This window comes from Saccharothrix xinjiangensis, from assembly GCF_039527585.1.
Lineage (GTDB): Bacteria > Actinomycetota > Actinomycetes > Mycobacteriales > Pseudonocardiaceae > Actinosynnema > Actinosynnema xinjiangensis.
The window spans coordinates 1-57671 of sequence record NZ_BAAAKE010000002.1 but is presented as its reverse complement, the minus strand read 5'-3'; the positions used below and the strand labels follow the sequence as shown (position 1 = coordinate 57671).

Below are 57671 nucleotides of genomic sequence, written 5' to 3'. Positions count from 1 at the left end.
GGTCGACGGTGTGCACGCGGAACCGGTCCGCCAGCCGCGCGAGGTTCGGTTCGAACTCCCGCGAGTCGCTGAACCCGCCGTGCAGCAGCACCACCGGCTCGCCACCGCCGCGCACCTCGTGCCACGTGCGCACACCGTTCACGTCGTCGTACATCGTTCCTCCAGGGTGAAGTCCTCACCCCCTACTACGGGAGTCGGCGGGCAAACTCATCGGCAGGCCGAAGAACTCGAACAGACCGTCGCCCAGGAAGGTGGTCGACCCCACCTCCAGCCCGCCCGAGAACTCCACCAGCACCAGCGCGAACGGCCGGTGCACGCCCCGCTCGTCCGGCCGGTACTGGCCGAACGCGGGCACGCCGTTCGCCCGCGTCCGCACCAGCCGCGCGGTCTCGCAGCCGCTGCCGCCGGAGGACAGCGCCGCCGCGAGGTCGTCCCGCCCGCGCAGCCACCACGCGAACGGCGGCATGGTCATCGTGGCGTCCTCGTGCAGCAGCGACACCAGCGCCGGCACGTCGTGCCGCTCGAACGCCGCCGCGTACCGGCCCAGCAGGTCCTCGTCGACCGGGCCCAGCGGCTCCGGCCTGCGGTCGGCGAGGGTGGCGCGGGCCCGCTGCGACGCGCTGTTCACCGCCGCGACCGTGGTGTCGAGCAGCCGGGCCACCTCCGCCGCGCTCCAGCACAGCACCTCGCGCAGGATCAGCACGGCCCGCTGCCGCGGCGGCAGGTGCTGGAGCGCGGCCACGAACGCCAGGCGCACGGTCTCGCGGCCCGCGGCGACCTGGTCGGCGGGCAGCACCCGCTCGTCCGGCGCCGGCTGCACCCACGCCGACGCGGGCAGCGGCTCGCCCAGCGGCGAACCCGGCGACGCGGGCGAGGTCAGGTCCATCGCCACGGCCCGCCGCTGCGCGCTGCGCAGCATGTCCAGGCACACGTTCGTGGCGATCGCGTGCAGCCACGCCCGGAGCGTGCCGCGAGCCGGGTCGTGCGTGCCGCGCCAGGCCCGCACGAACGTCTCCTGCACGGCGTCCTCGGCCTCGAAAGGCCCGCCCAGCATGCGGTAGCAGTAGCCCGTCAGCTCGACTCGGTGCGCTTCGAGTTCCACCGGGCCGAAGGTAGACTCGCGGCCGGCGCCCTCACCCCCCGGTGCGACCTCCACGCGTGGCACGACCGCGTTCGCCCCGTTCGACGACTCATCGAGGACTCCCGTGCCACGCACCTTCTCCAGCTCGCCCGTCCGCGACCTGCTCGCGCTCACCTCCCGCCCCGAGGTCATCTCGTTCGCGGGCGGCCTGCCCGCGCCCGAGCTGTTCGACGTCGAAGGCCTGCGCGAGGCGTTCGGCGAGGCGGTGTCCCGGCGCTCCCTCCAGTACGCGCCCACCGAGGGGAACCCCGACCTGCGCGCGCTGGTCGCCGACCGGCTCACCCGCCGCGGCCTGCCCACCGGGTTCGCCGACCTGCTCGTCACCACCGGCTCGCAGCAGGCGCTGACCCTGGTGGCGACCGCGCTGCTGGAGCCGGGCGCGGTGGTCGCCGTCGAGGAACCCACGTACCTGGCGGCGCTCCAGTGCTTCCGGCTCGCGGGCGCCCGGCTGGTGCCCGTCGCGTCCGACGAGCGCGGCGTCGACCCCGACGCGCTGGCCGAGGTGGTCGAGCGCGAGCGGCCCGAGCTGCTGTACCTGGTGCCGACGTTCGCCAACCCCACCGGCCGCACGCTGGACGTGGCGCGGCGGCGCGCGGTCGCGGCGCTGGCCGAGCGGCACGGCCTGTGGGTCGTCGAGGACGACCCGTACGGCGAGCTGCGCTACCGGGGCGAGCCCGCGCCCGCGCTGGCGGCGTTCAGCGACCGCGTGATCCACCTCGGCAGCTTCTCCAAGGTCGGCGCGCCCGGCCTGCGGCTGGGTTGGCTGCGCGCGCCCGAGTCGATCATGCGCACGCTGGTGATCGTGAAGCAGGCGGCGGACCTGCACACCTCCACCATCGACCAGGCCGCCGCGGCGGCGTACCTGAAGGCGAACGACCTCGACGCGCACATCGGCCGCCTGTGCGAGGCCTACCGGGAGCGGCGGGACGCGATGATCGCGGCGCTGCCGGGCGCCGTGCCGGCCGGCACGAGGTGGACCGACCCGGACGGCGGGATGTTCGTGTGGCTCACCCTCCCCGGCGAGGTGGACACCGGGCGGCTGGTGCACGAGGCGCTCGCGCGGGACGTGGCGTTCGTGCCGGGCGCGCCGTTCTACGCCACCACCCCGGACCACTCGACCCTGCGGCTGTCGTTCACCACCACCACGCCCGAGGAGATCGCCGAGGGGATGCGCAGGCTCGCGACGGTGTTCTGACCGCACGGCCGGATCGCGTGGATCGCACAGTGGTCCACGCGATCCGGCCGCGGCGCCGCGCGGGCGCTCTCAGCCCGTTCGCCCCACGTCGTCCGCCACGTCGTGCACCACCTCGGCCCGCAGGTCCGACTCCACCGCCGCCCGGACGCCGCGGACCGCCAGCCGGTCCGCGCGCTCGTTCTCCGGGTGCCCCGCGTGGCCCTTCACCCAGTGCCACTCGACCCGGTGCCGCGCGGCGGCGGCGTCGAGCCGCTGCCACAGGTCGACGTTCTTGACCGGCTGCCGCCCGGCGGTGAGCCACCCGTTGGCCTTCCACTTGGCCAGCCACGAGAGCACGCCGTTGCGCACGTACGTGCTGTCGGTGTAGACCCGCACCGCGGACGGCCGCTTCAGCGTCTCCAGGGCCCGGATCGGGGCCATCAGCTCCATCCGGTTGTTGGTGGTCTCCGACGACTCGCCACCGAACAGGTCCCGCTCGTGCGCCCCGTACCGCAGCACCGCGCCCCACCCGCCGGGACCGGGGTTCCCGCTGCACGCGCCGTCGGTGTAGATCTCGACCACCTGTTCCACGCGACGAACATACCGACCGGGGAACCCGCTCGACGGTGCGCCGTCGCCGCCCGCCTGCCCTCCTGCCGACCCATCGGCCGACCGGTCCGCCGGGTGACGGCGGGGGTTGCGCTGTCGGCGCAATCCGCAGCGGGCCGGCGGTGACCGGTGCAGGCTGGGACGGGCCGGGGCGCGGGCGGCCGGGACGGGCCGCGACGCGAGGGGTTCGGGGCGCGGGAGGCCGGGGCATGGGTGGTTCGGGCGGGCACGGCTGGGTGCGCGACGCGATCGCGGTGCTGACCGCGGACCGCGCGGCCGAAGTGGCGACACCGCTGCGCCGCTTCCCGCTGCCGGACGACTGGCCGGTCACCCTCCTGCTCAAGGACGAGTCCGCGCGCCCCACCGGCAGCCTCAAGCACGGTTTCGCCCGGGGCCTGCTGCTCGACGCCCTGTCCCGCGGCCTGGTCGACGGGCGCACCCCGCTCGTCGACGCCGCGAGCGGCAACACCGCCGTGGCCGAGGCGCACTTCGCCCGGCGACTGGGCCTGCCGTTCACCGCCGTGGCGCCGAGCCGGACCGGCCGGGCCAAGCTCGACCGCATCGAGGCGCTGGGCGGCCGGACGCACCTCGTGGACCCGCCCCTGGCGGTGTACGAGCGAGCGCGGGAACTGGCGGCCGACACCGGCGGCCACTACCTGGACCACCTGGCCAACCTCGCCGGAGCGGTGGACTCCCCGTTGTCCGCGCCGGGCCTGGCGGCCGAGATCGTGGCCGCCGCCCACCCCCGGTGGGTGGTGCTCGGCGTCGGCACCGGGGCGAGTTCGAGGCTGGTCGGCCGCCACCTCCGCCGCCGCGGCCTCCCGACGCGCCTCGCGGTGGTCGACCCGGAGAACTCCGCGTACTTCCCGGGTTGGGCGACCGACTGCCCGGACTACTCCACCGGGATGCCGTCCCGGATCGAGGGCATCGGCAGGCCGCGCCTGGAACCGGCCTTCGACGCCTCGGTGGTGGACCTGGTGATCCCGGTGCCCGACGCGGCCTCCGTCGCCGCGATGCGCCACCTCCACGCGGTCACCGGGCTCCGCGCGGGACCGTCCACGGGCGCCTGCCTGTGGGGCGCCTGCCACCTCCTGCACCGGATGCGCCAGGCGGGGGAGCGGGGTTCGGTGGTGATGGTGGTGGGCGACTCCGGCGAGCCGTACGCGGACACCTGCTACGACGACGGCTGGGTGTCCCGCAACGGGTGGGACCTCTCCGGTCCGGCCGCGGCGCTGGCGCGGTTCGCCCGCACCGGCGAGTGGGACGGCGGGTCCCGGGCGCGCGGTTGACCCCCCGGGTTCACCGCCTCGCCGCCGCCTCGCCTCGCCGCAGCAACGCGTTCGCGCCCACCGCCGCCGCGACACCGCAGCAGCCCAGCGCCACGACCACGACCCGCAACGCGCCGGTGAAGCCGTCCCCGGCCAGGTGCCCGCCGCTCAGCGACGTCAGCACCGAGCCGGCGGTGGCCAGCGCGACGGTCTCGGTGGCGAGGCGCGCCGTGTTGAACAGGCCCGCGGCCGTGCCCGCCCGGTCGGCGGGCGCGCTGGAGACCGCCAGCCCGTCGACCACGCCGGTGGTGAGGCCGACCCCCGCGCCGACCAGCAGCAGCGGCAACCACGGCGGGCCCGCCGGGCCGATCGCGACCAGCGAGACCGCGCCGGCCGAGGCCACCAGGACCGCGCCGGTCACCAGCAGCCGCGGCGACCGCCGGGCGAGGGCCGCGCCCGCACCCGGCAGCAGGACGGACGGGACGGTGAGCACGAGCATCCACAGCCCGGCCCGCGCCGGGTCGAGGCCGACGACGTCGATGAGGTACGACGGCAGGTACACCAGCAGCGGGACGAGCAGGCCCATCATGGCCGCCGCCGCCAGCGAGTAGCCCAGGAACGACCGGTCGCGCAGGAGCGCCAGGTCGAACACCGGGGCGGACCGGCGGCGCTCGACCCGCACGAACCAGGCGGCGCTCACGACCACGCCCACGGCCGCCGCGAGCACGGCGGGGTGGGTGGCGCCGAGCGCGGGGGCCTCGACGGACACCCAGATCAGCCCGCCGAGCCCGACCGTGAACAGGGCGCCGCCGAGCCGGTCTACCTCACCGCGACCGACGCCCGCCCCGACGGGCAGGGCGGGGCACAGCAGCAGCGCGAGGGCCGCGAGCGCGGCGGGCACGCCGAACACGGCCCGCCAGCCCACCGCGTCGACGAGGAAGCCCGAGATCGTCGGCCCGAAGGCCAACCCCGCGCCGAGGGCGGTGCCGAGCGCACCGAACACGCGGGTGCGCGCCGCGCCGTCGAACGCCGCCGCGAGCAGGGACTGGCCGGTCGCGGTGGCCACGGCCGCGCCGGTGCCGGCGAGCAGGCGGGCCGCGACGAGCACGCCGACGTCCCCGGCGAGGGAGCACAGCGCGCTGCCGACGAGGAACGCGGCGACGCCGGCGACGTGCAGGCGTCGCGTGCCCAGCCGGTCCGCGAGCGAGCCGCCGAAGGCCAGGAACGCGGCGAAGCACAGGTTGTAGCCGGTGACGACCCACTGGGCGCCGGTCGGCGAGGCGTTCAGGTCACCGGTGAGGTCCGGCAGCGCCACGGACGCGCCGGTGATGGTGAGCGGGAAGGACGACAGCGACAGCAGGACCGCCGCCGGGACGAGGGCGCGGCGGTCCACGCCGAACCACCGGCCGAAGGGGAAGGTGCGCAAGGACAGCTCCGGGATCACGGGCGGAGCCGGGCAGCGCGAAGGGCCGCACCGGCGAGGACTCGCGAGTGCGGCGGCGCTGTCGTACTACCTGGGGTTCACGCCGCCGCTGAGGACGGCCACCCTGTCCGAGGCGGGCACGCGCCGACCCTAGCGGAAACCCGTTCGCGCCCCGACCGGATTTTGCCGGGGGTCGCGCGGCCGGCGCACCCCGCTCCGGCGCACGACCCGGCCGTCCCCCGGCGTGCCGGCCGCCGCCGACCCGCTCCGCCGTGGGCGGTCGCGGACGACCGCCCACCCCGGGATCACCCGGCGGCACGTGGCCCGGCGCGGACCAGGCCGCGATGAACTTGCGCCCCGCCTGGTCGACGCCCACGCGCAGGCCGCCCGACCCGTCCGTCTCCAGGACGAGCGGGCTGTCCAGCACGGCCCGCAGCACGCGTTCCCGGGGCAGCCGGCCCACCGCGACGTAGCCCAGCACCAGGTCGAACTCGGACCGCGGCTCCGGGAACCCGCTCCGGCGCGGGCTCGGCCGGTAGTCCGGGTTGGGGAACACCTCGCCGGTCAGCAGGCCGTCCGGGCCCGACCGGTACGCGCCGAGCAGGGTGGCGGACGGGGCGCCCTCCACGTAGCGGGGGTCGACGTCCGGGTCGGCGCACCACACCCAGCCGCCCGGGTTCCGCCGCGCCTCCTCCCGCAGCGCGTCCGTGACCGGCGGCAGGCCGGGGTGCCGCGTCAGGTCTTCGACCTGGCCCGCGGCCAGGTGGTCCCGGACGGCCTGCGGCAGCACGTAGACGCGGTCGCCGGCCGGCGTCACGGCGGTGACGACGTTCCACGTGCCCTTCAGCAGGTAGCGGTGGAACTCCTGCCCCGGAGGCGCTTCTCCGGCGCGCGCCTCCTCGGCGTGCACCAGGTTGCCGTCCGCGCGCCGTGGCGGCGGACGACCAGGTCGGTCACGCTGGTGAGCCGGATGCCGTCGAGCCGGTCCAGCGGCGGGTCCTCCGCGGAGACCACCTGGTACGGGGCCTGCCACGCGGGCAGCTCCTCGTCCAGCCCGTAGCGCAGCGCGTCCTGGTCCAGCACCAGCCGGCCGGCCAGGTGGGCGACGGCGTCGCGGACGTCGCCGAAGCGGGCTTCTTCTCCGCGAGGTCGCCGTCGGCCCAGTAGCCCTCGTCCCCGTGGCCCGGCGGGACCCGCCACGCGGGCTTGCCCTCCACCGAGAACCGCCGCGTGGTCTCACCGCCCGCGACGAACTCGAACCGCGCCGCGTACCAGGCGCCCAGGCTGTTGCGGTACTCGCGCACCCGCAGCCGGTGCAGCCACTGGCCCACCAGCACCGGCGGCGACCAGGCCCGAGGCACGCCGTCCACCACGACCGCGGCCTCCTCGCCCTCGACGACGTTCCACACCGGCGGGTCGTCCTGGTCGAGGTCCGCGCCGTCGACGACCTGGTAGGCGTAACCCTGGTGCGCGGTCAGCGTGAGGACGGCCCCGGGCACCCGGTCGATCTCCTCGTCGGACGCGCCTCGCACGGAATCGCGGCGCAGACCGTCCCGGACCGCCCGGTCGAAGACGGCGCGAATGCGTTCGATCGCGTTTTCACTGGGCTGGCTCGCAGCGGGTGAAGCCTTTCTCCGGATCGGTCGACGACTTCCAGTCGCATGCTCGGGAAAACGCGTTCGCAGGCTAGCACGACCTTCTGGCAGGTCAGGCTGATCTGGTAATCCGGCGGTGTTCCATCCCGTTTCGCGGACGGCAGGTCGACGACCACGCGGAGATCACCCGAAATGTCCGCCGCGGTGAACGGCGTGTAATGGGTCCCATTTTTCGCCGCTTGTGCCGCCGCGCGTTCGTTGAGTTCGCCGATGGCGAGTTCGATGCGGTCCCGCGTGCGCTGGACCTCACCCCTGAAACCGTTCCGGTAGTGGTCCTCGTCGGCCTTGTCGATGGTGTCGACCACCTTCGCGGCCTCCCTGAGGGCCCGGTCGACCTCGCTCCTCGACAGGCCGCTGTGCTCGGCGAGCTGGTGCCGGGCGAGGTCCTCGGACATCTTCGGCTCCGAGTCGTGGACCCGGTTGCCGCCCTCGCCCTCGCGCCACCCGCCGCTCACCGGGTCGTACGACCGCGCGTACGACGTCTCGAACACGCGCTCGTTCCTCGGCGGGCGCTGCGGCGCTTCCGCGGCCGGGCTCCAGTCGTGCGCCTTGCCGCTGTAGTTGTAGAAGTCCTCCGACTCGCCGGTCCGGTCGCTGCGATAACGCGCCGTCGACAGCGTGCGCTCGTGCGGGCGCCGGTCCGCGTCGGTCATCGGGTTGCGGCCGGGCGGGTACGGGCTCTCGCTGACGTCCTGGGAACCGTCCGGCCCGAACGTGCGCCATTCGCCGTTCGGCGGCCAGCCCGGGTTCTCGCCGTCGACCGCGTCGCTCGCGAACAGGTTGCCGTCGTAGTCGACCCACGCGTCCGTGTTCGGCGCGGTGACCGGGACGCCCAGCTCCCGGGCGAGCCGGGCGGCGAACCCGTCGTCCCGCCGGCCGGTCTCGCAGCCGACGAGCGTGATCGGGTCGCCGCTCCAGTCGGGGTTGGCGCGGGTGACGTCCGCGACGTCACCGGGGGACAGGGGGTAGCGGCCCACGCGGGCGGCGTCGGGGCTGCCGTGCACGTCCAGGACGAAGCTGCCGGGGATCCTCGGGAGCTCCCGCGCGGTGTGGTGCTGGTTCTTGTCCCGGCTCCGGTCGTAGATCGACATGCCGGCGGGCGTGGAGTGGACGTGGTCCCGCACGTTCCGGTCGAGTTCGTCGCCGAGGGAGCCGAGGCGGTTACCGAGGGGCCCTGCGGGCGTTGCGGCGCGGGGTCCGGTCGTGGACCGCGGTCCCGGGCTTGGCCCGGGTGCGGCGCCGGGGGCTGCCGCGTCGGGGCGGTTCCGGTCGGGGCCGTTCCGGGTGGGGCGGCCGTCCCTGGTCGGGTGTCGGTCCCGGTTCCCGTGGCCTGCGCGGACGTGGCGTCGGCGCGGGAGGTCGGTGACGGGTCCCCGTCGCCGATGTAGTCGGGGTTCGGCACGAACGGGCCGGGGACGAGGCCGCTGCCCGGTTGGTAGCGGACCTCGTGCCAGCCGGCGACGTACCTCCAGTCGACACCGCCGGGGAACAGGACCTCGGACTCGCCGTACCTCCGGTCGTGTCCGGTGGCGTCCAAGGTGGAATCGGTCTCGACGCCGCCCGGCGCCTTGATCACGTACATCGCGCCCGCGCCGGCGCGCTCCCTGGACACCGCCTTGACGTACGCGTTCGTGTCGCCGTCGACGTGCTTGACCAGGTCCGGGGCCTTGCCCGGACCGGGCACGTCGAACCCGCCCGCCGCCCGGACCTCCTCCGGCGAGCGGGTGTCGCCCCGGTAGGGGGCGTTCTCGTCGCGGGTCCAACCGGGGACGTCCCGGCGCACCACCTTCGACTCGGGCACCCCGTACGTCGACGGGTCGACGTGCCGCATCGCGACCGGCGGCCTGCCGTCCTGGTCCGAGGGCGCCGCCTGCGGGGTGTCCTGCTGAGGCGGGGTGTTCTGTGGTGGCTGCCGCGTGCCGGGACCGAACGGGGCGCGCCACTGCGTGCCCGGTGCACCGGGGTGCGCGGGGCGACCGTTGCCGGGTGTGCGCGGCGGGGCCTGGCCCGTGTTGGGCGGACCGGACGGGTGCGGTCCGGGAGGCCCGAGGCCCTGAGGCGGGCGCGGCGGCGCGGACGCCGAGGACGACGAGGACGCCGAGGACGCCGAGGAACCCGACGTGCTCCCGCGCCCCGACACGTCCGCCCTGGGCCGGATGCGGTTCATCGACGACGCCGCCGACTGGTCGGTGGAGCGCGCCGTCCGCGCGGTCGCCCTGGTCTGCGCCCCCGCGTTGTCCGCGGCCCGGGCGGCCTTCTCCGCACCACCGCGCGCGGTCTGGATCGCGCGGTCGGCGTGCTGCATGGCGACCTGGCCGAACACGCCCGCGCTGCCCGACGTGGCGTTGATGTTCAGCTTGCTCGCGACGCTGCCGCGGACCTGGTCGCCCCGGCTGGTGATCTTGCCGCCCAGGTTCTCGACCGCGTCCGGGTCCATCCGGGTGCCGCGGCCGCCCACCCCGCCCGACGAGGACGGCGAGGACGGCGGTGGGCCGCCTCCCCGGTCACCACCGCTGGACGAGGAACCGGACCCCCTCCGGCGACCGACCATCAGACGGTGGCCGGCGACATCTCATAGGGCTTGACCGCGTCGTACGCCGTCTTGGCGTAGCCGCCGTGCTTCGCGAACCGCTCCAAGCCCTTGACCAGGCCGCTCATCTTCTCGGCCAGTTGCGCCATGCGGCCGCCGAAGCGGGACATCGCGGCCGCCGGCTTCGACAGGCGACCCGCGATCCTGGTCGCCATCATGGCCGCGCTGGTGCCCGCGCAGCCCGCGTACGCGGCGATGGAGCTGCCCACCGTGACCACGGCGGACGCGGCGGCGATCAGCGCGCCCGCGATCAGTTCCCCGACCAGGTCGGAGATCCAGCCGAACACCAGCGAGCGCAGCTCGCAGACGAGGGCGCCGGACAGGGCGTAGATCGCGGCGGCGCCGTCCATGGTCTTGCCGAGCGCCTCGTACTCGGCGGCCATCTGCTCCATCTCGCGCTTGAACGCGTCGCCGAGCAGCGCGTCCAGCGGCTCGCGCAGGAAGCTGATGTGCTCCAGCAGCCAGCCGACGCCGGCGGACGCGAGCATCCCCAGCGGGTTCGCGGCGGTGGCCACCAGGTCCACCACCACGCCAGCGCGGGCCGCTGCCGCCCCTGTTCCTGCTGCTCCGCCTCGTCGGGCGGCAGGTACTCGGTGATCAAGCGGTAGGTCTCGGAGTCGGTCCCGTTGACGGCCTCGAAGGTCTCGGCGGCCTTCACCGCCGCGCCTTGCGCGCCACCTCGACGATCTCGGCCGAGAGCTGGGCGGGCGACTTGCGCAGGGCGGCGTCGGTCAGCTCCACGTCGGTGAGCGCCCCGTTGGGCGCGACCACCACGGTGACCACCCCGTCATCGGACGAAGCCGAACCGCCCGCGTTGGCCAGGCCCTCCTGGACAACGGCGGCCTTGGCCCGCGCGTCCGCGATCTTCGCCTCGAAGTCCCGCATCCACTCCTCGGGCGTCTTCACCTGTCCCCACCCGTCACGCGACCAACCGGCCCAGAGGATCGCGCACGTTTGGCGGCAGGGAGGCGGGAACCGGCAGAACGATCCCGCCGCCCGTCCCGCCGGTGAGTGGGTTCACACGACCGCCGGGGACGACATGGTCACCTGAGCGGTGAAGAGCTCCTGAGGGTGTGCCGCGCATTACCGACACGGCGGAGGCCTCCAGGATCGGGAGGGTCGCGTCCGCCAGTTGGGCGGTTGACCGTGGTGGCACCCTGATCAACCCGCCGGGTGCGTCACCCGACGGGTTGATTCGGGGTCACCAGCCGCGTGAACGCCACTCGTCCAGGTGAGGCCTTTCACTCCCGAGGGTGGAATCGTCCCCGTGTCCCGGGTAGAACCACGTCTCATCGGGCAGCACGTCGAACACCCGTGACGACACGTCGTCGATCAGCGAGGTGAAGTCCGAGGGCGACGTGGTCCGCCCCACCCCGCCCGGGAACAGCGAGTCACCGGTGAACAGGTGCGGGTGGCCGCCCGGGTCCCGGTACACCAGGGCGATCGAGCCCGGCGTGTGGCCGCGCAGGTGGATCACCTCCAGGGGCACCTCGCCGACCTCCACCACGTCCCCGTGCTCCACCAGCACGTCCGGCGGCACGGGCAGCACGCCCGCGTCCAGCTCGTGCGCCACCGTGTTCGAGCCGTTCGCGCCGGCGACCGCACCCAGCGCGCCCCAGTGGTCCGCGTGCTGGTGCGTGGTGACCACCGTCTTGAGCCTCGGCCGCTCCGACGAGTGCCCGACCACATCGGACAGGCGCTCCGGGTCGGCGGCCGCGTCGATGAGGAGGCCCTCGTTGGTCGCGCGGCACACCAGCAGGTACGCGTTGTTGTCCATCGGTCCCACCGAGACCTTCGTGATGGTCAGCGCGTCGAGGGTGCGTCGGGTCGCCGGGCCGCCCAGTGACACGTGCCCGGTGTAGTCCTCTAGTACGTCCACGGTGGCCGACGGTAGCCGACCGGGCACGCCCTTCCGGAGCCGCACAGGTCGACCCTTTAGGCTTGTTAACGATTCCGCCGTTCCACATGATGTCGTTCGAATAGGGTTTTCCACCTCGTGCCTACCAAACGCCGGATCAACTGGGACGTGCTGCGCGTCCTGGCCGTCCTCTGCGTGGTCCTCCAGCACGCCACCCACGCGGGGCCGGCCGCGCACCCCGAGATCAGCGCACCCGTGTTCGCCTTCTCACTGGAGTTCGGCGCGAGCGCGCTGGTGGTCATCTCCGCCTTCTTCGCCTGCGCCGGGCTGGCCAAGGGCGAGCCCGGCCGCTTCCTGCGCAACCGCCTCGCCCGCCTGTTCCCGGCCTACCTCGCCGCCGCGACCTCCACCTACGTCGTGGTCCGGTGGGTCGCGCCGCCGGGCTGGAGCCACGCCGGGCCGCGCGACTTCGTGCTCAACGCGCTGATGCTCCAGAACTGGTTCCCGGGCGTGAACCTGATCGACTACTCCTACTGGACCCTCCCGGTGCAGGTCACGGGCTTCGTGGCGGGCGCGCTGCTGGCCTCCCGGCTCCGGGGGCGGGCGCTCAAGGCGCTGCTGTGGGCGCTCGTCGTCGTCCCCGTCGCCCTGCGCGAGCAGGCGGCCGCCGAACCCGGCCTGCTCAACACCCTCTACAACGGCCTCGGCGCGCACCGCGCCCAGCTGTTCGCCATCGGTGTCGGCATCTGGCTGTGGTCCCGCTCACGGCTCGGTGAGCACCACCTGTTCGCCCTGCTCACCGCCGCCCTGCTGGCCCAGGTGGTGCACACCGGGGACCTGCGGTCGACCATCGGCCTCGGCGTGGTCCTGATCGGCGTGTGCGCCGCCGCGGGCGGCCCCGACTGGGACGTCGCCCTCGTGCGCGCGCTGCGCAGGCCCATCAAGTGGCTCGCGGGCATCTCCTACGGTGTCTACCTCGTGCACCAGGAGATCGGCTACTTCGTCATGGTGGTCGTCGCCTCCGTCACCCCCGACCCCCTGGTGGAGCTGGCGGCGTTCACGGGCTCGGCCGTGGTGCTGGGGTGGCTGCTGACGAGGTTCGTGGAACGCCCCGCCTACCGCGCCCTCACCGCCAACCGCCGCCCGGCCGTGGTCGGCCTGCTGCTCACCGCTCAGAGCCACCTGGGCAGCGTCGGCGCGGCCCCGCCCAACCGCTCGCCGCTGTGGCGGCCGGTCAACCAGCCCAGCACGTCCGCCGCCGCGCCGCCGACCAGCGGGGACCCCTCGTCCGCCGCGTTGAGCGCCCAGCTGCGCTGACGGCCGTCCGCCAGCTCGGCCGAGACGCGGACCGCCGGCACGTCGGGCCGGCCCGCGTAGGTGTCGACGGCGTCCTCCAGGAAGCCCTCGACCAGCTCGGGCGGCAGGTCGTCGAACCCCACCCCGCGGTCGAGGTCGACCAGGTGGACCCACACCTCCCGGAGCCGCAGCCACGGCACCCGGTGCGCCGGGAACAGCCCCAGGCGCGGGTGGTCGACCTCGGCCGCCCACGCCGTGAGCGGCAGGTCGCGGGCGTAGGTGGCGAACCGCTCGCACGCCGCGTCCAGGTCGGCCCGCAGCAGCTGCGGCAGCCGCCCGGAGCCCTCCTCGATGTCGGCGTCCCGGTCGGCCCTGCTCAGGTACATGGGGTGCTCGACCCCGGTCTTCGCCCACATCAGGAGGTTGACCAGGGCGTCGGCGTTGCGCGCCAGGTGCGTCACCACGTGACCGCGGCTCCACCCGGGCAGCGCGCTGGGGCCCCGCAGGTCGAGCTGGTCGAGCCCGGCCACCACCCCGTACAGCGCCTCGGTGGCCCGCGCCACCTCGGCGAGCCCCGCGGCCGCGTCCTGCGCCGCGGCGGGGCGCTCGCGCGGCGCGGGTACGCTCGTCTGGGCGGATCGGGCCTGTGCGGCATCAGTGAAGCTCATGGGCACCTCATCCCGCGTGTATGCGGCCGAACGGCCTATCGCCCCAGCGTAGGGGCGTTGACTACCCCTCGGTAGACCCGTTGGCGGCACGATCGCGGGAACTCGTCCGCACCGCCGTTGTCGGTGCCCGCACCTAGCATGGTGCACGCCCTCCCCGGCAGACCCGGCCCGGTGGTCCGCTACGCTGCTTCGAACGTCTGTTCGGGGGAAGGTCAAAAACCGAAGGGAACCGCTGTGTCCGACCGGCTCGTCGTTCGCGGGGCACGCGAGCACAACCTGCGGGGGGTCGACCTCGACCTGCCGAGGGAAAGCCTCATCGTGTTCACCGGGCTGTCCGGCTCGGGGAAGTCCAGCCTCGCCTTCGACACCATCTTCGCCGAGGGCCAGCGGCGCTACGTCGAATCGCTGTCGGCCTACGCCCGGCAGTTCCTCGGGCAGATGGACAAACCGGACGTCGACTTCATCGAGGGCCTCTCGCCCGCGGTCTCCATCGACCAGAAGTCGACCAGCCGCAACCCGCGCTCGACCGTGGGCACCATCACCGAGGTCTACGACTACCTGCGCCTCCTCTACGCCCGCGCCGGCAAGCCGCACTGCCCCACCTGCGGCGAGGCGATCAGCAAGCAGACGCCCCAGCAGATCGTGGACCAGGTGCTCGCCATGGAGCAGGGCACCAAGTTCCAGGTCCTGGCGCCGGTCATCCGGGGCCGCAAGGGCGAGTACGTCGACCTGTTCGCCAACCTCCAGTCCCAGGGCTACTCGCGGGCCAAGGTCGACGGCGCCGTGTACGCGCTGGGCGAGGTGCCCAAGCTCAAGAAGCAGGAGAAGCACCACATCGCGGTGGTCATCGACCGCCTGGCCGTGAAGGCGAGCGCGAAGCAGCGCCTGACCGACTCGGTGGAGACCGCGCTGCGCCTGGCCGACGGCCTGGTCGAGCTGGAGTTCGTCGACGTGCCGGAGGCCGACCCGGGCCGGGTGCGCGGCTTCTCCGAGAACCTGGCCTGCCCGAACGGCCACGCGCTGGCGATCGAGGACCTGGAGCCCCGGTCGTTCTCCTTCAACTCGCCCTACGGCGCGTGCCCGGCGTGCACCGGCATCGGCGTGCGCAAGGAGGTCGACCCGGAGCTGGTCGTGCCGGACGACGAGCTGTCGCTGGCCGAGGGCGCGATCGCGCCGTGGGCGTCCGGGCAGACCGCCGAGTACTTCACCCGCCTGCTGGAGTCGCTGGGCCTGACCATCGGCTTCCGCATGGACACGCCGTGGCGGCAGCTGCCCGCCAAGGTGCAGAAGGCGATCCTGCACGGCACCGACGAGCAGGTGAACGTCCGCTACAAGAACCGCTACGGCCGCGAGCGCTCGTACTACGCGAACTACGAGGGCGTCATCCCGTTCCTGGAGCGCCGCCAGGAGCAGACCGAGTCCGAGTACATGCGCGAGAAGTACGAGGGCTACATGCGCGAGGTGCCGTGCCCGGTGTGCCAGGGCACGCGCCTCAAGCCGGAGATCCTCGCCGTCACGCTGCACCACAGGACCAAGGGCGACCGGTCGATCGCCGAGGTCTGCGCGATGTCGGTGGCCGAGTGCTCGGACTTCCTGGAGGGGCTGAAGCTCGCCAGGCGCGAGGCGATGATCGCGGGCGCGGTGCTCAAGGAGATCCAGGCCCGCCTGCGCTTCCTGCTCGACGTCGGCCTGAACTACCTCTCGCTGGACCGCGCCTCGGGCACCCTGTCCGGCGGCGAGGCGCAGCGCATCCGCCTGGCGACGCAGATCGGCTCCGGCCTGGTCGGCGTGCTGTACGTGCTGGACGAGCCGTCGATCGGCCTGCACCAGCGCGACAACCACCGGCTGATCGAGACCCTGACCCGCCTGCGCGACCTGGGCAACACGCTGATCGTGGTCGAGCACGACGAGGACACGATCCGCACCTCCGACTGGGTGGTCGACATCGGCCCCGGCGCGGGCGAGCACGGCGGCAACGTCGTGCACAGCGGCACGTACGAGGCGCTGCTGAAGAACAAGAAGTCGATCACCGGCGCCTACCTGTCCGGGCGCGAGGAGATCCCGATGCCCGCGGCCCGCCGCCCGGTGGACCGCAAGCGGCAGCTGACCGTGGTCGGCGCGCGCGAGCACAACCTGCGCGGCATCGACGTGTCGTTCCCGCTCGGCTGCCTGGTGTCGGTCACGGGCGTGTCCGGTTCGGGCAAGTCGACGCTGGTCAACGACATCCTGGCCACGGTGCTGGCGAACAAGCTCAACGGCGCGCGCCAGGTGCCCGGCAGGCACACCAGGGTCAAGGGCCTGGAGCACGTCGACAAGCTGGTGCAGGTCGACCAGTCGCCGATCGGCCGCACGCCCCGGTCCAACCCGGCCACCTACACCGGTGTGTTCGACCACATCCGCAAGCTGTTCGCGGCGACCACCGAGTCGAAGGTGCGCGGCTACCAGCCGGGCCGGTTCTCGTTCAACGTCAAGGGCGGGCGCTGCGAGGCGTGCGCGGGCGACGGCACCATCACCATCGAGATGAACTTCCTGCCGGACGTCTACGTGCCGTGCGAGGTGTGCAAGGGCGCCCGGTACAACCGGGAGACGCTGGAGGTCCACTACAAGGGCAAGACCATCGCCGAGGTCCTCGACATGCCCATCGAGGAGGCGGCGGACTTCTTCCAGCCGATCAACGCCATCCACCGGCACCTGCGCACGCTGGTGGACGTCGGCCTCGGGTACGTGCGGCTGGGCCAGCCGGCGACCACGCTGTCCGGCGGTGAGGCGCAGCGCGTGAAGCTGGCCTCGGAGTTGCAGAAGCGGTCGACCGGCAAGACGGTCTACATCCTCGACGAGCCGACCACCGGCCTGCACTTCGAGGACATCCGCAAGCTGCTCGGCGTGATCAACGGCCTGGTGGACAAGGGCAACACGGTGATCGTGATCGAGCACAACCTCGACGTGATCAAGACGTCGGACTGGCTGGTCGACATGGGCCCGGAGGGCGGCTCGGGCGGCGGCACCGTGGTGGCCGAGGGCACGCCGGAGCAGGTGGCCGAGAACTCCGGCAGCCACACCGGTTCGTTCCTGCGGCAGGCGCTGCCCTCGGTGGCGGCGGTCGGCTGACGCGTCCCCGGGTGGTGGCCGGCGCCGCCACCCGGGATGCGTGAGCATGGTCGACATGCCGCTGAACACCTACCGCTTCCGCAGCGCGTGGTCGCTCGACTGCGCACCGGGGCAGGCCTTCGACGTGCTCGCCGACCTGGGCAGCTACCCGCACTGGTGGCGCGAGGTGCGCGAGGCGCGCCGGATCGCCGAGCGGGCGGCGGAGCTGCGGTGCCGGTCCCTGCTGCCCTACGACCTGGTGTTCGAGGCGCACCACAACACCGAGGACCGGGACGCGGGCCTGCTGCGCGCGGACCTGGTGGGCGACCTCGACGGCACGGCGAGCTGGCGCGTCCTGCCCGGCGGGCGGGGCACCAGGCTGGTCTACGACCAGCAGGTGGTGGTCCGCAAGGCGCTGCTGCGCGGGTTGGCCCCGGTGGCCCGCCCGTTCTTCCTGCTCAACCACGCGCTGATGATGCGCAGCGGCCGGCGCGGCCTGCACGCCTACGTGGCCGGGTTCCTGGCCGGTCGGCGCGACCGGGTGGCCGACTAGGCCGGGGCGGAGAACCTGGGAGATCCTTCTGAACCGCCCCCGCTCCCCGTCCGTGTCGAGGTCGCACGGCGATCACCACGGGGACTACCAAGGGGAGGTCCACCATGACGCGCCACCACGCGGCCCTCGGCGCCGCTCTCGTCGGACTCGTCCTGCTCGGGGCGTGCGGCACGGTCGAACGGGCGGGCACGCCGCTGCCGCGGGAGGTGGCCGCGCCGCGGTCCGCCTCCGGCGGCGAGGCGCTGGACCCGGAGCTGACCACCGCCGTGGTGCCCGGCCTGGGCGCGGTGCTGTCGGACGGCGAGGGCTTGACGCTGTACCGGTTCGACGGGGACACCGCACGGCCACCGGCGTCCACCTGCGAGGGGCCCTGCACGGAGAGCTGGGTGCCCGCGGCCGCGGACGCGGAGGCCGTGCGGGCTCAGGGCGTGGCCCCCGAGCTGGTCTCGACGATCGTCCGCGCCGACGGCGCCAGGCAGATCACCGTCGGCGGCTGGCCGGTCTACCGCTTCGCCGGGGACACCGCGCCCGGCCAGGCCGGCGGCCAGGGCGCGGACGGCACGTGGTTCGCCGCCGCGCCGGACGGGAAGAAGGCGGTGGCGCCGGCGTCCGGCCTCGCGCTGACCACCGCCTCGGTCGGCGACCTGGGCACCGTGCTGACCGACGCGGGGGGCATGACCCTCTACCGCTTCGACGAGGACTCGCCCGACCCGTCCCGGTCCACCTGCGAGGGCGGGTGCGCCGAGCAGTGGCCGCCGCTGCTGGTGGAGCCGGGTGGCTTCGAGGTGCAGGGCGTGGACCGGGCGCTGGTCGGCACGACCACGCGCGCGGACGGCGAGCTCCAGGTGACCGCCGCGGGGTGGCCGCTGTACCGGTTCGCCGGCGACCGGCTGTGCGGCGAGGCGAAGGGCCACGGCGTGGGCGGCACGTGGTTCGCCGCCGCGCCGGACGGCGGCCGCGCCGGGGGGTGAGGGCCGGGGGTGAGGGCCGGTTCGGGGCGCCCCGGCCGCCGTGCGGGGCGCCCCGGCCGTCACACCACCAGGCTGAGCAGCGCGGCCACCACGAAGCCCACCACCGACAGGATCGTCTCCAGCACGGTCCACGTCCGGAGGGTCTCCTTCACCGACAGGCCGAAGTACCGGGACACGATCCAGAACCCGCCGTCGTTGACGTGGGAGGCGATGATCGAGCCCGCCGCGATCGCCATGACCACCAGCGCCAGCTGCGGCTGCGAGTAGTCCAGCCCCTCCACCACGGGCACCACGATGCCGGTCGTGGTCACGATCGCCACGGTCGCCGAGCCCTGCGCGATCCGCAGGCCGCAGCTGATCACGTACGCCAGCGCGATCACCGGCAGCCCGACGTCGGTCAGCGACGTGGCGAGCACGGTGCCCACGCCGGTCGCGGCGAGCACCGCGCCGAAGAACCCGCCCGCGCCGACCACCAGCAGGATCATCGCCACCGGTCGCAGCGACGCGCCGGACAGCTCGGTGACCTGCTCGCGCGTCATGCCCCGGCGGAAGCCGAGCAGCCAGAACGCCAGCAGCACCGAGATGGTCAGCGCCACGGCGGGCGTGCCGAAGAACGTGAACACGCCGTACAGCACCGAGCCCTTGGCCAGCAGGATGCTGCCGAACGTGCCCAGCAGGATCAGCACCAGCGGCACCGCGATGATGCCCAGCACCAGCCCCAGCGGCGGCTCGCCCTTGACCTGGTCGCCGCGCGCCTCCTCGGCCGCGGCCAGCATCTCCTCGGGCACCGGCACGTGCAGGCGCTTGCCCATCCACGCCGAGAACAGCACGCCGCCGACGAACCACGACGGGATCGCCACGGCCAGCGCCATGACGATGATCCAGCCCAGCTCGACGCCCAGCATCCCCGCCGCGGCGACCGGCCCGGGGTGCGGCGGCATGAACGCGTGCATCACCGACAGGCCGGCCAGCAGCGGCATCGCGTAGAGCACGATCGACCGGCCGCTGCGCTTGGCGGCCACGTACACCAGCGGCGCCAGCACGAAGATGCCGATGTCGAAGAACACCGGCACGCCGAAGATCAGGCCGGCCAGGCCCATCGCCAGCGGCGCCCGCTTCTCGCCGAACGCGCGCAGCAGCGACCGCGTCAGCACCTCGGCCCCGCCGGACGCCTCCAGGACCGCGCCCAGCAGCGTGCCGAGGCCGATGATCGCCGCGACGTGCCCGAGGATGCCGCCGAACCCCTTCTCCAGCAGGGATTCCGACGCCTTCTGCGCCGAGCCGACCAGGGTCTCCACCGGCACGCCCGCGGCCAGCGCCACCAGCAGGCCGGCGATGATCAGGGCGATGAAGGGCTCGACCTTCCACCTGATGATCATCGCCAGCAGGAGGGCGATGCTCAGCGCGGACAGCGTCAGCAGCCCGGCCGTCGAGTGCTGCAACCAGTCGATCATGCACGGCTCCGGGGGTTTCGCAGTGACCTGCCGGGCAGGGCGTCGGTCCGCCCGCCCTCGTCGACCACGGGCACCCCGTTGACGACGACGTGGGTGATGCCCGCGGCGGCCTGCCGGGGCTCGTCGAAGGTCGCCGTGTCGGCGACGGTGTCCGGGTCGAACAGCACGAGGTCGGCGGCGTGGCCCTCGCGCACCAGACCGCGGTCGGCCAGCCGCAGCCGGCGCGCGGCGCGCCCGGTCAGGTGGTGCACGCACTCCTCCAGGCCCAGCACGCCCAGCTCGCGCACGTACCGGCCGAGGTAGCGGGGGAAGGTGCCCCAGGCGCGGGGGTGCGGGCGGTCCCCGACCAGCAGCCCGTCGCTGCCGCCGGTGTGCCCGGGGTGCCGCATGATCGCCCGGACGTTGTCCTCGTGGCCCACGTGCATGAGGCACGAGGTACCCAGGCGCTCGGCGACCAACACGTCGAAGTACAGCTCGGCGGGCGGCCGGCCGGCGCGCCGCGCCGCCTCGGCCACGGACAGGCCGACCAGGTGCGCGTTCTCCGCCCGGCGCACGCCGTTGACCTCGATCGCGTCCCAGTCCACCGGCACGCCGTGGCAGCCGTCGGAGCCGGTGTCCTCGATCTCCGCGCGGATCCGCTCCCGGGTCGCCGGGTCGCCGAGGCGGGCCAGCGTGGCGTCCGGGCCGCCCTCGCCCGCCCAGCTGGGCAGCAGCGCGGACAGGTAGGTCGCGCCCGGCAGGTACGGGTAGGTGTCCAGGGTGATGTCCGCGCCGGCCGCCGCCGCCTCGTCCAGCAGCGCCAGCAGCTCGGCCGCCCGACCCCGGTTGACCTCGAAGTTCATCGTGGCGTGCGCCAGGTGCAGCGGGCAGCCGGAGTCCCGGGACACGCGCAGCATCTCCGCGTACGCCTCCAGCGCGCCGGCGCCGTAGCTGCGGTGGTGCGGGCTGTAGAAGCCGCCCAGCTCGCCGACGACGCGGCACAGCTCGGTCAGCTCCGCGGCGTCGGCGTACATGCCGGGCGTGTAGGTCAGGCCGGACGACATGCCCATCGCGCCCTCGCGCAGCGACGTCGCCAGCACCTCGCGCATCCGGTCCAGCTCGGCCGGCGTGGCGGGCCGGTCGTCGTAGCCCACGCACAGCACCCGCAGCGTGCCCTGGGGCACGAGGTAGGCGGCGTTGACCGCGATGCCCCGGTCCAGGCGGTCGAGGTACTCGCCGACCGAGCGCCAGTCCCAGTCGAACCCGGGCGGGTCGTCGTTCCACCCGGCCAGCTGGGCGCGCATCGCGGCCAGCACGTCGTCGTCGACGGGCGCGTAGGACAGCCCGTCCTGGCCCAGGACCTCCGTGGTCACGCCCTGGGTGACCTTGGCCAGGTGCTCGGGCTCGGCCAGCACCTGGACGTCCGAGTGCGAGTGCATGTCGATGAACCCGGGCGCGAGCACGCGGCCGTCGGCCTCGACCACCCGCTTCCCGCCGAGGTTCGCGCCGATCTCGGCGATCCGCCCGTCACGCACGCCCACGTCCGCCTGGTAGGCGGGCGCGCCGGTGCCGTCCACGACCCGCGCGCCCCTGAAGACGATGTCCACGCCGCCGCCCTTCCCGAGCCGGAAACTAGAAGTAGGTGCGCACCAGGTCCACCACGGTGGTGCCCTCGACCACCGGGATGAGCTGCCACTTGTCGAACACCGTGCACGGGTGGGACAGGCCCAGGGCGACCCAGTCGCCGACCTCGACGTCCTCGCCGCGGCGCAGCGCCAGGAACGCGTGCTGGTCGTTGAGCGCGGTGACCTCGGCGTCGAGGGGCCGCTCGACCCCGTCGCGGCCGCGCACCACCTGCGGCTCGGGCAGGCCCTCGTCGAACGACGCGTCCCGCTTGCCCAGCGTCAGCAGCGCCAGGTCCTCCTGGGGGTGCGAGGTGACCTGGGCCCACGCCCGCAGCGCGCTGCGGAACGGCTCCGCGCCGGGGGTGCGGCCCAGCGGGGAGATGCCGCGGTAGAAGCCGTCGTCGTGGGTGATGTACGCGCCGCTGCGCAGCACCGGCCGCACCGGGAAGGGCCACTCCCCGGTGATCTTCACGGCCACCTGGTCGAAGTACGCGCTGCCGCCGGCGGTGACGATCGGTTCGTCCACTTCGAACAGGTCGGCGATCCCGATCGCCAACGCCCGCAGGTCGTCCAGGTACCGGTCCACGGCGGACAGCGACTCGACCGCGGCGTCGTGCGCCAGCGCGCCCTCGTACCCGCCGACGCCGGCCAGCCGCAGCGCCGGGCTCGCCAGCGCCGCGCGGGCCACGGCCACCGCGGTGGCCTGGTCGCGGGCGCCGGTCCGGCCGCCGGGCGCGCCCAGCTCGACCAGCACGTCCACCGGCCGCTCCGGCGTGCCCAGCGCCTCGGTCATCCGGTCGACCGCCGCGACGGAATCCACCCAACAGGCGAACTCGAAGTCCGGGTCCGCCGCCAGCTCGCCCGCCAGCCACCGCAGCCCGGCCGGGTCGACCAGCTGGTTGGCCAGCAGCACCCGCCGCACGCCGAACGCCCGGTAGACGCGGAGCTGGCTGGTGTTGGCCGCGGTGACGCCCCACGCGCCGTGCGCCAACTGGCGCGCGAACAGCTGCGGGGCCATGGTGGTCTTGCCGTGCGGCGCGAGCAGCACGCCGCGCTCGGCGCACCAGCGCTCCATGGTGACCAGGTTGTGCTCCAGCGCGGCGGCGTCCAGCACCACCAGGGGGCCGACGAACCCGTCGGCGAACAGGTCGAGGCGGCGGTCGGCCACCTCGCCGACCGTGGCGCCGAACACGTCGGCGGGCAGGCCCTTGAACCGCCAGTCCACCCGTTCCCGGCGGATGGCGGCCACAGCGTCGAGGTCCACGTGCTCGCTCCTCACGTTGCATCCCATGCAACGGCTATTGCGCGATGTGATGCTGACGTGTGTAACATTCGCTCGCCGCCCCGTCAATCGAGCGTGACCGTCAGACCTTCAGGAGGAGCGCGGATGCGGTTCGAACCAGCGGGGGCCGAGCGGCCTGGCGGCGTGGTGTGCCTGGGCGAGACCATGGCGGTGCTGGTGCCCGCCGAGCCCGGACCGCCGCGCGCGGTGGGCACGTGGCTGCGGGCGATCGGCGGCGCCGAGTCCAACGTGGCCGTCCACCTCGCCCGGCTGGGCGTGCGCAGCCGGTGGGTCGGCGCGGTCGGCGACGACGCGTTCGGCGGCGCGGTGCTCGACGCGGTGGGCGGCGCGGGCGTGGACGTCACCGCCGTGCGGGTCGACCCCGACCGGCCGACCGGCCTGTACGTCAAGGAGGCCGACGCGGGCGGCAGCCGCGTGCGCTACTACCGGCGCGGGTCGGCGGCCTCCGCGATGGGGCCGGAGGTGCTGGACGGGCTGGACCTGGGCGACGTGGCGCTGGTGCACGTCACCGGCATCACCGCGGCGCTGTCCGACAGCTGCCTGGCGCTGCTGCGGGCGGTGCTGGCCCGGCCGCGGGCGGCGCGCGTGTCGTTCGACCTGAACTGGCGGCCCGCGCTGTGGCGCGACCGGGACCCGTCCGTGCTGCGCGAGCTGGCCAACGCGGCCGACGTCGTGCTGGTCGGCTCCGACGAGGCGCAGGCCGTGTGGGGCACCGGCGACCCGGACGAGCTGCGGGCGCTGCTGCCGGACCCGGCGACGCTGGTGGTCAAGCACGGCGAGCGGGGCGCGACCGCGGTGGAGGGCGGCGCGTCGACGTTCCAGGAGGGGCTGCGGGTGGAGGTGGTCGAACCCGTCGGCGCGGGCGACGCGTTCGCCGCCGGGTACCTCGCCGCGCACCTGGCGGGGGAGGAGCCCGCGCGCCGGTTGCGCGCCGGGCACCTCCAGGCCGCCGCCGCCCTGCTCACCAGGGAGGATGTCGGCGAACCGCTCCCGGCGAGCGTGACCGCGCCGCTGCTGGGCGCGGACGCGCGCACCTGGGCCGCCGCACACCTGAGGAGACGTCGATGAGCCAGAGCCTGGACCGGGCGCTGACCCTGGTCGGCCAGTTGGCGACCGGGCCCAAGACGCTGGAGGAGCTGTCCGGCGTGATCGAGGTCCACAAGTCGACCGCCCTCAGGCTGCTGCGCACGCTGGAGTCCCACCGGTTCGTGCAGCGCGACGGCGTGCACCACTACCGGCTGGGCACCGCGCTGTTCGACCTGGCGAACCGGGCGCTGGAGGAGCGGGACGTGCGCCGCAGCGCCGAAACCGCGCTGCGCGAGCTGAACGCCCGCACCGGCTACACCGTCCACCTCGCGTCCTATGAGGACGGCGAGGTCATCTACATCGACAAGTACGACAGCACCCACCCGATGCGCATGTACTCGCGCATCGGCCGCCGCGCGCCGCTGCACTGCACCGCGGTGGCCAAGGTGCTGCTGTCCGACCTGCCCGAGCCGCGCCGCCGCGAGGTCGCCGCCGGCATCGACTACGTGCCGCTGACCGCGAACACCATCTCCTCGCCGGAGGCCTACCTGGCCGAGCTGGAGCGCGTGCGCGCGGCCGGCTACGCCGTGGACAACGCCGAGCACGAGGACTTCATCCACTGCATCGCCGCCCCCGTGCGCGGGGCGCGCGACGAGGTCGTGGCGGCCGTGTCGATGTCCGTGCCCAAGGTGCTGCTGGACTTCGACGGCCTGCTCGGCCACCTGCCCGACCTGCTCGCGACCGCGCGGGCGGCGTCTGTCGAGTGCGGCTGGTCGCCGCGCGACTGAGAGAGGAAACGCATGTCCAAGGCCGAAATCCGGACCGACTCGGCGCCCACCCCGGTGGCCGCCTTCTCCCAGGGCGTCCGCAAGGGGGGCATCCTCCAGGTGGCCGGTCAGGTCGCGTTCGACCCGGCCGACGGCTCGATCGTCGGCGCCACCGTGGCGGAGCAGACCGAGCAGGCGCTGCGCAACGTGGTCGCCGTGCTGGAGGCGGGCGGCGCCTCCCTCGCGGACGTGGTGATGCTGCGGGTCTACCTGACCGACACCGCCCACTTCGCCGAGATGAACGAGGCGTACGGCAAGGTCGTGACCGAGCAGCCGTTCCCGGCGCGCACCACGGTGTACGTGGGGCTGCCCGAGGGGCTGCTGGTCGAGATCGACGCGCTCGCGGTGGTCGGCTAGCGGTCAGTGGGGCGGGGCGTTCGGCGGCAGCTTCGCGTGCTCCAGCCGAGCCCCGCCCAGGTCCGCGCCGGTGAGCACCGCGTCGGACAGGTCGGTGTGCCGCAGGTCGGCCCCCGTCAGGTCGGCGTTCGCGAGGCTCGCCCGCCGCAGGTCCGCCCCGGTGAGGTCCGCGCCCGCCAGCTTCGCCTCCACCAGGCGCGCGCCGACGAGCCGGGCGCCGCCCAGGTCCGCCTCGCGCAGGTCGACGCCGTCCAGCTCGGCGCCGTCCCACTCGGTGCCGCGCAGGCAGGCGCCCCGCAGGTCCACGTCGGCGCCGCCGCGCCGGGCGCTCATCCGGGCGAGCACCTCCGCCACCACGCGCGTGTCACCCGAGGGTTCGCACGGCCCGGTCGCGGGCCGCGGCGCCTTCGTCCGCAGGAACGCCGCGAGCAGGTCGAACGCGTCGCGCCCCTCGTCCGAGTCCAGGTCCGCGGAGTCCAGCGCGATCCGCTCCAGCGACAGGGCGCCGCTGATGCGCACCTCCACCCGGTCCGACGCCAGCTGCTCGACCGCCTTGGCGTAGCGGTCGCTCAACTGGCCCTTGGCCGCCAGCCGGACCTGGTCGCGGGTCGCCTGCAACGACATCCCGGCGAACACCAGCGCCACCACCGCGGTCAGCGAGGTGATCAGGGACGCGCGCTCGGCCGTCGACATGGCCCCCCAGCCCGCCCGCTCGCGCGGCCGGGACCGGAAGCGCCTCGACACCAGCCACAGCGGCACGGCCGCGACCGCGCACCACACCGAGGCCACCGCGACGTGGTGGTCGAACCACGGGATCGGGGTCATGTAGCGGATCAGGTCCGCGGTCAGCAGCGCCAGCGCGGTGGTCAGGGCCGGCACCACCGCGACGAGCGACGCCGCGGCCGCCAGCGCCAGCAGCCCCAGGCGCGCGAACCGCCTCCGCCGATCGATCCGCGCTCTGCGCCGCGCCCTGGGTGACCAGTCCGGTTTCGTCACGTGAGCAGGGTGCCGGCACCCCCGCCGTCTCGAATGGGCGACATCGCGTACTTCTGCCGGTTGTTCTGCGTGGCGCCGGGGCGCCGCCGGGCGGTTGACTTGCGGCACACCCAAGAGCACGGCACGGGAGGACCCGGCGATGGCGAGGAACGCATCACCGATCGGATGACCGCACCTCGGCGGCCCGGTCGCGAAACTCCCCAGCCGCGACCGGGTCGCCCAGGGCGTCGTGCACGTCGGCCAGCGCGTCCAGCACCGCCGGGAGCCTGCGGTCGTGGTGGAACTCGGCCAGCTGGACCGCGAGGGTCAGCTCGGACCTCGCCGCCGCGGGGTCGCCGAGCCGGTGCAGGGCGAGCCCGCGCAGGTGGTGCGCGCCGCACCGGGTCGGTGGGGCGGACGACGCGCCCAGCGCGTCGTCCGCCGCCGCCAGCACCTCGGGCCAGCGGCTGAGCCGCTCCAGGCTGTCCGCCTGCCGCACCAGCAGCGTCCCGGCCATCTCGATCGCCATCACCGGCGCCAGGTCCAGCTCACCGGACCGCACCCGGCCCAGCAGCTCCCGGTGCACCAGCACCGCGTCCTCGTAGCTCTCCAGCTCGTGCAGCACCAGGGCCAGGGAGGACAGCGAGATGTGCTCGCCCAGCGGGTACCCCGCCCGCCGGAACAGCTCCTGCGCCCGCCGCGCGGAGACCCGGGCCTCCTCCAGCCGGCCGGACCGCAGCAGCGACACCGTCAGGTAGTGCACGGCCCAGCCCTGCTCCCGCAGGTCGCCCGCCGCCACCGCGGCGCGCCACGCCTCGTCGTGCAGCGCCAGCGCGTCGCCGTACCGGCGCATCAGCACGGCCAGCGTCCAGGTCAGGAAGTTCAGCTGCACGGCCTCGTCCCGCACGCTGCCCAGCTCCCGCGCCGCCCCCACGCCCGCGGTGAACACCTCTTCCCACGTCTCGGCGCGGCCGCGCTGGTCGGAGTACCAGTGCATGGCCGTGGCCACCCGCAGCACCTCGTCGTGCAGCGACGCCGACCGCGCCCACCGCAGCGCGCCCAACCAGTTCGCCGCCTCGGTGGCGAGCCAGGCGTGGGCGTCGTCCTGGTTGTGCAGCGCGCCCACCGGCGTGGTCCGCGCGTCCGGCCCGAAGAACCCGGCCGCCGCGACCGCCGTGCCCAGCAGCCAGTCCACCACCCGCCGCCGGGCCTGGCCGACCACCGGCGCGGGCTCCTCGTCGACCAGCCGCTCGCCGGCGAAGACCCGGATCAGGTCGTGGAACACGTACCGGCCGGGCACCTCGGCGGTGTCCAGCAGGCTCATGTCGACCAGTTCCTCCAGGGTGTCCTCGGCCGCGAACCGGTCCACGTCGGCCAGGACCGCGGCCAGGTCCGGCCCGAAGTCCGCGCCGGGCGCCAGGGACAGCCTGCGGAACAGCACCGCGGCCTTGTCGCTGAGCTGCCGGTAGGACATCTCGAACGCGGTGCGCACCCGCAGGTCGCCCGCCGTCAGCGCGGACAGCCTGCGGCGCTCGTCCACCAGCTGCCCGGCCAGGTGCCCGATCGTCCACTTCGGACGGCTGGCGAGCCGGTTGCCCGCGATGCGCAGCGCCAGCGGCAGGTGCCCGCACAGCTTCGCGACCCGCGCCGCGGCCACCGGTTCCGCGCCGACGCGCGCCTGGCCCGCGATCGCGCCGAGCAGCCGGAACGACGCCACGGGGTCCAGCACGTCGAGGCCGAGCCGGGTGCTCGCCTCCAAGCCGCCGAGCACCTGGCGCGAGGTCACCAGCACCACCGAGGAGCGGCCGGTCGCCAGCAGCGGGCGCACCTGGGCCTCGTCGGAGGCGTTGTCCAGCACCAGCAGCGTGGACCGCTCGCGCATCAGCGCCCGGTACAGGTCGGACCGCTCGGCCTCGCTGCCCGGCACCTCCTTCTCGACCACGCCGAGCGCGAGCAGCATCCGGTGCACCACCTCGGACGGGTGCAGCGGCCGCACGTCCATCCCGCGCAGGTTGAAGAAGAAGCACCCGTCCTCGAAGCGCGGCGCGAACCGGTAGGCCGCGTGCACGGCCAGCGTGGTCTTCCCCGCGCCCGGCGGGCCGTGCACCACCACCAGGGACGTGGTGCGCGCCTGGTCGGCGACCTCGGCGAGGGCGGCCAGCTCCTCCTCGCGCCCGGTCAGGTCGGTGAGGTCCGGCGGCAGCGCGGACGGCGCGACGTCCGGCGGCCGGCGCACGCGGCCCTCCTTGGCCGCGTCGAGCAGCTCGCCCGTCTCGGGCGCGGACAGCGCGAGCACGCCCGCCAGCGCCTCGACCGTGCGGCGTTGCGGCCCCTTCGCCCGGCCGCGCTCCATGTCGCTGATCGCCCGCACGCTGACCCCGGACCCCTCGGCCAGCTCCTCCTGGGTCAGCTTCACCCGCAACCTGTGCGCTCGCAGCAAGTCACCGAAAGTCGTCCCCACACCACGACATTAATCGTCCTACGGGCGGCTCCCGCCCTGTGGCCTTGTCAACAGCACGTCCGGGCAACCAGTTGGCCCCTCTGCCCGTGTGGGCGGTGCACGATGCCCGACCAGGCGGTATGGGGTGCCCGAGTGGAGGACACGCGGTGCCGGAGTGGAGGACACGCGGTGCCGGAGTGGAGGACACGCGGTGCCGGAGTGGAGGACACGCCGGTGGGGTGGACCGGGCTGGTAAGACGTTGCGGCATGAAGTGGTACGCGGACCAACCCGCCCGGATGGCGCGGCAGGTGGTGGCCGACCTGCTGGCCGTGGCGTGGGCGTGGTGCTGGGTGGTGGTGGCGCTGGCGGCGGGTGACGCGGTCCGCGAGCTGCGCGCGCCGGGCGACCGGCTGGTGGACGCCGGTCGGGACCTGGGCGACACCTTCGGCGAGGCCGCGGCCAACGCGCGCGACGTGCCGCTGGTCGGCGGTCGCCTGGGCGAGGCGCTGGACCGGGGCCGCGACGCGGGCGGCACGCTGACCGAGGCGGGCGCCACCCAGGTCGAGGCGGTGGAGACCGGCGCGCTGTGGCTCACCGTCGCGCTGGTCGTCGTGCCGGTGGCGTTCCTGCTGGTCACGTGGCTGCCGCTGCGCCTGCGGTTCGCCCGGCGGGCGGCGGCGCTGCGGCGGCTGCGCGACCAGGGCCGGGTCGACCTGCTGGCCCTGCGCGCGCTGAACGGCCTGTCGCCCGCCGACCTGGCGGCGTTCCCGGTCGACCCGGCCGAGGGGTGGCGCCGCCAGGACCCCGAGGTCGTCGAGGCCCTGGCGGGTCGCCTGCTCCGGGCGGGCGGCGTCCGGCCCTGATCAGCCGCCCGTCACCGGTCGGTCACCCCTCCGGCCCTCACCCGAGCCGGTGCCAGAACACCTGGCCCGACGGCCCGTAGAGGACCAGGTTGGAGTCGTCCTGCACGACCAGGCGGTCGGCCGCCGTGCCGTGCGTGCCGGAGTGCCACTTCGGCACGCCCGCGGACGTGTAGACCACGAAGTTGCCGTCCTGCTGGAGCACCGCGTTGGTGGCGCCGGTGCCGTGCGTGTTGGTGTGCCACAGCGCCTGGCCGCCGGCCGTGTAGAGGACCAGGTTGCCGTCACCCTGCATGACCAGCGTGTGCCGGCCGTCCTGCGAGGTCCTGCTGTCGCCGACCTGGAGGCTCTCGCCGCGGACCAGCGTGTCGCGACCCGGCTGGGGCGGCGGGCCGGCGTTGGTGTGGAGCAGCAGGTTGGGCGAGCCCGTGCCCGGGTTGGGCACCTTGTTCGGCGTCGCGGCGCCCACCAGGGCGTCCCGCACCGCCTGCGGCGTGGCGCCGGGCGAGCCGGCCAGCAGCAGCGCCGCGGCGCCCGCGGCGTGCGGCGACGCCATGGACGTGCCGCTGATGGTGTTGGTGGCGGTGTCGCCGGTGTGCCACGCGGAGGTGATGCCGACGCCCGGCGCGAACAGGTCGGTGCAGGTGCCCCAGTTGGAGGACGACGCCCGGTTGTCGGACGAGTCCGCGGAGTTGACCGTGATGGCCTCCGCGACCCGGGCGGGGGAGAAGGAGCACGCGTTCGCGTTGGAGTTGCCCGACGCGACGGCGTAGGTCACGCCGGACGCGATGGAGCGGCGCACGGCCGCGTCCAGGGTGTCGTTGGCGCCGCCGCCGAGGCTCATGTTGGCCACGGCCGGCTTCTGCGCGTTCGCCGTGACCCAGTCCACGCCCGCCACGACGCCCGCGATGCTGCCGGAGCCCGCGCAGTTCAGCACCTTGACGCCGTGCAGCCGGACGCCCTTGGCGACGCCGTGGGCGTTGCCGCCGACCGTGCCGGCGACGTGCGTGCCGTGGCCGTTGCAGTCGGAGTCGTTGCCGTCACCGGTGGTGTTGACGTCGAAGCTGGCCCGGCCGCCGAAGTCCGAGTGGGTGGCGCGGATGCCGGTGTCGACGATGTAGGCGTGCACGTTGCCCGCCGTGGTGGTGTAGCTGTAGTTCCGGTTCAGCGGCAGGTCGCGCTGGTCCACGCGGTCCAGCCCCCAGGACGGCGGGTTCGGCTGGTCCGCCAGCAACCGCACCTCCCGGTCCTGCGCGACGTAGTCGACCGCCGGGTCGGCCGCCAGCACCCGCGCGGCCCTCTCGCTCATCCGCGCGGCGAACCCGTGCAATGCCGCGCCATAACGATGCGTGACTTCCGCATCGACCTTTTCTGCTAACGCGTCAACTCCAATGGAGTCTTTCAGCACCACGATGTAACTACCGGCCACGGCACCGGGCGCACCGGCATCCCTGACCACCCCTTCGGCGGCCTGCGCGGGCGGCGCGACCAGGGCCAACGCCACCGCTGCCACGGCAGCCGAGCCAACACCGACCAACCTGTTCCAAGGCGCGCGGAACTCTTCCATCGAACCCGTTCTCCCTCCAGCAGGGTAAGAGGCAAGCAGTTCGCGCGAACCCCTCGACCCTATTCACCCGCCTCCCTCCTCCATCACCCCTTTCCCCCACCGACCTTCGGCCTCCCGCGCCCCCGCCCGAACACCGCGAGTCGAACGCCCAGGACCACCGTGTCGAACGTTCAGGACGGGTGAGTTCACCGTTCGCGCACGCCAACCACCCCCGGCCACCTCGATCGGGTGAGTTCCCGGGGGTTGGCCGGCGGGGAGGTCGGGCGGCCGGCGGGGAGGTCAGTAGACGGGGCCCGTGTACTTCTCGCCCGGCCCCTGGCCGGGCTCGTCGGGGTAGGCGGAGGCCTCGCGGAACGCCCGCTGGACCGACTGGAGCCCGTCGCGCAGGGGCGCGGCGTGCGGCCCCAGGTACTCGGCGGACGCGGTGACCAGGCCGGCCAGGGCGGTGATCAGGCGGCGGGCTTCGTCGAGGTCGCGGCGCGGGCTCGACGCGGGGTCCTCGTCGGCCAGCCCGAGGCGCTCGGCGGCCGAGGACAGCAGCATGACCGCGGCCTTGCTGATCACTTCGACGCTGGGAACATCGGACAGCTCGCGGACGTTGTCAGGAGGCAGGTCGGTCACGGGGAGCATTCTCGCAACCTCGCCGGAGGGCTCGCCGGTTCGGGGGTTGACAAGACCGTCTGCTATCATCTTCCAGCGACCAGTCCCCACCCGTGTGGGGACGGCAAGTGGAGCCCCGCTCCCACCCGAGTCTGCCGCTTCGAGCAGGTGGCCGGGTCCGGTCCTGCGAGGGGTGGACTGCGCCCTTCGTTGTGCGATCGGTTAGGAAGCGGGCCTCACACCGGGCAGGTGTGGGGCCTCTTGTCTTCGGCGCACAACGAGTCACAAAGGACGTGAATGACAAGTCCCTCGAACCGCGGTGCTCCCGTGAGCACCGAGCCGCGCATCAACGACCGCATCCGCGTGCCCGAGGTTCGACTGGTCGGGCCGAACGGCGAGCAGGTCGGGATCGTTCGCATCGAGGACGCGCTCCGACTCGCCCAGGAATCGGATCTCGACCTCGTCGAGGTCGCCGCGCAGGCTCGGCCGCCGGTCTGCAAGCTCATGGACTACGGCAAGTACAAGTACGAGAGCGCGCAGAAGGCCCGTGAGTCCCGCCGCAACCAGCAGCTGACGGTCATCAAGGAGCAGAAGCTCCGGCCGAAGATCGACCCGCACGACTACCTGACGAAGAAGGGCCACGTGGCCCGCTTCCTGTCGCACGGGAACAAGGTCAAGGTGACCATCATGTTCCGCGGCCGTGAGCAGTCCCGGCCGGAGTTGGGCTACCGACTGCTCCAGAAGCTCGCGGAGGACGTCGCGGAGCTGGGGTTCGTCGAGTCCAACCCGAAGCAGGACGGGCGCAACATGATCATGGTGTTGGCCCCGCACAAGACCACGAAGACCCGCCCGGTGAAGCAGGACGGCCAGCACGACCAGGACGTCCCGGCGGACTCTGTCGACGAGTGACCTACCGGCCCTCGGGCCGGTGACCTCCCGGGCCCTCGGCGGGGCCCGGGAGCAAGCACGGCCGCCCGACCCCCGATGGCTGCACGAGACCCAAGGACGACTGACCATGCCCAAGAACAAGAGCCACAGCGGGACCTCCAAGCGCGTGAAGGTCACCGGCAGCGGCAAGCTCATCCGCGAGAAGGCCGGCAAGCGCCACCTGCTGGAGAAGAAGTCCAGCAAGCTGACGCGCCGCCTCTCCGGCACGGCCGACGTCGCCAAGAACGACGTGTCGCGCATCAAGAAGCTGCTCGGCATCTGACACCCGCCCCGCCCGTGAACACCGGGGCCCCCACCGGCCCCACGAGATCGACAGGATGGACCCGTGGCACGCGTCAAAAGGGCCGTGAACGCCCAGAAGAAGCGCCGTACCACCCTTGAGCTCGCCAGCGGCTACCGCGGCCAGCGTTCGAGGCTGTACCGCAAGGCCAAGGAGCAGGTGCTCCACTCGCTCAACTACGCCTACCGGGACCGTCGCGCCCGCAAGGGTGACTTCCGGAAGCTGTGGATCCAGCGCATCAACGCGGGTGTCCGGGCCAACGGCATGACCTACAACCGCTTCATCCAGGGCCTGCGCCTCGCGGGCATCGAGGTGGACCGCAAGATCCTGGCCGAGCTGGCCGTCAGCGACGCGGGCGCGTTCACCGCGCTGGTGGAGGCCGCCAAGGCCGCCCTGCCCGGCGACGTCAACGCGCCGGTCGAGGACAAGGCCTGAGCGGGAACGACCGCGCACCACGACCCGGGGATGCTCCGTTCACCGAACGGACTCCCCGGGTCGTTGCCGCTAAGCGGTTGACCAGGCGTTCCGGCCGCGACCGCGCGGAGCGCTTCCTCGCCGAGGGCGCGCAGGCGGTGCGCGAGGCCCTGGCCTGGGCCGCCGCCGGGCGCGGCCGGGTGCACGAGCTGTTCGCCACGGAGGTCGCGGCGTCGCGCAACCCCTCGCTGGTGCGGGACGCGGTCGACGCCGGGGTGCCGGTGAGCGCCGTGACGGACAAGGCCGCCGCCGCGCTGTCGGAGACGGTGACCCCGCAGGGCCTCGTCGCGGTGTGCTCGCCGGTGGACGTGCCGCTGAGGGCGGCGCTGGGCTCCGACGTGCGGTTGGTGGCGGTGCTGCACGGCGTGGCGGACCCCGGCAACGCGGGCACGGTGGTGCGCGTCGCGGACGCCGCCGGCGCCGACGCGGTGATCTTCGCGGGGGACGCGGTCGACCCGCACAACGGCAAGTGCGTGCGCGCGTCCACGGGCAGCGTGTTCCACCTGCCGATCGCGCGGGCCCGGGACGCGGAAGAGGCCTTCGCCGCCCTGCGCGACGCGGGGCTGCGCCTGGTCGCCGCCGACGGGTACGCGCCGGAGGACCTGGTGACCGCCGACCTGCGCGGTGACCTGGCCGCGCCGACGGCGTGGGTGTTCGGCAGCGAGGCCCACGGCCTGCCCGACGAGGTGGTCGACGGCCTCGACGCCGCGCTGAAGGTCCCGATCTACGGCGGCGCGGAGAGCCTGAACCTCGCCACGGCGGCCGCCGTCTGCCTCTACGCCTCGGCCCGCGCCCAACGCGCCTGATCGGCGGTCGGGCGCGGGTGCCCGAACGGTGAACTCAGGGGTCCTGAGCGTTCGACACGGTGGTCCTGAGCGTTCGACTCGCGCGTCTTGGAGGTACGACTCGCGCGTCCTGGGGGTACGACTCGCGCGTTCCGGGGGTCAGGCGTCCAGGCGGGTGTGCAGGGCCCGGAGGAGCGGGTCGGCCGCGGTGGGTTTGGACTGGGCGCGCAGGGACTCCTCCAGGACGGCGGCCGCGTCGCCCAGGATCGGGGGTGGCGTGTCGTCGGTGACGAGGGCGCCCGCGCGGCGCACCTCGGACTCGGCGTTGGCCGGGTCGCCGGACTGGAGCAGGAAGCGCGCGCCGCGCACCACCAGGAACGTCTGCCAGTCGACGTCGCCCAGGCGCGCCGCCAGTTCCTCGGCCACGCCGTTCTGCTCGATCGCTCCCGCGTGCTCGCCCGCCTGGCTGTGCAGGAACGCGCGGATCGCGGCGATCCGCGCGGTCAGGTGCGTGCGGTGGTCGGGGTCCTCCACCCGGGGCAGCAGGGTTTCGGCGGCGGTGAGCGTCGCGGCGCACTCGCCGGACTCCTCGTCGGGCAGCGCGGCCGCCGACTCCACCAGCGAGCCCGCGGCCTCGGCGAACTCCGAGACCTCCTGCCACGCCGTCGCCGCGCCCTGGTAGGCCGAGGCGGCCTCCGGGCCGCGGTCCAGCCGCCGCAGCACGCCGGCCAGCTGGTCCAGCACCATCGCCCGCCGGCCCGGCTCGTCCGGCTGGACCAGGCCCAGCGCGGCCTCCAGGTGGCGGCGCGCCGACTCGGACTCGTCCAGCCGCGCGCACACCTGGCCCAGGCGGTAGCGGATGGGCACGACCACGTCCGGGTCCACCTCGCCCGTGTCCACCGCGCGGACCGCTTCCTCCAACGCCTCCGCGGCCTCCACGAACCGGCCGGACTTCAGGTAGCCGCCGGCCAGCGCGTAGCAGGCCTTGGCCACGTCGTCCGGCACGCCCAGCTCGTGGCCCGCGGCGACCGCGTCGCGCAGCTCCACCAGGTGCTCGCCCTCCAGGTCGAGCCGCTGGATCGAGGCGACCCGCTGCCGGTGCGCCTCGGCGGTCCACGGCCCGCGCGGCGCGCCGAACGCCTCGACGAACCGGGTGCCCGTCGCGAGCGCGGCCTCGTCGCCCCGTACGGTCTGGATCTTCAGCAGCAGCCGCAGCGCGTCGAACCGCACGGACGACGGCGGGTCCTCGGCCAGCACGGCGGTGACCTCGTCCTGCGCCTCGCCCAGCCCGCCGGACGCCGCCAGGTGCTGCGCCCGGTCGCACCGCGCCCGCAGCACCAGCTCCGGCACCCGCTCCAGCGCCAGCTCCAGCGCCTCGGCCACGAGGGCGCCCGGACCGCCGTCCGCCTCGTCCAGGTCCCGGTCCTCGGTGACCCGGTCGAACTCCTCCTCGTCGAACCCGGCTTCGTCGAGCTCGCTCTCGTCGAACCCGTCGTCGTCGAGTTCGTCCTCGTCGAGCTCGACCAGCAGGTCGGCCAGCAGCAGCCTGGTGAGCACCCGCGTGTACGGCGTGCCGGCGGCGTCCGCCTCGGCCAGGCACGCGCGCGCCACCTCGACGCCACCCTCCTCGGCGCGCAGCCCGGCGCTCCGCGCCCGGTACCGGTTGGCCAGGTCGTGCTCGCCGCACGCCACCAGCCGGTCCACCGCCGCGTCCAGCTCGACCAGCACCTCCTCCTTGGGGCGCAGGTGGCCGCTGACGATCGCCCGCCGCGCCGCCACCAGCGCGCCCAGCGACTCCGGCAGCAGCGGGTCCAGGTCCGGCGGCAGCGACCGCAGCAGCCGCATCCCGGTGGTGAACTCGCCCCGGTCGAACGCGTCGCACATCCGCCGCGCCAGCTCCACCGGGTCGCCCAGCTCGACCGGTTCCTCGTCGACGGGCGCGGACACCGGCGGCCCGGACACCGGCACGACCAGCTCCACCGGCGTCGAGTCCGGCATCGCCAGGGTCTCCCGGATGCGCCCGCTCACCGCGTCGGAGCCGTTGCGCCGGTCGAACCGGTCCGCGATCTCCAGCGCCCGCTCCTCCAGCAGGGCGCGCAGCCCGGGCGTGGTCAGCACCTCGGCGCCCCCGTCCCGGGGCACGGCGAACTCCTCGTGCTCCGGCGCCCGGCTCAGCAGCAGCGCCGCGCCGGCGGCGAAGTGCATGGCCCGCGACGGGCTGGTGGAGTGGTGCACCCGGTGCAGGTGGCCGCGCAGCAGGTCCACGCCCCGCCGCACGTTGCCCGTCGTCGCGCAGAACACCAGGTGGTCGTCCAGGTAGCCGCTCACCAGGTCGTCGCGCACCAGCCGGTGCGCCACCACGTGCGCCTGGCGGGCCCGCTCCAGGTCGCCCAGCGAGACGAACGCGGGCGCCAGCGTGGTGAGGATGCCCTGGGGCTGGGTGGCGCAGCCGGTGTCCCGCTCCAGCTGGCGCTCGGCGTGCGCGACCGCCTCGGCGTGGCGGCCCTGCCGGATCAGGTGCCCGGCCTGCTCCTCGACGACGCACGCCTCGCAGTCGCTCATCGGGCCGCGCTCGGTCGCCAGGTAGCGCGCGAAGTGCTCCCGGTACGCCGCGTCGTCGCCGACGTGCGAGGCCAGCTCGGTGCGCGCGCCGTGCACGGGCTGCATCGAGTACCCGAGCCGCTGGTAGCGCGACGCGAGCTGGTCGACGAACGAGTTGATCTGCGCCAGGGTGAACCTCGGGTCGGCGACCAGGCCGGACACGATCCACTTGTGCGCCCAGTCGAAGCTGTGCAGCTCCCACTCGTCGAACGCGGTCGGGTCGCGCTGCTCCGCCGTGCCGCACCACGCGAACGGCGCCAGCATCAGGTCGTAGCGGCCGAGGTCGTAGGCCGAGCGGATCAGGGCGATCCGGCAGCTCACCCCCAGCGGCAGGTGGTCCACGGCGTCCGCGGCGCGGGCCGCGCGCTCCAGCGCCTCGTGCCGGGGCATGCCCTCGGGCATGTGGTACGCCTCGACGAACTGCCGCTCGGCGGCACCCTTGTCCGGGTTCATCGGTCCTCTCCAACGGCGCGGTCGAGCAGGTCCAGGAACGAGCGGTTCAGCGCCGCGGTGTCCTTCGGTCGCATCGGGCGCCGCGCCTGGAGCAGGGCGTGCACGTACAGCGACTCGACGGTCAGCTCCACCAGCGCCGGGTCGGTCAGCTGGGTCAGCCTGCGCACCAGCGGGTTGCGGCAGTTGAGCACCAGCCGCTGCGCCGCGCCCGACGCGGACTCCACCAGGCTGCCCAGCAGCTCCGCCCACAGCGGGTCGGCGTCCTCGCCGGCCTGCTGGGCGTCGCGCCTGCGCTCCGCCTCGGCGTTGGTGACCAGCAGCGCGGGCAGCGAGCCGGGGTCGAAGTCGCGCGGCACGGCCTCGCAGTCGTGCCGCTCCAGGACCTCGCGGGCCTGGTCGAGGCGCGCCAGCAAGGCGCGCTCCAGCTCGGGGTCCGGGTCGTCGAGCGCGGCCAGCACCTCGCTCGGCGCCACCCGGCGGGCGGCGGTCGGCCCGTCCAGGGCGACCAGCCGCTCCATGATCTCCACGTCGTAGGCGTAGCCGGCGTCGACCAGGCCCATGCCCTGGGCGTGCGCGACCGGGGCGAGCTGCCGGAACTCGTCCACGTCCGGCACGTAGGCGATCGTGCCGTGCCTGCGGCGGAACTGGCGCAGCGACTGCGGCCCGTCGGTGGTCTCGAACGGGAACCAGCGCTCGACCAGCCGCAGCATGTCGTCGTCCGCCCTGGCCAGGGACTTGATGCCCAGGTGGTGCGCTTCGAGCAGGGCCCGGGTGCGCTCCGGGCTGGTCGCGTCCAGCCGGACCAGCCAGTCCCGGACCTGGCGGCCCAGCTCCTCGCGCACCGCGAGCAGCGTCTCGTCCTGGTAGAGCGCCTCGCGGCTGGCGGTGGGCCGCAGCGACGTGGAGTCGACCACGCAGCGCACGAAGTACGCCCAGTCCGGCAGCAGGCCCTCGATGGCGTCGCCGACCAGCATCCGCTTGAGGTAGACGCGGTGCGACTGCCGCGCGCCGGGGTGCACGCCGCCCGGCAGCACGTAGGCGACGCCGCGCAGGCCGACCGCCGGCACCTCGACCGGGATCGCGTCGAACGGCGCCACGCCCAGCACGCGCTCGCCGTAGGCCCGGGCGTCGTCGAGCCACGGCAGCTCGCCGAGCGTGACGACCTCGTGGTCGACCCGCACGGTCACCGGCAGCAGCTCGCCGTACTCCGCGACCAGGGCGCGCACGACGTCCTTCTCCAACCAGTGCTCGGCGTCGCGGTGCGGCACCAGCTCGATGGTGGTGCCGACCTCGGCGCGCGCGGAGTCGTCGACCTCCACGTCGTAGTTGCCCGTCGCGTCGGCGGTCCAGCGCACCGCCGGCCCGCCGCGCGCCGACCGGCTGGTCAGGCTGATGCGCTCGGCGACCAGGAACGCGGACAGCAGCCCCACGCCGAACTGGCCGAGGAAGCCCTGCCGGGCGAAGCCCAGGTCGTCGCGCTTGGACGTGCGGCCCAGCGTGGAGAGCAGGTCGTGCACTTCGCGCTCGGTCAGGCCGACGCCGGTGTCGGAGATGCGGAGGGTGCCGCCGGCGGACTCGATCGGCTCGATCACCACCTCGCCCGGCGCGTCCGGCTGGAGCGCCCGGCGGGCGGTGATGGCGTCCACCGCGTTCTGGAGCAGCTCGCGCGCGTAGACGCGGGGACCGCTGTAGAGGTGGTGGCTGAGCAGGTCGATGATCCCGCGCAGGTCGACACCGAAGGTGTGGGACATGGAGTGGAGTTCACCTCGGGTCGGATCACGTGGGACGAACGATTCTAGGGTCGGTGCGGCGGCTCGTGACCCGGTTTTGTGCTGATCGCTCGCCGGTGTCCTGCGCGCGTGATCAGATTGCCACGGACCACCGACAATTCCGGCTCGGTCCGGTTGCGATCCGGGATCGGGGTACGAGGTGACCACCGGGGCGCGAGCCGCGCGGAGCGGGCGGTCGCGCTGCTGCCGCCGGCGTGCGCCGGGCCCGGCGCACCCCGGCGGGGGAGTGGCGGACGGCCCGGCGCGACGACCCGCCGGGCGCCGACCGGGAGCTCCTGGCGCCGCGGGGCGAGGACCGCGGGCGGCCCGGACCGCCGGGGGCGGTCGCCTAGGCGGACCTCTTCGGGCCGGTGAGGCCCGATCACCTAGGATCGACCCGCTAACCACCTGTTGTCCGTGACGGGAGCTGTCCACCAACCATGTCCGGAGCCAACGACCCCTACGACCCGAAGCAGGTCGCGGCGCTCTCCCCGGAAGCGCTGGCCACGGCGGTCGAGCAGGCTCGGGAGGCGTTCGCCAAGGCGGCCGACCTCGACGAGCTCGCCGCCGTGAAGCCGAGCCACCTGGGTGACCGCTCGCCGGTGCTGCTGGCGCGCCGCGAGATCGGCGCGCTGCCGCCCGCGGCGAAGTCCGACGCGGGCAAGAGGGTCAACCAGGCCCAGCACGAGGTCAGGCAGGCGTTCGACGAGCGCCGCGCCGAGCTCCAGGCCGAGCGCGACGAGCGCGTCCTCCGCGAGGAGGCGGTCGACGTCACGCTGCCGTGGGACCGCGTCCCGCGCGGCGCCCGCCACCCCATGACCACGCTGGCCGAGCGCATCTCGGACGTGTTCGTGGCCATGGGCTGGGAGGTCGCCGAGGGCCCCGAGGTCGAGGCCGAGTGGTTCAACTTCGACGCGCTGAACTTCGGCAAGGACCACCCCGCCCGGTCCATGCAGGACACCTTCTACGTGGCGCCCGCCGACTCCGGCCTGGTCCTGCGCACGCACACCAGCCCCGTCCAGGCGCGCACCCTGCTGGACCGCGAGCTGCCCGTCTACGTCGTCTGCCCCGGCCGGACGTTCCGCACCGACGAGCTGGACGCCACCCACACCCCGGTCTTCCACCAGGTCGAGGGCCTGGCCGTGGACGAGGGCCTGACCATGGCGCACCTCAAGGGCACGCTCGACGCGTTCGCCCGCGCCATGTTCGGCGAGGGCTCCCGCACCCGGCTGCGCCCGAGCTTCTTCCCCTTCACCGAGCCGTCCGCCGAGGTGGACGTGTGGTTCCCGGAGAAGAAGGGCGGCGCGGGCTGGGTCGAGTGGGGCGGCTGCGGCATGGTCAACCCGAACGTGCTGCGCAACTGCGGCATCGACCCGGACACCTACTCCGGCTTCGCGTTCGGCATGGGCCTGGAGCGCACCCTCCAGTTCCGCAACGGCCTGCCGGACATGCGCGACATGGTCGAGGGCGACGTCCGCTTCACCCAGCCATTCGGAACGGAGGCATGACGGGTGCGCATCCCGGTTACCTGGCTGGTCGAGAACCTCGAGTTCGCCGAGGTCCCGACGCCTGAGCAGCTCGCCGAGGCGTTCGTGCGGATCGGCCTGGAGGTCGAGGACGTCCACGAGCTGAACGGCGTCACCGGTCCGCTCGTCGCGGGCCGCGTGGTCGAGATCGAGGAGCTGACCGAGTTCAAGAAGCCGATCCGCTACTGCCAGGTGGAGGTCGGCCCGGACCAGGTCAACGGCATCGTCTGCGGCGCGTCGAACTTCCGCGAGGGCGACACGGTCGTGGTCGCGCTGCCCGGCGCCGTGCTGCCCGGCGACTTCGCCATCGCCGCCCGCAAGACCTACGGCAGGACGAGCGAGGGCATGATCTGCTCGGCCCGCGAGCTGGGCCTCGGCGACGACCACGCGGGGATCATGGTGCTGCCCAGCGGCACCGCGCAGCCCGGTGACGACGCGGTCGAGCTGCTGGGCCTCGGCGACACCGTCATCGAGGTGGCGCCGACGCCGGACCGCGGCTACGCGTTCTCCGTGCGCGGCCTGGCCCGCGAGCTGGCCTGCGCGTTCGACGTGCCGTTCCGCGACCCGGGCCTGGCCGAGGTCCCCGAGGCCGAGGGCGAGGAGATCCCGGTCATCGTCGAGGACCCCGTCGCGTGCCCGCGGTTCACCGCGCGCCGGGTGACCGGCGTCGACCCGACCGCGCCCACCCCGTGGTGGATGCGCCGCAGGCTGATGCTCGCGGGCATCCGCTCGATCTCGCTGCCGGTGGACATCACCAACTACGTGATGCTGGAGCTGGGCCAGCCGCTGCACGCGTTCAACGGCTCGTCCGTGCGCGGTGGCCTGGTGGTGCGGCGCGCGGCGGCCGGGGAGGAGTTGACCACGCTCGACGAGCAGGTCCGCGCGCTCGACCCGGACGACATCGTGATCGCCGACGACAGCGGCGTGATCTCGCTGGCCGGCGTCATGGGCGGCGCGAGCACCGAGGTGCGCCAGGACAGCTCGGACATCCTGCTGGAGGCGGCGAACTGGGACCCGGCGTCCATCGCCCGCACGGTGCGCCGCCACAAGCTGCCCAGCGAGGCGGCGAAGCGGTTCGAGCGCACCGTCGACCCGGCGCTGGCGCCGGTGGCGCTGGAGCGCGCGGCCCGGCTGCTGGACATGTTCGGCGACGGCGGCATCCGGCCCGGCCGCACGGACGTGGGCGGGTTCGCGCAGCCCGCGCCGGTCTCGATGCCCATCGACCTGCCCGACCGGGTCGCCGGGGTCCGCTACGCGCGCGGCGTGACCGCGCGCCGGCTGGGCCAGATCGGCTGCCAGGTCGAGGTCAGCACCGGTGACGACGGCTCGACCATGGTCACCGCGGTGCCGCCGACCTGGCGCGCGGACCTCACCCAGCCCGCCGACCTGGTCGAGGAGGTGCTGCGGCTGGAGGGCTACGACACGATCCCGTCGGTGCTGCCGCCCGCGCCCGCCGGTCGCGGCCTGACCGAGCAGCAGCGCCGCCGCCGCACGGTCGCCCGCGCGCTGGCCGAGCAGGGCTTCGTCGAGGTCAAGCCGTTCCCGTTCGTCTCGCCCGCGGTGTTCGACGCGCTGGGCCTGCCGCCGGACGACGTGCGGCGGCGCGCGGTGAGCGTGCTCAACCCGCTGGAGGCGGAGAAGCACGCGCTGGCCACCACGCTGGTGCCGGGGCTGCTGGAGACCGTGCAGCGGAACCTGGCGCGCGGTCAGAAGGACCTCGCGGTCTACACGGTGGCCCAGGTGACGCTGCCGCGCGCGGACCCGGCGCCGATGCCCTCCGTCGCGGTGGGCGCGCGCCCGTCGGACGAGGAGCTGGCCTCGCTCCGGGCGGCGCTGCCGCAGCAGCCGGTGCACGTGGCGGCCGTGCTGGCGGGCCACCGCGAGCAGCCGGGCTGGTGGGGCGAGGGCAGGCAGGCGGACTGGGCGGACGCGGTGCAGGCCGCGCGGCTGGTCGGCCAGGCGTACGGGGTGGAGCTGACCACCGCCGCCTCCGACCTGGCGCCGTGGCACCCGGGCCGGTGCGCCGAGCTGCGGGTCGGCGACTGGCCGGTCGGCCACGCGGGCGAGCTGCACCCGAAGGTGGTGGAGGCGCTGGGCCTGCCGAAGCGGACCGCGGCGTTCGAGCTTGACCTGGACGCGCTGCCGCTGGACGACCACCGGCCCGCGCCGGTCGTGTCGGCCTACCCGCCGGTGCTGCTGGACGTGGCCGTGGTCGTCGGCGCGGACGTGCCCGCCGCGCGGGTGGAGCGGGTGCTGCGCACGGGTGGCGGCGCGCTGCTGGAGGACATCCGGCTGTTCGACGTGTACGCCGGCGGTCAGGTGGGCGAGGGCAAGCGGTCCCTGGCGTACTCGCTGCGGTTCCGCGCGGCGGACCGGACGCTGACCGTCGACGAGGCGACCGCGGCGCGCGACGCGGCGGTGGCCGCGGCGGCCGAGCGCTTCGGCGCGGTGCTGAGAGGCTGACGGAGCGTGTCCCGGAACCGCACCCGTGCGGTTCCGGGACTGGTCCGGTCGGGTGAACTCCTGGGGGCCGGCAGCGGGAGAACGTGCAGTTCAGGCTACTTCGGGTGCGGTGTCAAGGGGCCCAAAGACCTGAATTTCCGGGCCGGCCTGGTCCTTGCGCGGATGTTGAACGTTCTCCAAGATTGGTTCCGCGGCCCGCTGGGCCGAGGGGCGAAGCGATGAACCGCCGGACGAGTCTGGTCGCCGGTCCGGCGGGGAGCTAGCGGCGAACCCACCGCCTGGAGCAGCAATCCTAGTGAGGTTGCCTCATGCGCAGCTTGGGTCCGCGGATGGAGATCGCCGTCGCTTCGACGATCCTCGCGGTCGGTGGCGCCGTCGTCGCCGCGATGCACCTGACCTGGCCTGAACCCGAGTTGCCCGCGATGGCGTACTCCGTGAGCAACGCCGAGGCGGGTGTCGCCGGCCTGGAGCCGTTCGAGATCAACGACGTCTCGGGCGCCGCGGTGGAGCTGACGCCGGGCGGCGAGGGCGCGCGGCTGGTGCGGCTGTCCAACCCCAACGAGGTCGACATCGTGGTGCTGACCCTCGAAGCGGAGCCCGGCCAGCCGCTGGACGAGGCGCACAACAGGGTGCCGGGCTGCCCGTCCGGCGTGCTGACCGTCGTGCCGATGGCCGAGCCGGTGCTCATCCCGCCCGCCGGGGCGGTCGACGTGGAGATGGTCGTGCAGATCGCGCACGACGTGCCGGACGCGTGCACGGACCTGGTCTTCCCGCTGACCTACTCCGGGCGCGCCGCCAGGGGCTGACCGCGCGCGGGCCGGGTGGGCCGACGCCCGCCGCGCCACGCGGGCCGCCGCCGTGTGCGAGGCTTCCGGGCATGAGCGCGTACGACTACGACCTGCTCGTCATCGGATCCGGTCCGGGTGGGCAGAAGGCCGCCATCGCGGGCGCGAAGCTCGGGAAGAAGGTCGCGATCGTCGACCGGGCGGACATGGTCGGCGGGGTGTGCCTGAACACCGGCACCATCCCGTCGAAGACCCTGCGGGAAGCCGTCGTGTACCTGACCGGCATGAGCCAGCGCGAGCTGTACGGCGCCAGCTACCGGGTCAAGGAGGACATCACGATCTCCGACCTGCTGGCCCGCACCCGGCACGTGATCGGCCGCGAGGTCCAGGTCGTGCGCGCGCAGCTGCACCGCAACCAGGTCGACCTGCTCACCGGCACGGCCCGGTTCGTCGACGAGCACACCGTGGCCGTCGAGGGCGCGCAGCGCGGCGAGCACCACGTGGTGACCGCCGGGAAGGTCGTGATCGCGGTCGGCACCCGGCCCGCGCGGCCGGAGCAGGTGGACTTCGACGAGGTCAGGGTGCTCGACTCCGACGAGGTGCTGTCGCTGGAGGAGATCCCGTCGTCGCTGGTGGTGGTGGGCGCCGGGGTGATCGGCATCGAGTACGCGTCGATGTTCGCCGCGCTGGGCACCAGGGTGACGGTGGTCGAGCAGCGGGAGCGGATGCTCGACTTCTGCGACCCGGAGATCGTCGAGTCGCTGAAGTTCCACCTGCGCGACCTCGCGGTGACCTTCCGGTTCGGCGAGAAGGTCGTCAACGTCGACGTGGCCGAGAGCGGCACGGTGACCACGCTGGCCAGCGGCAAGCGCATCCCGGCGGCCGCGGTGATGTACTCGGCGGGGCGGCAGGGCAACACCGAGGCGCTGGACCTGGGCAAGGCGGGCCTGGAGGCCGACCGGCGCGGCCGGCTCCAGGTCGACGAGCACTACCGCACCCCCGTCGAGCACATCTACGCGGTGGGTGACGTGATCGGCTTCCCGGCGCTGGCGGCCACGTCGATGGACCAGGGCAGGCTGGCCGTCTACCACGCGTTCGGCGAGGAGGCGCGCGAGCTGACCTCGCTCCAGCCGATCGGCATCTACACCATCCCGGAGATCTCCTACTGCGGCGCCACCGAGGCCGAGCTGACCTCGTCCGCGGTGCCGTACGAGGTGGGGTTGGCCCGGTACCGGGAGCTGGCGCGCGGCTCGATCGTGGGCGACGCCTACGGCATGCTCAAGCTGCTGGTGTCCACCGTGGACCGCAAGCTGCTCGGCGTGCACCTGTTCGGCACCGGCGCGACCGACCTGGTGCACATCGGGCAGGCGGTCATGGCGTGCGGCGGCACGGTGGACTACCTGGTGGACACGGTCTTCAACTACCCGACGCTGTCGGAGGCCTACAAGGTGGCCGCGCTGGACGCGACGAACAAGATCCGGGCGCTCCAGCGGTTCGGCGCCGGCAGCTAGGCGGGCGGTGGAGGGTCCGGGGCGCGCGACCCGGACCCCGGCTGTTCACACCATCAGCTTGACGACGAGGTGCAGGCGCGCGTCGTGGACGTCCCGCAGCGGCGGCACGAGCAGCGTCGGCATCCCGCTCAGCACGCCCGCGCCGTCGTGGGAGGCGCGGTCGCCGACCATCAGCGTCTCCTCGGGCCCGGTGCCCAGCTCGTCGAGCGCGATGCGGAAGATCTCCGGGTCGGGCTTGGCCACGCCGTGCTCGAACGACAGCACGAACGAGCGCACCGGCAGCCCCGCGAACGAGGGCCGGATGTCGAAGTGGACGTCGCTCAGCACGCCGATCCGGACACCGCGCGCGGCCAGCCCGGCCAGGGTCGGCCGCACGTCCACCGCGAACGGGTTCACCGCCGGGTCGCACTCCACCGCGTACAGCGAGTCGGCCAGCTCGCCGTCCAGCCCGGCCGCGCGGAACGCCGCGTAGTAGGTCTCCCGGTGGAGCGCGGCGTCCGCGTCGACGCCCGGCGCGTCCAGCTCCCGCGCGGGCAGCCGCGCCACCACCTCCCCGGCCCGGCCGGGGTCGCGGCCGATCCGCCGCAACGCCTCGGCCACCCACCCGGTGAAGGTGGGCGTGACCACCAACGTGCCCCGCCAGTCGAAGACGACCGCCCGCATCCGCGCTCCTGTTCACCACGAGTAGTTCCGACCTCACCCGGGCGAAGGCTGCCGCATCACTCCGGCGGCTCACTACGTTTTTCACCACGAGCCATCGGGAGGCCGACATGCCGACGCTGCCCCTGCACATGCGACGAGCGGGGTTCGACCCGGCGCCCGAGTTGTCGGCGCAGCGGGACGAAGGGGTCCGCCTGGTGGACGTGCCGCAGGGCGACCGGGTGTGGCTGGTCACCCGGATAGCGGACGTGCGCGAGGTGCTGGGCGACCCGCGGCGGTTCGGCAACTCGCCGCACCACGTGGTGCCGGGCGCGCCCGCGCTGTCCGAGGAGGAGCTGGCCGCGGTGCGGCCGGGCAACCCGCTGGCGTTCGACCCGCCCGAGCACACCCGCCTGCGCAGGCTGGTGGCCGGCGAGTTCACCGGCCGCCGGATGCGGTGGCTGGAGCCGAGGGTCCACGAGGTCGTGCGCGACCGGCTCGACGCGCTGGAGCGCGGCGGCCCGCCCGCCGACCTGGTGACCGGCTTCGCGCTGCCGGTCCCGGCGCTGGTGATCTGCGAGATGCTGGGCGTGCCCTTCGCCGACCGGGACGCGTTCCAGGACCGCTACGCCCGCTTCTTCGACGTGACCCTGGCCTCCGAGGAGCGGCTGGGCATCGCCCTCGAATCCCGCGCCTACCTGGCCGAACTGGCCCGCCGCGCCCGGTCCGCGCCCGGCGACGACCTGCTCGGCACGCTGGTGCGCTCGGACCTGGGCGAGGACGAGGTCGTCGGCCTGGCCGACCTGCTGCTGCTGGCGGGCCACGAGACCACGGCGAACATGCTCTCCCTCGGCGTGGCGACCCTGCTGGCGGAACCCGACCGGCGGGCGCGCCTGCTCGCCGCACCGGAGGTCGTCGTGGAGGAGCTGCTGCGCTGGCTGACCGTCGTGCCCACCGGGGTGCCGCGGATCGCCCTGGTCGAGACGGAGCTGGGCGGTCGGGCGGTGCTCCCGGGCGACCTCGTGATCTGCTCGCTGCCCGCCGCCAACCGGGACCCGGAGCTGGTGCCCGACCCGGACGCGCTGGACCTGGGGCGCCAGGCGGGCAGCCACGTCGCCTTCGGCCACGGCGTGCACCACTGCCTGGGAGCTCCGCTGGCGCGGATGGAGATGCGCATCGCGTTCCAGGCCCTGCTGACCAGGTTCCCGGACCTCCGCGTGGTGTCGACCGACCTGGTCTTCCGCAGCGAGCAGGCCGTGTACGGGCTGGACGAGCTGCTCGTGGAGTGGTGACCGCCCGGCCCGGTCATAGCGAATACATATTTGAGTGACGATGCACCGGCGTGCATACTTATCCGTATGACGTTGCGGATCGCGGTAGCCGGGGCCAGCGGCTACGCCGGGGGTGAAGTCCTGCGGCTCCTGCTCGGCCACCCCGAGGTGGAGATCGGCGCGCTGACCGCCGGCGGCAACGCGGGCACCCGCCTGCTGACCCACCAGCCCCACCTGTTGCCCCTGGCCGACCGGGTGCTCACCGAGACCACGGCCGACGAGCTCAGGGGCCACGACGTCGTGTTCCTCGCGCTCCCGCACGGGCACTCGGCCGAGATCGCCGCCCAGCTCGGCGACGACGTGCTGGTCGTCGACTGCGGCGCCGACCACCGGCTCACCGACCCGGGGGCCTGGGAGCGCTGGTACGGCGGCGCGCACGCGGGCAGCTGGCCCTACGGCCTGCCCGAGCTGCCCGGGCAGCGCGACGAGCTGCGCGACGCCCGGCGCGTCGCCGTCCCCGGCTGCTACCCGACCGTCTCCTCCCTCGCGCTCGCCCCCGCGATCGGCCTGGTCGAGCCCGAGGTCACCGTGGTCGCCGTCTCCGGCACCTCCGGCGCGGGCAAGGCCGCCAAGACCCACCTGCTCGGCTCGGAGGTGATGGGCTCGCTGAGCGCCTACGGCGTCGGCGGCGCCCACCGGCACACCCCGGAGATCGCCCAGAACCTGTCCAAGGTGGCGGGCCGCGACGTGAAGGTCTCCTTCACCCCCGTCCTGGCCCCGCTGCCCCGGGGCATCCTGGCCACCTGCTCGGCCGCCCTCGTCCCCGGCGCCTCCGCCGAGGACGTCCGCGCCGCCTACGAGGAGGCCTACGCGGACGAGCCGTTCGTGCACCTGCTGCCGGAGGGCAGTTGGCCCACCACCGGCGCGGTGCTCGGCTCCAACGCCGTCCAGCTCCAGGTCACCGTCGACCGCGACCTGGACCGGCTCGTGGCGGTCGCGGCGATCGACAACCTGGCGAAGGGCACCGCGGGCGCGGCGGTGCAGTGCATGAACCTGGCGCTCGGCCTGCCGGAGACCACCGGCCTGTCCACCGTGGGAGTGGCACCGTGAACCGCAACAGAGGCGTGACCGGCCCGAAGGGCTTCCGAGCCGCCGGCGTCGCGGCCGGCATCAAGGACTCCGGCGCGCTCGACCTCGCGCTGGTCGTCAACGCCGGCCCCGGCCAGGCCGCGGCCGGCGTGTTCACCACCAACCAGGTCAAGGCCGCGCCCGTGCTGTGGTCGCAGCAGGTGCTCCGGGAGCGCAGGCTGCGCGCCGTGGTGCTCAACTCGGGCGGCGCGAACGCGTGCACCGGCCCCGAGGGCTTCCAGGACACCCACGCCACCGCCGAGAAGGTCGCGGACGTGCTCGGCGTCGGCGCGATCGAGGTGGCCGTCTGCTCCACCGGCCTGATCGGCGAGCGCCTGCCCATGGACGACCTCAGGGCCGGCGTGGAGAAGGCCGCCCAGGAGCTGGCCGACACCGACCGGGCCGGCCTGGACGCCGCCACCGCCGTGATGACCACCGACACCCACCCCAAGCAGTCGTGGCAGGACCACCCGGGCGGCTGGTCCGTCGGCGGCTTCGTCAAGGGCGCGGGGATGCTGTCGCCGAACATGGCCACCATGCTCAGCGTCATCACCACCGACGCGGCGCTCGACGGCGACGCGCTGGACGCGGCCCTGCGGCGGGTCACCGCCCGCACCTACGACCGCCTCGACGTGGACGGCGGCACGTCCACCAACGACACCGTCCTGCTGCTGGCCTCCGGCGCCTCGGGCGCCACCCCGGACCCCGAGGAGTTCGCGAGCGTCCTGGAAGCCGTCGCGCACGACCTGGTCAAGCAGCTCCAGGGCGACGCGGAGGGCATGACCAAGGAGGTGTCGATCACCGTCAACGGCGCGCTCACCGAGGCCGAGGCGGTCGAGGTCGCCAAGACCGTCGCCGAGGACAACCTGGTCAAGACCGCGCTGTTCGGCTCCGACCCCAACTGGGGCCGCATCGCCATGGCCGTCGGCCGCTCGCGGGCCACCGTCGACCAGCACCGGCTGGGCATCGCCATGAACGGCGTCACCCTGTTCGCCGACGGCCACAAGGCCGCCGACCGCGGCGAGGCCGACCTGTCCGGCCGCGACGTCGACATCGTGGTGGACCTCAACCTCGGCGACGGCACGGCCACCGTGCTCACCACCGACCTGTCGCACGGCTACGTCGAAGAGAACAGCGCCTACAGCTCATGACCAGTCCCCGGGACAAAGCGGGCATCCTCATCGAGGCGCTGCCCTGGTTGCAGCGCTTCCGGGACGCGGTCGTGGTCGTCAAGTACGGCGGCAACGCCATGGTGGACGACGAGCTGAAGCGCGCGTTCGCGCAGGACGTGGTGTTCCTCAAGCTCGCCGGCCTGCACCCGGTCGTGGTGCACGGCGGCGGCCCGCAGATCGCCGCCATGCTCAAGCGGCTCGGCATCGCGAGCGAGTTCCGCGGCGGCCTGCGCGTCACCACGCCCGAGGCGATGGACGTGGTCCGCATGGTCCTGGTCGGGCAGGTGCAGCGCGAGCTGGTCGGCCTGGTCAACGAGCACGGCCCGTACGCGGTCGGCCTGTCCGGCGAGGACGCCCGCCTGCTCACCGCGGCCCGCAGGTCCGCCGTGGTGAACGGCGAGCCGGTGGACGTCGGCCTGGTCGGCGACGTCGTGGAGGTCAACCCCGACGCGGTGCTCGACATCGTGCGCGCGGGCCGCATCCCGGTGATCTCCACCGTCGCGCCGGACGCCGACGGCGTGGTGCACAACGTCAACGCCGACACGGCGGCGGGCGCGGTGGCCGTGGCGCTGGGAGCCGAGAAGCTCGTGGTCCTCACCGACGTGGAGGGCCTCTACGCGAACTGGCCGGACAAGAGCTCCCTGCTGCGCCGGGTCCGCGCGGCGCAGCTGGAGGAGATGCTGCCGGGCCTGGACAGCGGGATGGTGCCGAAGATGGAGGCGTGCCTGCGCGCGGTGCGCGGCGGCGTGCCCGAGGCGCACGTGATCGACGGGCGGCTGCCCCACTCGGTGTTGCTGGAGGTCTTCACCTCCGAAGGTGTCGGAACGATGGTCCTGGGGGATGAGGCATGAGCGACCACCAGCAGCGGTGGCAGGCCGCGATGATGAACAACTACGGCACGCCCGGCCTCGCGCTCGTCCGCGGCGAGGGCGCCCACGTGTGGGACGCCGACGGCAACCGCTACCTCGACCTGCTCACCGGCATCGCGGTCAACGCCCTGGGCCACGCCCACCCGGCGGTCGTCGCCGCGGTGACCCGGCAGATCTCCACGATCGGCCACACCTCCAACCTCTACATCAACGAGCCCGCGCTCCGGCTCGCCGAGCGGCTGCTCGACCTGGCCGGCGTCGACGGCGACGGCCGCGTGCTGTTCTGCAACTCCGGCGCCGAGGCCAACGAGGCCGCGCTCAAGCTCAGCCGCCGCACCGGCCGCACCCGGGTCGTCGCGACCGAGGGCGGCTTCCACGGCCGCACCATGGGCGCGCTGGCGCTGACCGGCCAGCCCGCCAAGCAGGACCCGTTCCTGCCGCTGGTGCCGGGCGTCGTGCACATCCCGTTCGGCGACGTGGCCGCGCTGGAGGCCGCGATCGACGACGAGACCGCCGCGTTCGTGGTGGAGCCCATCCAGGGCGAGAACGGCGTGGTCGTGCCGCCGGAGGGCTACCTGGAGGCGGCGCGCCGGATCACCGCCGAGCACGGCGCGCTGCTGGTGCTGGACGAGGTGCAGACCGGTCTCGGCCGGCTCGGCACCTGGTTCGCCTTCCACCAGGCCGGGATCGTGCCGGACGTGATCACCCTGGCCAAGGGCCTCGGCGGCGGCCTGCCGCTGGGCGCGTGCATCGCCGTCGGCCCGGCCAAGGACCTGTTCGGCCCCGGCCACCACGGCACCACGTTCGGCGGCAACCCGGTGTGCTGCGCCGCCGCGCTCGCCGTGCTCGACACGATCGCCGCCGACGGCCTGCTGGAGCACGCCGCCGCGGTCGGCAAGGAGATCGCGACGGGCGTCGAGCGCCTGGACCACCCGCTCATCTCCGGTGTGCGGGGCGCCGGCCTGCTGCTCGGGATCACGCTGCGCGAGGCGGTCTCGGCGAGGGCCGCTGCGGCCGCGCAGCAGGCCGGCTTCTTGATCAACCCGATCCAGCCGGACGTCATCCGGCTGGCGCCGCCCCTCGTGCTCGACGAAGCCGACGCGCACCGCGTCGTCGCCGAGCTCCCGAACTGGCTGGAGTCCTGACGTGGTCCGGCACTTCCTGCGCGACGACGACCTCGACCCCGCCGAGCAGGCGGAGGTCCTGGACCTGGCCGACACGTTCAAGGCCGACCGGCTGGGCGCCAAGCCGCTGGCCGGGCCCAAGTCGGTGGCGGTGATCTTCGAGAAGAACTCCACCCGCACCAGGCTGTCGTTCGAGGTGGGCATCACCCAGCTCGGCGGCCACCCGGTGATCATCGACGGCCGGTCCATGCAGCTGGGCCGGGAGGAGACCATAGAGGACACCTCCCGCATCCTGTCCGGCTACGTGGACGCCGTGGTGTGGCGGACCTTCGCCCAGAAGCGCATCGAGGCGATGGCCTCGGTGTCCCGCGTCCCGGTGATCAACGCCCTGACCGACGAGTTCCACCCGTGCCAGGTGCTGGCCGACCTCCAGACGATCCGGCTGCGGCACGGGGCGCTCGCCGGCCTCACCGTCACCTACCTGGGCGACGGCGCGAACAACATGTCGCACTCGATGCTGCTCGGCGGCGCCACCGCGGGCATGCACGTGCGCATCGCCGCGCCCGAGCACTTCGCGCCGGAGCCGTGGGCCCTGGCGGCGGCGAAGGGGCGCGCCGCGGAGACCGGCGGCAGCGTCGAGGTCGTCGTCGACCCGCGCGCCGCCGTGGACGGCGCGGACGTGCTGGTCACCGACACCTGGACGTCCATGGGCCAGGAGAACGACGGCCGCGACCGCGTCGGCCCGTTCCGGCCCTACCAGGTCAACGCGGAGCTGGTGGCGTCCACCGGCGTGCGCACGACCGTGCTGCACTGCCTGCCCGCCCACCGCGGCTGGGAGATCACCGACGAGGTGCTCGACGGCCCGGACAGCGCGGTGTGGGACGAGGCCGAGAACCGCCTGCACGCCCAGAAGGCCCTGCTGGTGTGGTTGCTGGAGCGGTCGCGGTGACCAGGACCGCGCGGCAGGCCCGCATCGTCGAGCTGATCTCCCAGCGCGCCATCCGCAGCCAGTCCGAGCTGGCGAAAACGCTTGCGGTGGAGGGCATCGAGGTCACCCAGGCCACGCTGTCGCGCGACCTGGACGAGCTGGGCGCGGTCAAGCTGCGCGGTCCCGACGGCGGCGCGCCCGTCTACGTCATCCCCGAGGACGGCAGTCCCGTGCGCGGCGTGCAGGGCGGCACCACCCGCCTCGTGCGCCTGCTCGGCGAGCTGCTGGTGTCCGTGGACCACTCCGGCAACCTCGCGGTCCTGCGCACCCCGCCGGGCGCGGCCCAGTTCCTGGCCAGCGCGCTGGACCGGGCCGCGCTGCACGACATCGTCGGCACCATCGCGGGCGACGACACCATCCTCGCCGTGGCCAGGGAACCGCTCACCGGCTCGGACCTGGCGGCCCGCGTGACCGCGCTCGCCGCGGGCGAGGGCGCGGGGGAGGACCACGGCTGAGCGGGTCGCGCCCGCCCGCGGCAGCCGGCCGTGGTACGACTTCGCCCTCGCCACCTGACGAGGGCGGCACCGGCACCATCACAGCGAAGAGGATTTGACCAAGTGAGTTCCTTGTGGGGCGGGCGGTTCGCCGGCGGACCTGCGGAGGCGATGGCGCGGCTGTCGCTGTCCACGCACTTCGACTGGCGACTCGCCCCCTACGACATCCGGGGTTCCCGCGCGCACGCCCGCGTCCTGCACGACGCGGGCCTGCTGACCGAGGACGAGCTGGCGCGGATGCTGGCGGCGCTGGACGCCCTGGAGGCCGACGTCGCCTCCGGCGCGTTCACCCCCGTGTTGGCCGACGAGGACGTGCACACCGCCCTCGAACGCGGCCTGATCGACCGGGCCGGGCCCGAGCTGGGCGGCAAGCTGCGCGCCGGCCGGTCCCGCAACGACCAGGTGGCCACGCTGTTCCGGATGTGGCTGCGCGACGCCGCCAAGCGCGTCGCCGACGGCGTGCTGGACGTGGTGGACGCGCTGGCCGGCCAGGCCGCCGAGCACCCGACCGCCGTCATGCCCGGCCGCACGCACCTCCAGTCCGCGCAGCCCGTGCTGCTCGCGCACCACCTCCTGGCCCACGGCCAGGCCCTGCTGCGCGACGTGGACCGGCTGCGCGACTGGGACAAGCGGGCCGCCCTGTCCCCGTACGGCTCCGGCGCGCTGGCCGGCTCGTCGCTGGGCCTGGACCCGGCCAAGGTCGCCGAGGAGCTGGGCTTCGACGGCCCCGTGGAGAACTCGATCGACGGCACCGCGTCCCGCGACTTCGCCGCCGAGATCGCGTTCGTGCTGGCCATGATCGGCGTGGACCTGTCCCGGATCGCCGAGGAGGTGATCATCTGGACCACCGCCGAGTTCCGCTTCGCGGTGCTCGACGACGCCTGGGCCACCGGCAGCTCGATCATGCCGCAGAAGAAGAACCCCGACGTGGCCGAGCTGACCCGCGGCAAGTCCGGCCGGCTCATCGGCAACCTCACCGGCCTGCTGGCGACCCTGAAGGCCCAGCCCCTGGCCTACAACCGGGACCTCCAGGAGGACAAGGAGCCCCTGTTCGACTCGGTCGAGCAGCTGGAGCTGCTGCTCCCCGCGCTGACCGGCATGATCGCCACGATGCGGTTCGACACCGCCCGCACGGCCGAGCTGGCGCCCGCCGGGTTCACCCTGGCCACCGACATCGCCGAGTGGCTGGTGCGGCGGGGCGTGCCGTTCCGCGTCGCCCACGAGGCGGCGGGCGAGTGCGTCCGCGCCGCCGAGACCCGCGGCGCCGGCCTGGAGGACCTGACCGACGAGGAGTTCGCCGCGATCTCGCCCGCGCTGACGCCCGAGGTGCGCGACGTGCTGACCGTGGAGGGCTCCATCGCCTCCCGCGACGCCCACGGCGGCACCGCCCCCGACCGCGTCGCCGAGCAGCTGAAGACGCTGCGCGACAGGGTGTCCGTTGCCCGACGCGCCTAGGCGGCTCACCGAGCAGGAGCTGGCCGTCGACCCGGTCGACGCGGCGCGGCTCCTGCTCGGCAGCACCGTGGAGTCGACCGGGCCGGACGGCGTGGTGGGCGTGCGGATCGTGGAGGTCGAGGCCTACCGGGGCGGCGACGACCCGGCCTCCCACTGCTACCGGGGCCGGACACCGCGCAACGACGTCATGTTCGGGCCCGCCGGCCGGCTCTACGTGTACTTCGTCTACGGGATGCACTTCTGCGCCAACGTCGTGTCGCTCACCGACGGGGTGCCCGGCGCGGTGCTGCTGCGCGCGGGCGAGGTGGTCACCGGCGTCGAGCGGGCGCGGGCCCGCCGCCCGGCCGCCCGCAGCGACGCGGAGCTGGCCAAGGGCCCGGCGCGGCTGACCGGCGTGCTCGGCCTGACCCGCGCCGACAACGGCCTCGACCTGACCGCGCCGGACTCGTCCGTGCGGCTGCTGGCGGGCGACCCCGTCGACCCGGGGAAGATCCGCACCGGCCCGCGCGTGGGCGTGGCCGTCGCGGTGGACGTGCCGTGGCGCTTCTGGCTCGACTCGCCCGCCGTCAGCACCTACCGCCGCGGCACCCGCCGCACCCGCTGAGAGCACCGGGGAACCCGGGGCAGACCTGGGGGCACGCGTGTGCCGGGGCGACCTGCCCAGCGCACCGGCCACCTGCCTACCAGCGCGTGCCCCACCCCGGCTCCCGGCCCACCCGGCCCGGGCTGCCGCCGTCCACGCCGGGACCCGCGGGCGACCCGGCCAGGTGCTGCCGGTCGACCACCAGGACAGCCTGGTGCAGCCGGTCGCCCCCTCGGTCACCGAGGAGGCGGCCGGACCGGCCGCCCGCGGGCCTGGCCGTCGCCCGGCCGGCCGGGATCGCCGGGCAGGACCGGGGCCGGGCAGGGCTCGCCGACCCGCGCCGCCGAGTGGGCGGGGTGGCTCGCCGCGCCGGTGGACGTGGAGGTGGTCCGCGGCTCCCGCCAGGCCCTAGACCTCGCCGAACACGTACGTGCCGGGCGCGTCCGCGTCGTCGCCCGCCCAGAACTCCACCCAGTGGCCGGCGAACTCCGCCTTCGAGATGTGCCCGTCGCCGTTGAGGTCCAGGCGCGCGAACCCGGCGTCGGTCGGCGCGTCGTCGCCCGTCCAGGCGTGGATCATGCGGCCGTACTCCTCCGCCGAGATCTCACCGTCGCCGTCCTCGTCCACCGCCTCGAACATCGACTCGGCGGTGGCCACCACGAGGTCGAGCATGGTGCCCAGGTTGTCGACCGCGAGCAGCACCTCGTCCAGCGTGACCTTCCGGTCGCTGTTCTCGTCGGACGCCGCGTGCAGCGCCTCCCACCAGCGCATCATCAGCTCGCGCAACCGGTCCGACCCGGCCTCGCCCCGGATGCCCGCCCACCGGTCCGTCAGCGCCTCGAAGTCCGCGCGCTCCAGGAAACCATCACCGTTCACGTCCATCGCGGTGAACACGACAGAGGTCTTCTTCCGCTGCAAGTCGCTGGCCACGCAAGCAAACTTGGCGGGGGAAACCGGCAAGGACAATTGACCAGCCGGGGCAAACCCGCGTGCGTGAGGGTGAACGCGCCGTGACGGTCGGTAGCACCGGGACGAACCGGGCGAGGTGATCGAGTTCCCGTCCCGCCGCCGGCCCCGCGCGGGCCACGCGCACGGCGCGACCAGGCCGTCCCGCCGCCGACCCCGCGCACGGCGCGCGCCGTGCCGTCCCCGCCGCGCTCACCGACCCCCTCCCGCCGGCGCGGGACCCCGACCGGCTGCCCGAACCGGGCACCGGCTCGAACCGCGTTGACCAGGTGCGGGACAATGGCCCGCGTGAGCGAGCACATCCTCGACGAGCTGTCCTGGCGCGGCCTGATCGCGCAGTCCACCGACCTCGACGCACTCCGGGAGGACCTGGACTCCGGCCCGCTCACCCTCTATGCCGGTTTCGACCCGACCGCGCCCAGCCTGCACGCCGGCAACCTCGTCCCGCTGCTCATGCTGCGCCGCTTCCAGCGCGCCGGGCACCGGCCCATCGTCCTGGCCGGCGGCGCCACCGGCATGATCGGCGACCCCCGCGACACCGGCGAGCGGACCCTCAACTCCGAGGACACGGTCAAGGACTGGGTCGGCCGCATCCGGGGCCAGCTGGAGCGGTTCGTCGAGTTCGACGACGGCCCCACCGGCGCGATCATCGTCAACAACCTCGACTGGACCGGCGACATGCCGGTGCTGGAGTTCCTCCGCGACGTCGGCAAGCACTTCTCGGTCAACGTCATGCTCGCCAGGGAGACGGTCAAGCGCCGCCTCGACGGCGAGGGCATGTCCTACACCGAGTTCAGCTACCTGCTCCTCCAGTCCCACGACTACCTGCGGCTCCACCGCCGGCACGGCACCAGGCTCCAGATCGGCGGCTCCGACCAGTGGGGCAACCTGGTCGGCGGCGTCGACCTGATCCGCAAGGTCGAGGGCCGCTCCGTGCACGCCCTGACCGCGCCCCTGGTCACCGACGCCGAGGGCCGCAAGTTCGGCAAGTCCACCGGCGGCGGCAACGTCTGGCTCGACCCCGCGATGACCTCGCCGTACGCCTGGTACCAGTACTTCGTCAACGTGGGCGACGCCGACGTGATCCGGTACCTGCGGCTGTTCACCTTCCTGACCAAGGAGGAGGTCGCCGAGCTGGAGCGGCAGACCACCGAGGCGCCGCACCTGCGCGCCGCGCAGAAGAAGCTGGCCGAGGAGTTCACCAACCTCGTGCACGGCGAGCACGAGACGCGCCAGGTGATCGCGGCGAGCCAGGCCCTGTTCGGCCGGGGCGAGCTGCGCGAGCTGGACGCGTCCACGCTGGCCGCCGCGATGGCCGAGGTGCCCACCGGGGAGGTGCGCCTGGCCGACGAGCCGACCGTCGTCGACCTGCTGGTGACCTCCGGGCTGGCCGACAGCAAGGGCGCGGCGCGGCGCACCGTCAAGGAGGGCGGCGCGTACGTGAACAACGCGAAGGTCGCCGACGAGGAGTGGCGTCCCGCCAAGGAGGACCTGCTGCACGGCGAGTGGCTGGTGGTCCGGCGCGGCAAGCGCAACACCGCCGGGATCAGGGCGCACGCCTGACCTGCGAGGGAAGCCCGATGACGGCCGCCGGTCCCCCCGTGGACCGGCGGCCGTCGTCATCTCTTGGTGTGATCGCGGTCACACTGTTGCGCGAGAAGCGGGTCGGATAGCGTGGAGGCGAGTGCTGCACGGGCTGCTGACCTGCGGTTTCAGTCCGTGGAGCGCTGCTGTGCCCCCGATTTGACCCTGCCTTCGGCTGCGTGTAACTTTCTCCATGTCAGCGCGGAACGGGCCGGGAAGCCGGAGCGGAGCGCGGCAGGTCACGAACCAAGCTCCCGCCTGGTGTGGTAGAGTGGGTGACCTCGAAACGGAAGACCCAGCCAGGGCCCTGAGGGCCTGTTCGGCCAGGGCGTCTGGTTTCACAACAAGCTTTGACGAATGACAAGCCTCTGAGCGAGCCGTGTGAACGGTGAGCGACGATGAGCGCGTGTTCTTTGAGAACTCAACAGCGTGCCGAATAGCCAGTAAATTTATGATCCTCGTCAAGAGGATTCCTTTGAGATTGTTACTGGACAGC

At 73.9% G+C, this 57671-nt stretch carries 50 protein-coding genes and 2 pseudogenes (1 of these 52 running past the window's edge); 29 read left to right on the top strand and 23 right to left on the bottom strand.

Annotated elements, in window-relative coordinates; all coding sequences use genetic code 11:
- Positions 1-154, bottom strand: partial view of an alpha/beta fold hydrolase gene (locus ABD223_RS05525; protein ID WP_344034789.1) — the 5' end (the start) only. The gene continues 587 nt to the left of window position 1, outside the view; 154 of the gene's 741 nt are visible here — the first part of the coding sequence; its start codon is at positions 152-154; its stop codon lies beyond the left edge, outside the window.
- 21 nt (positions 155-175) lie between these two features.
- Positions 176-1102, bottom strand: coding sequence for a sigma-70 family RNA polymerase sigma factor (locus tag ABD223_RS05520; protein WP_344034788.1), 927 nt, complete (start codon positions 1100-1102; stop codon positions 176-178).
- Positions 1103-1205: 103 nt separating this feature from the next.
- Between ABD223_RS05520 and ABD223_RS05515 the strand changes: the two genes are divergently transcribed.
- Positions 1206-2336, top strand: a complete 1131-nt coding sequence (locus tag ABD223_RS05515) for an aminotransferase-like domain-containing protein (protein WP_344034787.1) — start codon at positions 1206-1208, stop codon at positions 2334-2336.
- Between the two features lie 69 nt (positions 2337-2405).
- Here ABD223_RS05515 and rnhA read toward each other — a convergent pair whose 3' ends face one another.
- Positions 2406-2906, bottom strand: a complete 501-nt coding sequence (gene rnhA, locus ABD223_RS05510) for a ribonuclease HI (RefSeq protein ID WP_344034786.1) — start codon at positions 2904-2906, stop codon at positions 2406-2408.
- 227 nt (positions 2907-3133) lie between these two features.
- Between rnhA and ABD223_RS05505 the strand changes: the two genes are divergently transcribed.
- Positions 3134-4213, top strand: coding sequence for a PLP-dependent cysteine synthase family protein (locus tag ABD223_RS05505; RefSeq protein WP_344034785.1), 1080 nt, complete (start codon positions 3134-3136; stop codon positions 4211-4213).
- A gap of 10 nt (positions 4214-4223) precedes the next feature.
- On the opposite strand, the gene ABD223_RS05500 is transcribed toward ABD223_RS05505, so the two are convergent.
- The 5 genes and pseudogenes from ABD223_RS05500 to ABD223_RS43480 form a co-directional block, all read right to left on the bottom strand.
- The gene (locus ABD223_RS05500) at positions 4224-5585 is read right to left on the bottom strand and encodes an MFS transporter (RefSeq protein WP_344035361.1); all 1362 of its coding nucleotides are present in this window, start codon (positions 5583-5585) and stop codon (positions 4224-4226) included.
- Entirely contained in the window at positions 5482-6525 is a 1044-nt protein-coding gene (locus ABD223_RS05495; RefSeq protein WP_344034784.1) for a hypothetical protein, read from the bottom strand. Before ABD223_RS05495 ends, ABD223_RS05500 begins: the two co-directional genes overlap by 104 nt.
- Positions 6526-6568: 43 nt before the next feature.
- On the bottom strand, positions 6569-7114 hold the full coding sequence (locus tag ABD223_RS05490) for a hypothetical protein (RefSeq protein WP_344034783.1): 546 nt from the start codon (positions 7112-7114) through the stop codon (positions 6569-6571).
- Positions 7090-8361, bottom strand: coding sequence for a hypothetical protein (locus ABD223_RS05485; RefSeq protein WP_344034782.1), 1272 nt, complete (start codon positions 8359-8361; stop codon positions 7090-7092). The genes ABD223_RS05490 and ABD223_RS05485 overlap by 25 nt, the downstream gene beginning before the upstream one ends.
- A gap of 401 nt (positions 8362-8762) precedes the next feature.
- Positions 8763-9101 (bottom strand): annotated as a pseudogene (locus ABD223_RS43480) (hypothetical protein); the annotation flags it as partial.
- Positions 9102-9390: 289 nt separating this feature from the next.
- On the opposite strand from ABD223_RS43480, the gene ABD223_RS05475 reads away from it, so the two are divergent.
- Positions 9391-9855, top strand: a complete 465-nt coding sequence (locus tag ABD223_RS05475) for a hypothetical protein (RefSeq protein WP_344034780.1) — start codon at positions 9391-9393, stop codon at positions 9853-9855.
- Here the strand turns inward: ABD223_RS05475 and ABD223_RS05470 are convergent.
- The 3 genes from ABD223_RS05470 to ABD223_RS05460 form a co-directional block, all read right to left on the bottom strand.
- Positions 9821-10375 carry a hypothetical protein gene (locus ABD223_RS05470; protein WP_344034779.1) on the bottom strand — a complete coding sequence of 185 codons (555 nt, stop codon included), beginning with the start codon at positions 10373-10375 and terminating at the stop codon, positions 9821-9823. The two genes, ABD223_RS05475 and ABD223_RS05470, sit on opposite strands and share 35 nt — an antisense overlap.
- A gap of 139 nt (positions 10376-10514) precedes the next feature.
- A complete protein-coding gene (locus ABD223_RS05465; RefSeq protein ID WP_344034778.1) occupies positions 10515-10766 on the bottom strand; it encodes a YbaB/EbfC family nucleoid-associated protein in 252 nt (83 codons plus the stop codon).
- A 295-nt stretch (positions 10767-11061) separates the two neighbouring features.
- Positions 11062-11739 carry an MBL fold metallo-hydrolase gene (locus ABD223_RS05460; RefSeq protein ID WP_344034777.1) on the bottom strand — a complete coding sequence of 226 codons (678 nt, stop codon included), beginning with the start codon at positions 11737-11739 and terminating at the stop codon, positions 11062-11064.
- Positions 11740-11856: 117 nt separating this feature from the next.
- Here ABD223_RS05460 and ABD223_RS05455 point away from each other — a divergent pair.
- Positions 11857-12804, top strand: a pseudogene (locus tag ABD223_RS05455) (acyltransferase family protein); the annotation flags it as partial.
- 86 nt (positions 12805-12890) lie between these two features.
- Here the strand turns inward: ABD223_RS05455 and ABD223_RS05450 are convergent.
- Positions 12891-13682: a maleylpyruvate isomerase family mycothiol-dependent enzyme gene (locus tag ABD223_RS05450; protein ID WP_344034776.1), complete on the bottom strand. Its 792-nt coding sequence runs from the start codon at positions 13680-13682 to the stop codon at positions 12891-12893.
- Positions 13683-13916: 234 nt separating this feature from the next.
- Between ABD223_RS05450 and uvrA the strand changes: the two genes are divergently transcribed.
- The 3 genes from uvrA (at position 13917) to ABD223_RS05435 (ending at position 18293) form a co-directional block, all read left to right on the top strand.
- The gene (uvrA, locus tag ABD223_RS05445; RefSeq protein ID WP_344034775.1) at positions 13917-16790 is read left to right on the top strand and encodes an excinuclease ABC subunit UvrA; all 2874 of its coding nucleotides are present in this window, start codon (positions 13917-13919) and stop codon (positions 16788-16790) included.
- Between the two features lie 46 nt (positions 16791-16836).
- The gene (locus ABD223_RS05440; protein ID WP_344035360.1) at positions 16837-17322 is read left to right on the top strand and encodes an SRPBCC family protein; all 486 of its coding nucleotides are present in this window, start codon (positions 16837-16839) and stop codon (positions 17320-17322) included.
- 104 nt (positions 17323-17426) lie between these two features.
- Positions 17427-18293, top strand: coding sequence for a hypothetical protein (locus tag ABD223_RS05435; RefSeq protein ID WP_344034774.1), 867 nt, complete (start codon positions 17427-17429; stop codon positions 18291-18293).
- 59 nt (positions 18294-18352) lie between these two features.
- Here the strand turns inward: ABD223_RS05435 and ABD223_RS05430 are convergent, their stop codons facing one another.
- Genes ABD223_RS05430 through ABD223_RS05420 form a run of 3 tightly spaced genes read right to left on the bottom strand, consistent with a single transcriptional unit; the run spans position 18353 to position 22642 of the window.
- Positions 18353-19747, bottom strand: coding sequence for a GntP family permease (locus ABD223_RS05430; protein WP_344034773.1), 1395 nt, complete (start codon positions 19745-19747; stop codon positions 18353-18355).
- Positions 19744-21333 (bottom strand): N-acyl-D-amino-acid deacylase family protein, encoded by a 1590-nt coding sequence (locus tag ABD223_RS05425; protein ID WP_344034772.1) that lies wholly within the window; start codon positions 21331-21333, stop codon positions 19744-19746. The genes ABD223_RS05430 and ABD223_RS05425 overlap by 4 nt, the downstream gene beginning before the upstream one ends.
- A gap of 25 nt (positions 21334-21358) precedes the next feature.
- Positions 21359-22642, bottom strand: a complete 1284-nt coding sequence (locus tag ABD223_RS05420) for an amino acid deaminase (protein WP_344034771.1) — start codon at positions 22640-22642, stop codon at positions 21359-21361.
- Between the two features lie 96 nt (positions 22643-22738).
- Between ABD223_RS05420 and ABD223_RS05415 the strand changes: the two genes are divergently transcribed.
- Genes ABD223_RS05415 through ABD223_RS05405 form a run of 3 tightly spaced genes read left to right on the top strand, consistent with a single transcriptional unit; the run spans position 22739 to position 24864 of the window.
- The gene (locus ABD223_RS05415; protein ID WP_344034770.1) at positions 22739-23722 is read left to right on the top strand and encodes a sugar kinase; all 984 of its coding nucleotides are present in this window, start codon (positions 22739-22741) and stop codon (positions 23720-23722) included.
- Complete coding sequence (locus tag ABD223_RS05410; protein ID WP_344034769.1) at positions 23719-24468, top strand: IclR family transcriptional regulator; 750 nt, start codon at positions 23719-23721, stop codon at positions 24466-24468. The genes ABD223_RS05415 and ABD223_RS05410 overlap by 4 nt, the downstream gene beginning before the upstream one ends.
- A gap of 12 nt (positions 24469-24480) precedes the next feature.
- The gene (locus ABD223_RS05405; protein WP_344034768.1) at positions 24481-24864 is read left to right on the top strand and encodes a RidA family protein; all 384 of its coding nucleotides are present in this window, start codon (positions 24481-24483) and stop codon (positions 24862-24864) included.
- Positions 24865-24867: 3 nt separating this feature from the next.
- On the opposite strand, the gene ABD223_RS05400 is transcribed toward ABD223_RS05405, so the two are convergent.
- Both ABD223_RS05400 and ABD223_RS05395 read right to left on the bottom strand, forming a co-directional pair.
- Positions 24868-25860: a pentapeptide repeat-containing protein gene (locus ABD223_RS05400; protein WP_344034767.1), complete on the bottom strand. Its 993-nt coding sequence runs from the start codon at positions 25858-25860 to the stop codon at positions 24868-24870.
- Between the two features lie 154 nt (positions 25861-26014).
- The gene (locus tag ABD223_RS05395) at positions 26015-28279 is read right to left on the bottom strand and encodes an ATP-binding protein (RefSeq protein WP_344034766.1); all 2265 of its coding nucleotides are present in this window, start codon (positions 28277-28279) and stop codon (positions 26015-26017) included.
- Positions 28280-28546: 267 nt separating this feature from the next.
- Between ABD223_RS05395 and ABD223_RS05390 the strand changes: the two genes are divergently transcribed.
- Positions 28547-29143 carry a hypothetical protein gene (locus tag ABD223_RS05390; protein ID WP_344034765.1) on the top strand — a complete coding sequence of 199 codons (597 nt, stop codon included), beginning with the start codon at positions 28547-28549 and terminating at the stop codon, positions 29141-29143.
- A gap of 37 nt (positions 29144-29180) precedes the next feature.
- On the opposite strand, the gene ABD223_RS05385 is transcribed toward ABD223_RS05390, so the two are convergent.
- Positions 29181-30707, bottom strand: coding sequence for a S8 family serine peptidase (locus ABD223_RS05385; protein ID WP_344034764.1), 1527 nt, complete (start codon positions 30705-30707; stop codon positions 29181-29183).
- Between the two features lie 279 nt (positions 30708-30986).
- Positions 30987-31337 carry a DUF1844 domain-containing protein gene (locus ABD223_RS05380; protein ID WP_344034763.1) on the bottom strand — a complete coding sequence of 117 codons (351 nt, stop codon included), beginning with the start codon at positions 31335-31337 and terminating at the stop codon, positions 30987-30989.
- Positions 31338-31604: 267 nt separating this feature from the next.
- On the opposite strand from ABD223_RS05380, the gene infC reads away from it, so the two are divergent.
- From infC to ABD223_RS05360, 4 genes are all read left to right on the top strand, one after another.
- Positions 31605-32216, top strand: a complete 612-nt coding sequence (gene infC / locus ABD223_RS05375; RefSeq protein WP_344034762.1) for a translation initiation factor IF-3 — start codon at positions 31605-31607, stop codon at positions 32214-32216.
- A 106-nt stretch (positions 32217-32322) separates the two neighbouring features.
- Positions 32323-32517 (top strand): 50S ribosomal protein L35, encoded by a 195-nt coding sequence (gene rpmI / locus ABD223_RS05370; protein WP_344034761.1) that lies wholly within the window; start codon positions 32323-32325, stop codon positions 32515-32517.
- A gap of 63 nt (positions 32518-32580) precedes the next feature.
- Entirely contained in the window at positions 32581-32970 is a 390-nt protein-coding gene (gene rplT / locus ABD223_RS05365; protein WP_344034760.1) for a 50S ribosomal protein L20, read from the top strand.
- Complete coding sequence (locus ABD223_RS05360) at positions 32967-33815, top strand: TrmH family RNA methyltransferase (protein WP_344035359.1); 849 nt, start codon at positions 32967-32969, stop codon at positions 33813-33815. The genes rplT and ABD223_RS05360 overlap by 4 nt, the downstream gene beginning before the upstream one ends.
- A 138-nt stretch (positions 33816-33953) precedes the next feature.
- Here the strand turns inward: ABD223_RS05360 and ABD223_RS05355 are convergent, their stop codons facing one another.
- Together ABD223_RS05355 and ABD223_RS05350 are read right to left on the bottom strand one after the other, a co-directional pair.
- The gene (locus ABD223_RS05355; protein WP_344034759.1) at positions 33954-36848 is read right to left on the bottom strand and encodes a hypothetical protein; all 2895 of its coding nucleotides are present in this window, start codon (positions 36846-36848) and stop codon (positions 33954-33956) included.
- Positions 36845-38599, bottom strand: coding sequence for an HSP90 family protein (locus ABD223_RS05350; protein ID WP_344034758.1), 1755 nt, complete (start codon positions 38597-38599; stop codon positions 36845-36847). Before ABD223_RS05350 ends, ABD223_RS05355 begins: the two co-directional genes overlap by 4 nt.
- 458 nt (positions 38600-39057) lie before the next feature.
- Between ABD223_RS05350 and pheS the strand changes: the two genes are divergently transcribed.
- The 4 genes from pheS (at position 39058) to sthA (ending at position 44902) form a co-directional block, all read left to right on the top strand.
- On the top strand, positions 39058-40125 hold the full coding sequence (pheS, locus tag ABD223_RS05345; RefSeq protein ID WP_344034756.1) for a phenylalanine--tRNA ligase subunit alpha: 1068 nt from the start codon (positions 39058-39060) through the stop codon (positions 40123-40125).
- A 3-nt stretch (positions 40126-40128) separates the two neighbouring features.
- Positions 40129-42606 carry a phenylalanine--tRNA ligase subunit beta gene (gene pheT / locus ABD223_RS05340; protein ID WP_344034755.1) on the top strand — a complete coding sequence of 826 codons (2478 nt, stop codon included), beginning with the start codon at positions 40129-40131 and terminating at the stop codon, positions 42604-42606.
- Between the two features lie 308 nt (positions 42607-42914).
- The gene (locus ABD223_RS05335) at positions 42915-43412 is read left to right on the top strand and encodes a hypothetical protein (protein ID WP_344034754.1); all 498 of its coding nucleotides are present in this window, start codon (positions 42915-42917) and stop codon (positions 43410-43412) included.
- 71 nt (positions 43413-43483) lie between these two features.
- A complete protein-coding gene (sthA, locus tag ABD223_RS05330) occupies positions 43484-44902 on the top strand; it encodes a Si-specific NAD(P)(+) transhydrogenase (RefSeq protein WP_344034753.1) in 1419 nt (472 codons plus the stop codon).
- Positions 44903-44947: 45 nt separating this feature from the next.
- On the opposite strand, the gene ABD223_RS05325 is transcribed toward sthA, so the two are convergent.
- Entirely contained in the window at positions 44948-45565 is a 618-nt protein-coding gene (locus ABD223_RS05325; protein WP_344034752.1) for an HAD family hydrolase, read from the bottom strand.
- Between the two features lie 107 nt (positions 45566-45672).
- On the opposite strand from ABD223_RS05325, the gene ABD223_RS05320 reads away from it, so the two are divergent.
- From ABD223_RS05320 to ABD223_RS05280, 9 genes are all read left to right on the top strand, one after another.
- A complete protein-coding gene (locus ABD223_RS05320; RefSeq protein ID WP_344034751.1) occupies positions 45673-46833 on the top strand; it encodes a cytochrome P450 in 1161 nt (386 codons plus the stop codon).
- 66 nt (positions 46834-46899) lie between these two features.
- The gene (gene argC / locus ABD223_RS05315) at positions 46900-47922 is read left to right on the top strand and encodes an N-acetyl-gamma-glutamyl-phosphate reductase (RefSeq protein ID WP_344034750.1); all 1023 of its coding nucleotides are present in this window, start codon (positions 46900-46902) and stop codon (positions 47920-47922) included.
- Entirely contained in the window at positions 47919-49091 is a 1173-nt protein-coding gene (gene argJ, locus ABD223_RS05310; protein WP_344034749.1) for a bifunctional glutamate N-acetyltransferase/amino-acid acetyltransferase ArgJ, read from the top strand. The genes argC and argJ overlap by 4 nt, the downstream gene beginning before the upstream one ends.
- A complete protein-coding gene (argB, locus tag ABD223_RS05305; protein ID WP_344034748.1) occupies positions 49088-49963 on the top strand; it encodes an acetylglutamate kinase in 876 nt (291 codons plus the stop codon). Before argJ ends, argB begins: the two co-directional genes overlap by 4 nt.
- Positions 49960-51126, top strand: a complete 1167-nt coding sequence (locus ABD223_RS05300; RefSeq protein ID WP_344034747.1) for an acetylornithine transaminase — start codon at positions 49960-49962, stop codon at positions 51124-51126. Before argB ends, ABD223_RS05300 begins: the two co-directional genes overlap by 4 nt.
- Position 51127: 1 nt before the next feature.
- Complete coding sequence (gene argF, locus ABD223_RS05295; protein ID WP_344034746.1) at positions 51128-52054, top strand: ornithine carbamoyltransferase; 927 nt, start codon at positions 51128-51130, stop codon at positions 52052-52054.
- Positions 52051-52548: an arginine repressor gene (locus ABD223_RS05290; protein WP_344034745.1), complete on the top strand. Its 498-nt coding sequence runs from the start codon at positions 52051-52053 to the stop codon at positions 52546-52548. The genes argF and ABD223_RS05290 overlap by 4 nt, the downstream gene beginning before the upstream one ends.
- Positions 52549-52602: 54 nt before the next feature.
- Positions 52603-54042 carry an argininosuccinate lyase gene (argH, locus tag ABD223_RS05285; RefSeq protein WP_344035358.1) on the top strand — a complete coding sequence of 480 codons (1440 nt, stop codon included), beginning with the start codon at positions 52603-52605 and terminating at the stop codon, positions 54040-54042.
- Positions 54026-54646 (top strand): DNA-3-methyladenine glycosylase, encoded by a 621-nt coding sequence (locus tag ABD223_RS05280; protein ID WP_344034744.1) that lies wholly within the window; start codon positions 54026-54028, stop codon positions 54644-54646. The genes argH and ABD223_RS05280 overlap by 17 nt, the downstream gene beginning before the upstream one ends.
- Before the next feature lie 387 nt (positions 54647-55033).
- Here the strand turns inward: ABD223_RS05280 and ABD223_RS05275 are convergent, their stop codons facing one another.
- Positions 55034-55555 carry an EF-hand domain-containing protein gene (locus ABD223_RS05275; RefSeq protein ID WP_344034743.1) on the bottom strand — a complete coding sequence of 174 codons (522 nt, stop codon included), beginning with the start codon at positions 55553-55555 and terminating at the stop codon, positions 55034-55036.
- Between the two features lie 324 nt (positions 55556-55879).
- Between ABD223_RS05275 and tyrS the strand changes: the two genes are divergently transcribed.
- A complete protein-coding gene (gene tyrS / locus ABD223_RS05270; protein WP_344034742.1) occupies positions 55880-57154 on the top strand; it encodes a tyrosine--tRNA ligase in 1275 nt (424 codons plus the stop codon).
- The last annotated feature ends 517 nt before the right edge of the window (positions 57155-57671 follow it).

Bases quoted from the DNA above. Each gene is read 5' to 3' on its own strand.
- ABD223_RS05450 (WP_344034776.1), bottom strand. From the start codon at position 13,682: ATGAGCTTCACTGATGCCGCACAGGCCCGATCCGCCCAGACGAGCGTA.
- ABD223_RS05390 (WP_344034765.1), top strand. From the start codon at position 28,547: ATGAAGTGGTACGCGGACCAACCCGCCCGGATGGCGCGGCAGGTGGTG.
- ABD223_RS05435 (WP_344034774.1), top strand. From the start codon at position 17,427: ATGACGCGCCACCACGCGGCCCTCGGCGCCGCTCTCGTCGGACTCGTC.
- ABD223_RS05440 (WP_344035360.1), top strand. From the start codon at position 16,837: ATGGTCGACATGCCGCTGAACACCTACCGCTTCCGCAGCGCGTGGTCG.
- ABD223_RS05420 (WP_344034771.1), bottom strand. From the start codon at position 22,642: ATGGGATGCAACGTGAGGAGCGAGCACGTGGACCTCGACGCTGTGGCC.
- ABD223_RS05350 (WP_344034758.1), bottom strand. From the start codon at position 38,599: ATGTCCCACACCTTCGGTGTCGACCTGCGCGGGATCATCGACCTGCTC.
- rpmI (WP_344034761.1), top strand. From the start codon at position 32,323: ATGCCCAAGAACAAGAGCCACAGCGGGACCTCCAAGCGCGTGAAGGTC.
- ABD223_RS05505 (WP_344034785.1), top strand. From the start codon at position 3,134: ATGGGTGGTTCGGGCGGGCACGGCTGGGTGCGCGACGCGATCGCGGTG.
- ABD223_RS05385 (WP_344034764.1), bottom strand. From the start codon at position 30,707: ATGGAAGAGTTCCGCGCGCCTTGGAACAGGTTGGTCGGTGTTGGCTCG.
- ABD223_RS05300 (WP_344034747.1), top strand. From the start codon at position 49,960: ATGAGCGACCACCAGCAGCGGTGGCAGGCCGCGATGATGAACAACTAC.
- infC (WP_344034762.1), top strand. From the start codon at position 31,605: ATGACAAGTCCCTCGAACCGCGGTGCTCCCGTGAGCACCGAGCCGCGC.
- argB (WP_344034748.1), top strand. From the start codon at position 49,088: ATGACCAGTCCCCGGGACAAAGCGGGCATCCTCATCGAGGCGCTGCCC.
- ABD223_RS05405 (WP_344034768.1), top strand. From the start codon at position 24,481: ATGTCCAAGGCCGAAATCCGGACCGACTCGGCGCCCACCCCGGTGGCC.
- argC (WP_344034750.1), top strand. From the start codon at position 46,900: ATGACGTTGCGGATCGCGGTAGCCGGGGCCAGCGGCTACGCCGGGGGT.
- ABD223_RS05355 (WP_344034759.1), bottom strand. From the start codon at position 36,848: ATGAACCCGGACAAGGGTGCCGCCGAGCGGCAGTTCGTCGAGGCGTAC.
- ABD223_RS05325 (WP_344034752.1), bottom strand. From the start codon at position 45,565: ATGCGGGCGGTCGTCTTCGACTGGCGGGGCACGTTGGTGGTCACGCCC.
- ABD223_RS05410 (WP_344034769.1), top strand. From the start codon at position 23,719: ATGAGCCAGAGCCTGGACCGGGCGCTGACCCTGGTCGGCCAGTTGGCG.
- ABD223_RS05320 (WP_344034751.1), top strand. From the start codon at position 45,673: ATGCCGACGCTGCCCCTGCACATGCGACGAGCGGGGTTCGACCCGGCG.
- ABD223_RS05380 (WP_344034763.1), bottom strand. From the start codon at position 31,337: ATGCTCCCCGTGACCGACCTGCCTCCTGACAACGTCCGCGAGCTGTCC.
- ABD223_RS05485 (WP_344034782.1), bottom strand. From the start codon at position 8,361: ATGTCGATCTACGACCGGAGCCGGGACAAGAACCAGCACCACACCGCG.
- ABD223_RS05335 (WP_344034754.1), top strand. From the start codon at position 42,915: ATGCGCAGCTTGGGTCCGCGGATGGAGATCGCCGTCGCTTCGACGATC.
- sthA (WP_344034753.1), top strand. From the start codon at position 43,484: ATGAGCGCGTACGACTACGACCTGCTCGTCATCGGATCCGGTCCGGGT.
- ABD223_RS05430 (WP_344034773.1), bottom strand. From the start codon at position 19,747: ATGATCGACTGGTTGCAGCACTCGACGGCCGGGCTGCTGACGCTGTCC.
- ABD223_RS05415 (WP_344034770.1), top strand. From the start codon at position 22,739: ATGCGGTTCGAACCAGCGGGGGCCGAGCGGCCTGGCGGCGTGGTGTGC.
- pheS (WP_344034756.1), top strand. From the start codon at position 39,058: ATGTCCGGAGCCAACGACCCCTACGACCCGAAGCAGGTCGCGGCGCTC.